Raw genomic sequence first — 57671 nt, 5'->3', positions numbered from 1 at the left:
GCGAGTTGAGAAAATCGAGGTTTTCTTCACCCGGGATACCATAGATGTATTCAACACCTTCATTTTCGAGCGCTTTTACAAACAAATCTGAAGTTTTCATTATGGTTCTCTCGTCGTCTCTCATTACAAACCCACGCTCACATCCACTCGGGGTAACGCAAAGACTCGTGACAACGCATGGAGCATTGTTTCTTCGAGAATCCCATCCCTAATGAATTCAAAACGCACTAATAACACAAGGCTTTTTTCGAAAGTGTAGTATCTGAGACAGAAAAGTGAGCAATTAACGGCTAGCTTGCGCCGGGCGGAGCACAAAATGAGCATGTCAGTATCTGCAAATCAGGCCAGACGGGTAGAATTGGCGCGAACTGTTCAAAAACTCCGCACTTAACGCATTTTGATGAAATTAACCCTTTACAGCATGTCATCAGCCCATTATTATGCGCACCACTTACGGAGAGATGGCTGAGTGGTTGAAAGCACCGGTCTTGAAAACCGGCGTGCGTTTATAGCGCACCTAGGGTTCAAATCCCTATCTCTCCGCCACATTCGAAATAGCCCGCCTGCTCTTAGAACAAAGAGCGCGCGGGCTTTTTCATTTCTGCTGCTTGGAAACAAGACGCAGCTGGCGACACGTTTCCAAGCATTCGATTCAAGGTTACATGCATACGAAAAAAGCCAAGTGCTTTCGTATGTCCTGTTTATCGACGCTGAAAACAGCAAGCTTATCTCGCCAGAAATATTCGATATTTTACAGAGAATCAAATTTATGGGTTTCACCTCGTTAGGTCTATCTGCACCAATCCTCAAAGCCATTGAAGAACAGGGTTATGACACACCGTCACCGATCCAAGCACAAGCGATCCCTGCTGTTCTTGAAGGTCAAGATGTTATGGCTGCAGCCCAAACGGGGACAGGGAAAACAGCCGGTTTTACGTTGCCAATTCTTGAGCGTTTAAGTGCTGGTCCGCGTGCTAAAAGCAACCACGTTCGTGCGCTAATTCTAACGCCGACGCGTGAGCTTGCTGCTCAAATCAATGACAACGTTGTTAAATACAGCCGTCACTTGAACGTGAGCTCTTACGTTGTGTTTGGTGGTGTGAAAATCAACCCTCAGCTTTTGCGCCTTCGCAAAGGGTGCGACATTTTGGTGGCAACGCCGGGTCGTCTGATTGATTTGTACAACCAAAATGCAGTGAAATTTTCACAGCTTGAAGTGTTGGTATTGGATGAAGCTGACCGCATGCTCGACATGGGCTTCATTCGCGACATCCGCAAAGTCCTTGCGCTGTTGCCAAAGCAACGCCAAAACTTGCTGTTCTCAGCGACGTTTTCTGATGAGATCCGTGAACTGGCGAAAGGCTTGGTGAACAACCCTGTTGAGATTTCAGTGACGCCTCGCAACTCAACGGCGCAAACCGTTGAGCAGAGCATTTACCCGGTCGATAAGCGCCAAAAACCACAAATGCTGGTACGTCTTATCAAAGAAGGCAATTGGCGTCAGGTGCTGGTATTTAGCCGTACTAAGCACGGTGCAAACAAACTGGCCCATTACCTGAACGACCAAGGCATTACCGCTGCACCCATTCACGGTAACAAGAGCCAAGGTGCGCGTACCAAAGCACTGGCAGATTTCAAATCAGGTGACGTGCGCGTATTGGTTGCGACTGACATTGCTGCGCGTGGTATCGATATTCCTCAGCTTCCACAAGTGGTTAACTTCGATTTGCCGAATGTGTCTGAAGATTATGTTCACCGTATTGGCCGCACTGGCCGTGCTGGTGAAACTGGTAAAGCGATATCTTTGGTGTGTGCTGACGAAGCCGCAGAGCTATTCGGCATCGAACGCTTGATTCAAAAAGTGTTACCACGTGTTGAAATGCAAGGCTTGAAGCCTAGCAATCCTTTGCCAGCGTCACGATTGGATACACGTCCAATCAAACCCAAGAAACCAAGAGGCGCGAAAAACGGCAATTCTGACGGCCAGCGCGCTGGCGAGAATGCACGTGGTCATAAGCCAGCAGGCAAGAACCCACGTCGCTTCGGTGGTCAAAATAAAGAGGGCGGTGCGCAAGGCGGAAATCGCCAAGGTGAAGGCCAACGCCGTCGTCCTACACAAGGTCAATCTGAAGGTGGTCAATCAGCGCGCGGAGACGGGAGTCATCGTAGCAACGGTTCTAACCGCACCAACAGTGCAACGCGCAATGGCGGTAACGGACGTTCAGGCGGTGGCAATGCGAAGCCTGCTCAACGTCGTCCACAACGCCCAGCGCCAACAGGCAATGCGTAAGCGTTAACGCTCAAAAATTAAAGAAAGCCGTGGCATTCCGTTCTTAGGAGCGGAGTGCCGCGGCTTTTTTAATATTTATCGGTCAAGGTATTTAGCGGTGAAACGTGGTTGGGGCTTTTTCCAACAAGAAATCGACCAAGGCCCTCGTTTTTGCCGGGATAAATTCTCGTTCAGGGTAAACCACATAGGTCGGAAGGCCACCGGCTACCTGATACGCTTCCAGTAATGGCACCAGTTTTCCTTCCTCAATGGTGTTCCCCAATAACCCTTTGTCGAGCAACAGCACACCGGCGTGATCCACGGCTGCCGAAACCAGCACACCCGGATCATTGACGGAAAAAGGGCCTGATACCGTAACGTCTTCTTCACTGTCTTTGCCGATGAATGACCACGTGTTCATGGTGACTTTGTTACTGCGGTAATAGAGACAAGGATGATTGAGAAGGTCTGATGGCTTGTTAAGTGGCGGGGCTGTTTCTAAGTAGGTGGGGCTGGCACAGAGTACCCATGACACATCACCTAGCTTTCGCGCAATCAGGGTCGAATCGGGTAAATATCCCACGCGAATCGACACATCAATGTTCTCGGCAACCATATCGACGAAGCGGTCTTCCAATTGCAAGTTAATGGAGACGTTCGGATAGCGTTTGAGGAACTCTGTCATTAACGGGGCAATGTGAATACGTCCTTGCGCGGCAGGACAGGAGACCTTCAATTCTCCTGCCACGACGGAACGCGAATCTTCACTGATGTGCTCGATGCGTTGGAGCGCCAACTCAACATTGTGTGCTTCTTGCAGCACCTTTCGTCCGACATCTGTGAGCACTATTTTGCGAGTTGTACGATTAAAGAGGCGTGAACCAATCTTCTTTTCCAATGCGGCGAGCTGTTTACTCACAGACGAACGACTGATCCCCAATAGCTGTGCGGCGGCCGATAAACTTCCCTGTCGGTTTATATGGGAAAAAAGAATCAATTCCTGCATATTTTCATTTTTAAGTGTCATTTTTAGCCTAATTGTTTCCAATTTATAAACAATATAGTGATGGTTTCATGGCTAATCAAGCGGATAAAGAAAGGTTACGATTTGCTCATATTGATACTCAAAGGCGGTCAGCTGTTTGGGTATTGCATACCAACTCAAAGGAGATAAATGATGAGCAATGTGATGAAAGCTGTGCAGATCAGCGATTTTGGTGGTCGAGACGTGCTTGCGTTGAACACGATTGACATTCCAACGCCCAAAGCCGACGAAGTACTCATCAAGGTACGTGCGGCGTCAGTGAACCCCGTGGATTGGAAAATCCGTGAAGGTTACCTACAGCCATTGCTCAACCATACATTGCCTTTAACCCTGGGTTGGGATGTGTCTGGCGAAGTGGTTGCCATTGGTGACAATGTGACAAGTCTCGCCGTGGGTGATGCTGTTTACAGCCGCCCAGAAATCGCGAACAACGGCAGTTATGCTGAGTACATTGCTGTTTCTGCAAACGAGGTGGCGATCAAACCTGAATCACTTAGCTGGCAACAAGCTGCTGGTGTGCCACTTGCTGCGCTCACAGCATGGCAGGCATTGAATCAATACGTTCAACTGCAAGAAGGCGAGCGTGTTCTTATTCATGGTGGTTCTGGTGCTGTGGGTCAGTTTGCTATTCAACTGGCGAAACTACGCGGTGCAACGGTATACACCACGACATCTTCACGTAACACTGAGCTTGTGCTGAGCCTTGGCGCTGATCATGTCATTGACTACCGTGAAGACGATTTCACTGCACTTGAAGATCTGGATGTTGTGTTTGACACCATTGGTGGTGACACGCAAGACCGCAGTTTCAAAACGCTGAAAAAAGGCGGTCGTTTAGTCTCGATTGCGAAGACGCCAGAAGAGGACATGGCGGCGACGTTCGGGGTAAATGCCTCATTCTGCTTTGTTTTGCCAAATCGTGAGCAATTGGAAGCACTTGCCGCGCTTGCTGATGCGGGCAAACTGACGGTGAACATTGATAGCGAATTCGCGTTAGACCAAGTTGCAGAAGCCCACGCGCGCAGCGAAACAGGTCGAGCACAAGGTAAGATCATTATTAACGTTTCTGCGTAGTGGCGAAAAAGGGGATTTCTTGCCCCTTTTAACTCTGTGTTTATAAGGATATTGAGATATGTTGAAAAAATTGTTTGGTCTTGCCCCTAAACGCGAGTCTGATGGATCGTATTCACCGTCGAAATTGGCGTTGAAGTTAGCCACGTCAGATAAAACAGATTATAAGGCGGTCGCGTATACCCCTTACGTCGGTAATCGCTCTAAAGTGTTGGTGATTTTCACCGAACAAAAGAACATGGAAATGCAAAACGGCAAGCAATTCTCCACGGGAAATCACCCCGTAGAAGCTTTGTTGCCGATGCTGCACTTGAAAAATGCAGGCTTTGATTTTGATATCGTCACGCCAACTGGAAAGCCAGTAGTCTTTGAAATGTGGGCGTTTCCAAACAAAGACGACAATGTCATCGCCTTTTTCAACGAGTACAAATCTCGCTTTGAACAACCCGGCTCATTGGAAGACTTCGTGAATACGTCGCTCAGTGAGAGCGATGCGTATGCAGCGGTCTTCATTCCTGGTGGGCACGGTGCAATGCTAGGTATTCCAGAAGACGTTAATGTGGGGAAAGTGCTGCATTGGGCTAACGACAATGGTTTGTTCACTGTCACGCTTTGTCATGGTCCAGGTGCGTTGCTTGCAACCTCGTTAGAGGGAAATGAGTTCCTTTATGCGGGTTACAAGATGGCCGTGTTCCCCGATTCCGTGGATGATGTCACGCCAAAAGTGGGCTACTTGCCAGGTAAAATGCTTTGGGGGTTGAGTAAAAAACTTGAAAGCCTTGGTGTGACACTGATGAACTCAAAATCCGACAACACTGTGTGTATTGATCGTCAGTTAATTACAGGGGCGAGCCCACTTGCCGCTGATGCACTAGGAAAATTAGCCGCGAATACTTTATTGGATTCGCTGAAGTAACTCGGGTAAAGCCTCTTTACTCGTGTTATGCGCGCCATCAACAGCGTGATTCAGCGAGTGTGTTTCAGTGGAACACACTCGCTGTTTGCTTTTTGGCTTACATCGCCATTCCCATTCCAGCATTGGCTTTCTTACCCACGCGATAAAACCAAACCGATAACGGTATAAAGATCAGGTTCATGACTGTGGTGGTGTTCCAACCAAAGCCATCTTGGATAAGAGGCCGCAAATTCTGAGATTGCGTTGTGATATCCAGCCCGTTGAAAATCGCGTCTACGCACAAACCGGTAAAGAGGATTGAAAGGAACAGCAAGCCGACAATCCATTTGGTGGGCCGTGTGCCGTAGTATTTTTGGTAGACGCGTATCATGGGGATTGTCAGCACATCCGCAAGAATAAAGCCAATGACCCCGCCGAAGGAGATGCCTCCATGCCAGAGAGCTGCAGCCAACAACAGATTTCCGACTGAGCATACGTAGGCAATCATGGCGACGAAAATACCGATAACAACATCGAGCAATGAATGCAGCCAAGTGGGAAGTCCAACACTGTCGCTGATGAACAAGATGCGCCACCCCTCAAGGGGAACAAGACTGATCAAGAGCGATGATACAAGGACACCAATAGCTATCTCTTTGCCGATCATGGCAAGATCCATTTGGAAGAAACTGGCCGAAGACGTGATCTTCTTCATCGTGGCGGAGGGGAACACCTTTGCTGAGCCTTTTTCGTCGTTATGCTTCATGGAAGACATGTCCATGCCGCAGTCACTGTCTTCATGCTTCATGGAGGACATGTCCATGCCGCAGTCATTGTCTTCATGCTTCATGGAAGACATGTCCATGCCGCAATCGCTGTCTTCATGCTTCATGGAAGACATGTCCATGCCGCAGTCACTGTCTTCATGCTTCATGGAGGACATGTCCATGCCGCAGTCATTGTCTTCATGCTTCATGGAAGACATGTCCATGCCGCAATCGCTGTCTTCATGCTTCATGGAAGACATGTCCATGCCGCAATCGCTGTCTTCATGCTTCATGGAAGACATGTCCATGCCGCAATCGCTGTCTTCATGCTTCATGGATGACATGTCCATACCGCAATCACTGTCTTTTACATTGTTCTGTGATTGTTCCGCATCGAGTTTGTCACGCAATGAGCGTTCGACATCTTTGGGGTAGAAGTGATGGAACAGGATCGCCACCGTCATGATCAGAATAAGCCCTCCGAGTACCTCTCCCCACAAAAAGGTCCAGCCCAACAAGGCGACGAGGACGATGAACATCTCAAGAATTAAATTGGTGCTCGAGACGAGAAAGGCGATGGCATTGGCAAGCGTCGCTTTTTTGGTCAACAGGGTGTGAGAAAGGGAGGCTGCAGCGTAAGAGCATGATGAAGACATGACACCCAAGAGCGTGGCGAAGCTTAGGCTTTTCATATTGGTTTGGCCTAAGTGTTTTGCGACTGTGCTGACAGGCAACAAGTGCCGAACGAATGAAGACAGCATTAAACCAAATGCCAACGGCCAATAGATCTGCCATATCATATTGGCTAGAACATCAAAAAAGTGGAACAGGATATTCTCTTGTTCATCTCTCATCGTCATACCTATCACGCCATTAAAACTGGGATAAGCATAGTCGCCTGTAAGCCTTTAAATTCGGGGGTTGGCACTAAGTTGCACATGTTGTCAGAAATGAGAGAAAAGCCCGACAGGTACGGGCTTTGGTCAACAGCTATCTGGAGAACGACGATATTGCGATAATAAAGTTAAATAAGAGGCAGCATTACGTGCCCCACAAAACGGGTTTTACTCGTCGTCTTCATCGTCAGGGCCCATCACGATGGTAACAGGGCCATAGTAGTGGTGGTGATGGTGTGTGGTTCGGTGATGGTGATGCGTACCTTTGTGTGAATTAACGCCACCATGCAGATGGTGTCCATGACTCGGTTCATGCTCGCGATATTCCAGATGATCTTTATCGTGATTGTGCTCCACGTCATCCCCGTATTTGTTCTCCATGGATTCATGGGTTGATACTTTGGTTTTTTGTGTTGCCATTGGTAGCCTCCTATCGTGAGTCCGAGTAATTGTAGTTATCTCTCCGTGAAACCCCTTCGTGATGTCTAAAAAAGCGTATTTATATTCAGGGTGGTCAACATAAGTTCTAAATACCTGTTCCGATGTCTCATCTTGAGGCTAGGTGTGAGGGGATATTTTACAGATGACTATGATTTAGGGGCTTGTAGACCGTTTTTTGTTGGTCTTATAGGTAGGGAACGTCGTAATAGCGTTGTTATTTATGCCGTATACCAAATGCAGTTTGACTATATTTTTAGATCCTTTCGGCGTGTATTGATTAATACCTTCCTTCATTTTCAGATTGTTATCTGAGTATGGTGTCCCGGAGTGGTTTCAAATACGTAGTCGCTCCACTTAATATCTGATGTGTATTAATCTAAAAGTGTGACATTTGTTCCATTTATAGATCTGATAAAAATATTGCCAAATAAAAAATTAATAAAAATATTAATTGGCGTGTACTTTTATTTCTGAGGCGATTTTAATTGCGGTTTTATTAATTATGTCTCACAAATAATAAAATATTAATCACTTTTTTATTATGTCTTAAAAATGATATGTGATTATTCTTGAACTAAATATAAAGAGGTTGAGCTATGGATGGTTTATTGAAAGTTGCAGTTGTTTCTGTATTCACGTTTGGTGCGACAAACGCACTGGCTGTGAGTGATACGTTTAATGCGACGTTAGAAATAAAGCAGGCGATATCAATGACAAAAACATCGGATCTAGATTTTGGTTTGATTACCTCAGATCAAGCGACAGATGTTGTTGTAGCTAAGTCAGATAGCGGTGCGGCTGCATTCACTATCAATGGTGGAACAGGTGCAGTTGTTGATGTTGCGATTTCAAATACCAATTTAGTTAATGGGGCAAATACGATTCCAGCAGAGTTCAGTTTTGATTCTAACCTTACATTAACAGGTGGAACCGCTGAATTAAAAATTGGTGGTACTGCAAAGACGGCTGGCGCAACATTAGTCGCGGGCACGTATTCGGCTAACGTGCCTGTTGATGTTACTTATCAATAGTGAATCAAGTGGCATATAGTATTTGATAGCAATGGCGATATTACTTAAATATAAACTTTACAGTTTTAGGTTGTGTCGCCATATAAATGCTATGTACCTTAGAAGTGTTGTTGTTTTTATTTTATCACTCATTTCTTTTCCCTGTTTTTCACTCTGTATTGTTCCCGAAAGAATGAAACTTGAGTTCTCAGGCATGTATGTAACAGGGCTCAATCAAAAAGCAAAATCAACGCCGTTTTCTAATCGTGTGGATGTGGCGCGATTCTATGTAGAAGGAAAGCCTGGCGAACGTGTTGTTGTTACCGTCCCTCACCGTCAATTCATTTACAAAGAGAGAGGAAGGGAGCGACTCAAAGTCAACCGCTTCATCTATGGGTGTGGATTGTCGAAAAGAGGAATTGTGAGGATCAGAGCCAACGGAAGAACACCATTGTTGTGCATTGGTGCGGTTGTGAAAATCCACGCAAAAAATTCTGCGGGTAGGTATTCCAGTGCTATTCGCTTTGAGGTGAATTATAAATGAAGTGTGTCCTGCTGGCCTTGTTCAGTTTTATTGTCTCTTTTCCCGCAACATGCCAATTGCTGATTGCACCCACGCGGTTTGTGTTAGATGCAGAACGTTCAGTCACTGAAAAAATCGTTGTTGAGAATACCTCAGATCAGCCGCTTCGATTGGACATTAAGGCGGTCTATCGGCCCATTACGTCTCAAGGCGTACGCCGACTGCGCGATGATATTGAAAGGGAGGAAGATATTTCTGACTTTCTGCAAATTTCCCCGCCGATCATTCGGAAACTTAACCCCAATCAACGACGCACAATAAGGCTGCGCCTCAAAGCGTTACCGTCTGACAAAGCCAAGGGAGAGTACCGTGCGTATATCCATTTTTCTCCGACGGTGAGTGTGGCATCGGCAGAGGAAGAAAAAACCTCTTCTGCCTTCGCGCTGAACTTCAAAGTTAACAGCTATATCCCTGTTTATGTTCAAAAAGGGCAACCCGAGCAAGATGTTTCTGTTCTGTGTGATGCCCATGGCATCCGTATTCAGAACAAGAGCAATTATCAATTCAACGCAATGTTGAAGTATGGGGATTGGACGCAAAATCTGGTTGTTGTGAGAAACGCTGAACTGAAGAAACCTCTCCCCAGCACCGCGACGGAAGCGCAATTGATTCAAAATGAGCAAGTCCTTCAGAGGTGTTCGTTCTAAACACGCAAATTTAAGGCAGAATGAAGTACAGCAGTCTCTGTTTATTATTATTGTCCTCACTCTTGTTGATTGTTTCTGGCTATTTACATGCCTCAGATGAATTTGACGATGATCTGTTCGACGCTCACATTGAAGTGCATGTTGGACAGGCGGGAGACAATTTCTATCGTGTGAGAATGGATGAGGATGAGCAGCCCTATCTTTCTCTAGATGACGCGATCTTTTCACTTATCGATATGGCTGGCGGATGTTCGGCGGGTGTCTGTGAGGCTTATCTACCGCAAGACATACGTCGAGAATCGCCACCTTTTGTGATTGATACAAACAACGCCCGATGCTATCGAGGCGATGCTGAGCAACAGAACGTGACACTGAGAGATCACAGCGGTGGCGTGCTCATCCATTGGAAAAGCATGGCGGCCTGCTTTCCTATTAAGGTCATATGGTCCATTGATGACTATCGGTTAAGCATTGAGCCCTTGTTTACCTCATCTGCCGAGCTTCGTAAGAAAGCGAAATTACTCAAAGAAACGACACGGCGAGAAGCCAAAGCGATAGCGCTTCAAGCGCAAAAACCTGCCATAAACCCGGAAAAGGGGGTCGGAATATCGAGCCGTTTTTCCATCACGTCTGCTTACCATTCACGTACCGACCAAGATTTTTCAGTGCTTTCAGATTCACTCCTTAGTACGCAATATTCTCACTCAAGGTTGTCTATCGATTCACGGGAGAGTCATCCCTTTGTGTATTACAACGTTGAACTTCATGATGAAAAACATGAAAGGTCTTTTCAATTGGGGAATGTATTGCTCGATGGTGGCATTTTCTCGCGGCCTCAAACGCTCGATAATGGTTTGTACTACACAAATCGAAAGCATCGCGTTGAGTCTGGTCGCGTGCAGTTAGAGCGGACGACAGATCCGAATATCAATGTTGATGTGTTGGTGAACGGCATTTATCAAAACGCCTATCAATCCGATGATTTTGGACGCTTTGTTGTTGAAGAGAGCAACATTGCTCCTGGTGACGTTCTAACGTTCCGCTACTACTTAGACAATGGCAGTTGGCTTGACGAGCAAGTGGTCGTAGCGGGGCTAGACGAGGCATTTTTAATGCAGGGTCAGTGGGGTGTAGATCTTGTCGCCAATGGTGACGGTGACCATGAAGCGGCGGCGGTGGTTGAATACGGCATTGACAGTTATCTCACGGCGGGTGGCACTGTGTTTACCTCTGAGAGTGAAAATATTCTCGCTCTGCAAGTGCGTTATCTTCCGGCGCATTGGATTGCTGGCTATGTGGGGTTTGTGCCTGCCCAACATCACTATCCAGTAGAACTCGAAATACTGTTAGACACGCACCAATCATTGTCGATTGAGTGGAATAAATCCGATGTGTTTACGTCGAGCGAAGACACTTACGACAGCGTTAAATACTACTTATCGCTAGAGAGGGTGAGCTTCAATGCCAACCTGAGACGCGAAGATGACTTATACAGAGCGGTATCTCGAATCAACACAAAAGTCGCAAAGAACCTATTTTTGGCTGTGGAGTCAGATTACACAGCATCTCGAGATACACAGGATCATGAATCTTTTTTTCGTGTTGAATTAACGAAAAGCGGGTTTTCTAACACCTCTTGGCGGCTGAAAACGCAATGTGACGATCACGGTCGATTTCTTCAGACCGATGCGTCTTTTCGGCACAGTTGCAAAGGTTGCCGGTTGGGTGGCGTTTTTAAGACTGACAATGTGATCACAAACATCTCCTCCAGCTACCGCAACAATGACTATGACGTGCATGCTTCCATTGAAGCGCGGTTGAATCCTAACTGGTTAATTACATTCTATGGTTCGTCAGACGGGGGCGGGATTGAGCTGACAGCCCAGTTTGGGGGCAAGGCCTATTTCAATGATCGACAACCGATAGACGCTGATGCCTTTTTTTCGAGCGCAGAGTTCGAATATACCGATTGGGACAAGTATGACGCGGCAAAGCTCAAGGGGAGGGTAGTAGACGCAAACGGGAATGGTGTTGCCAATGTGGGGGTGAAGGTGATGAACCAACACACAAAAACGCAGGAAGATGGTCAGTTTGAACTTCTTGATGTACCCGTGCGAGATCACCTGCCTGTTTTCATAGATGAAGGCTCGCTGGATTTAAATCTCATGCCAAAACAAAACCCTGTCTTTGTGAATACACGAAAAGTCGCAGTGACAGAACTCACGATCGCGATGGTGTCTTCTTTTGGTATCGATGGGTATCTTCAGGGGGATTTTCCATCTGGTGGGTATCTCCATTTCTTACACACAGAGACCCAGTTGGCGTATTCCAGCGAAATTGATAGGGACGGGTTTTTCATGGCTGAAGGATTAACACCTGGACGTTACATTGTGACATTAGACGTTGATGGTAAGGAAACAGCGCTGGAGACGTCATTGGAAGGAGATTTCTGGATTGGCGGGCTTACTTTCGAGGCATCAAATTTCCAATGATAGCGATGTCTGCCGATTGCCCTTACGTCGGTGTTAGGCCGTGCGTGTGAGATTGGTGTGAAATAATGCACACTCTTTAGCTTATTGTTCAATAAACGGTTTATCGCTTGGTGAGAGGGGTTACACTCATCTGATTGTTAATGGAATGGTGGCGACGCTATGGGTGTTCGGCCACGAACGATAAAGGACATACCTTTGACTAAACCGAGCAAAACCAAAACCAGTTTCTATCGTCGCTTATTGGTGGCTTATCTCATTGACCAAGGGGTAAACACTGTCCCGTCGTTGATGCAGGAAACGGGTATGCCGAGACGCACTGCACAAGACACCATTGATGCATTGTCGGAGTTAGATGTGCGTGTGGAGTTTGTCGGTGCCAACAAAAATGGCGGGTACGAGGTCAAAGATTGGGGTGCGATTAACCGCACTTGGGTAAAAAAGCATGCTGCGGAATTACGTGAAGTATTAGGTTACCCAAACAGCCAATAAGGCCATTCAGGTAAACCTCAAATAAACGCTCACAACGCAGATCTTTGGATGCGCAATCTGCGTTGTGGGAAGGTATAGAGTTAAGGCAGTAGCGCTTTTAATGCATCCAAACTGATGTCTGCTTGGTAATCCACGCCATCGAACTCAAATCCATTGAGCTGTAAAAACTCTTGGTAAACCCCGTCAAAATCCCCCAACTCGCGAAAATTTTCTGGGTTCAGCAGCGGCAGAATGTCATTCACAGCGTGTTGAACGTCGTCACTTAATTCCCAATCATCAACGCGGATCAGCCCGTCTTCATCGCGATCATCCTTGTTCGGCCATTTCTGATAGAACAGGCGCACCATTTGTTCGATGCATTGCTCATGCAAGCCTTGCGCTTTCATGGCTTTATACAGCACTAACAGGTAAGGCGTTAAGCCTGGAATGAACACACTGGCTTTCGTCACTAACGCTTTGCAAACCGCAACATCTGCCTGACCGCTTAGTGGTGCGAGCAAGGTGTTAATGGCAGTACGTGTTTGATGAAGGTCAATCTTGGCTTTGCCTAACGTGCCGCCATGATAGATATCATGCGTGTGTTTAGGGCCGATATAGGAATAGGACACCGTCGCGCAGCCTTCTGCCAGCAAATGGTTGTCAGACAAAAACGACATCCAATTTAGCCAGTCCTCACCGCCCATGACCTTGACGGTTTCATCTATCTCCTGCTCGGTGGCGGGAGGCAGCGTCATCAAATCTAATGATTGGTTTTCGAGGTTGATTGAGTAGCCAGAGACTGTCTTGCCAACGGGTTTGATGGCAGAGCGCCAGAACTCCCCCTTTTCTGGGTTAGGTCTCACGCCTGTTGCGAGCGAATACACCACCATGTCGACCTTTCCGCCAAACTGGCTGCGAATGGTTTCGGCAACCTGTTGGCGAACATCGTTGGAAAAGGCATCGCCAATGATATTAGTGGTGGTCAAGCCCGCTGCATCAGCTTCTTGCTTAACAAACACATTGTTGTACCAGCCCGCGCTTCCGACCCCTTTTTCAGAAGGGCCTCGCTCAAAAGAGACACCAATGGTGGATGCAGCCGCAGGGCCAAACATCAATGCGATGCGAGATGCCAGTCCAAATCCTGACGAGGCGCCTAAGATAAGCACACGCTTTGGTGTGCTGTCTTTGGTGGCAATCTCGTTGGTTTGGACAAGTGCGCGAACTGTTTCAATTTGATCTCTTACAGAGGCTTGGCAACCGTAAGGATGGCAATTACGCGCAACAACGCCTTGGATTTGAGGCTGGATGATCATCAGTGCAGACGCTCAGCGAGGTACGCTTCGTAGTCTGGAATTTCAGTGTCTACGTCTTCGCTCATCATCGGTGAGCTGATCATGAAGCGTGCTGATGCGCGGTTAATGGCGACGGGAATGTTCCACACTGCCGCGATGCGAAGCAGCGCTTTCACATCTGGGTCGTGCGGAACGGCGCTGAGTGGATCCCAGAAGAACACCAACATGTCGATTTTTTTCTCACAAATCAGCGAGCCGAGTTGTTGGTCACCGCCCATTGGGCCGCTCATCAGGGACGTAATTTCTAGTCCTGTTTCTTTCGAAATGATGTTACCCGTGGTGCCTGTGGCATATAAGGTGTGTTGCCCGAGTAGCTCTTTGTTTTCTTTTACCCAGCGCAGAAGCTCTGATTTACAGTGGTCGTGCGCAACGAGTGCAATGTGTTTTTGTTTTTTGACGCTACGAGTCGTTGACTTCATGTCTCTATTCTTTCTTCTAGTGTGTTATTGAACAGTATTGTGATCACTTTGACTGGATTGAGCGACAGGTGAATCTTCATTTCCTGACATTGATCGTCTATTAACAAGCTACATTATTAATTGTATGGCATGTTTTAACGATGAACGTGGACATTTTTCTTCATGTGAATAACGAAACGCTATCCACCATGGTTCGTGTCTTTTTCACCAAAGCCAAGGTAAAGCGAGAGGTCGGTCGCCGTTTCAAGCCAGTGTTTAATAAAGCCTGCAACCGCCTCGTGACTATTGATATCAAGTTGCGGGATATCGTTTGAAACACAAAGGGGTGAGGCACTGTCCGTGGCTATGGCGATGATGTCCCTATCATGTTCACATAACAAGGGTTTTCCGTGGCTTGGTCGATGAACTTCAATTTTTGTCAGGCTTGCATCACGAAACCCTTCGACCAAAACGATGTCCAACTTATTGAGGTCAAGTTGAGCGAGGCATTCTTTTAGCTCAGGCTCGCGCTCTTCATCGTCATGGTATTCAAAGAACAGCATATGGCGAGAAGAGGTGGCGAGTAACAGTTGATCGGAACCGGCATAGCGAAGGCGATAGCTGTCTTTCCTTGGCGAGTCTGGTTCGATGTTGTGGTGGCTGTGTTTTAACAGTCCAACACGCAACCCTGAGCGTTTGAGTAGAGGGATCACCCCCTCTAGCAGGGTCGTTTTGCCTGAGCCGCTGAATCCGGCGAAGCCAATAACAGGTTTGAGTCTGTTGGTGAGCATGTTCTGTGTTGCCTTAAATGAAAGCGGTTATTCCAAAAAGTGATAAACGCCGAATTTATGGTGACGCCTAACAAAGTTAAGACGGTCACCTTGGTAAAGAATCACTACATTTAGCAGTAGTCGTACCGTTGTTGCATATGGTTATGCCTGAAAGAGGACAGGTGCGGACAACTTGAAGAGAAAATGACAGGGCAGCTAACGGATGGTCACCGTTGTCATTTCTTGGTTGGATCCGCTGTAGCCTCAGGCGTCTCTTGAATACACTAGATTATCACGGAGCGATAATATGTGGGTTACTCTCGATTTTGAAGCGTCGGGATTGTCAGACGCTTCATATCCGATAGAAGTTGGTTACAGCTTACCCGATGGAAACAGTATTAGTTTGATCATTAACCCGGATTCGTCCCCTGAGGGATGGCAGTACTGGGATGAATTCGCGGAAAAGGAAATCCACGGCATTAGCCGCCAGCAATTGGTCACGCAAGGCGTTTCGGTGTCAGATGTTTGCACGCATTTGAACAATGCACTGTGTTATTACGATGACGTGCTTTGCGATAGCCAGTGGGATTTGTTTTGGCTTGGACGGTTATACAAAGCGGCACACATGCGACCAACCTTCACGTTGACAGAGGTGGGGCATTGGTTGCGTGACAAAGAGGGCGCTTGCCGGGAAGATTTCCTGTCGGCGCTGGATGCACTTGGGCCAGCACCACACCGAGCAGAGCCTGACGCGCAAAATATTCGTCGCGCGCTTTCTTCGGTATTGAAAGAAAAAGTACACGTTTCTTCTTAGGTCTTTGATGCCCTGTTTCTTGGTTGCCCTATCTTGGCAAAAGAAGCAGCGAGTCAATCGGCCATGGGTGAGTGACCACGAAAAATGGCAAGGCGATATGCCTTGTCCGCGGTGAATACGCTACTATCAGCGTATTCACTCTTTTTGGTCGCCTTCATTTACATGTCTTCTTCCTTTTCTTCCTCTCTCGTATTGTCATCCGACACTGAAAACAAAGGTGCAAACGCATACCGCTTTGCGACGTTTAATGTTGCCATGTCTGCTGACAACGCCGGTGACATGTTTGAGGCACTCAAAGATACATCTGACGCTCGGACTTCTGCGCGATGTAAAAACCTCGCGGCCATTATTCAACACGTTGGCCCCGACGTGCTTTTGTTGTGTGAATTTGACCACCTTGGTGAAGGTGGCGATGACGGCATGTTGGCGTACTTTCTTGAGCATTTCCTTGGTAAATCCCAGCAGGGCGAATCACCGATACATTACCCCTATTGCTACTTACCCCCAACAAACACAGGGCTCGCTATTCAGCAAGGTACAGATGTGTCTAAAGCGCCTCAAAAAGCGCACGGCTTTGGGCGTCATCATGGGCAATATGGGTTCGTGGTATTGAGCCAGTATCCGATAGACACTGACAATATTCGTAGTTGGCAATCACTGCGATGGGCGGACATGCCAAACCATCGCATGCCGAAGCATTTCTTCGATAAAGACACGGAATCTGCGCTGCGTTTATCTTCAAAGAACCACGTTGTTGTGCCTATTCACATCGAGGGGAAAATCATCCATGTGGTTGCCTGTCACCCCACACCGCCGGTTTTTGATGGGAAAGAGCGCAGAAACTTACGCAGAAACGCGGATGAGCTTCGTTTGGTGAGCGACATCATTGAGAATGCAGCGTATTTGGTGGATGACGCAGGGCAAACGGGTGGTTTAGGGGAAGACGATACCTTTGTTGTGATGGGGGATCTCAATGCTGATCCCACCAACGGCGATGGTGATAAGAAAGTGATTCAAGGGTTACTAACGCATCCAAGCATTAAGCCTTTGATCACCCAGACCGCTTCTCCTGAAAATAATCACCTACCGCGGCATATTCCAACCAGTGATGGGTCGATTGAATCGCTTGCAGGGTCTAATACGAAACACAAATCCCGCGCAACACATGCAAGAGGGCTGCGACTTGATTATGTGTTGCCATCTAATGATCTGGTTGCGGTGGATGGCGGGGTGTTTTGGCCGAGTTCGTCCTCTGACACATACCGTTTTATTTCTGATAACAGTGGGCGTGTGGTTTCCTCTGCATCCTCCGATCATCGGTTAGTTTGGCTGGATTTAGCGCTAAATCATGGCGAAACACGCTGATTTTTAGTGATTTCCATACGGCAAATGCTTTGGGTGTGTGAATGTGTTCAAGATTTCATCTATTGAGACGCGATATACAGTGCTCGAAATGTAGCTTAAATGTTAATGTTAACAATTCGGTGAAATATTGGACCTCTATTGACGGAGTAGCAAGGATGAAAGCAATCACCACATTAGCCGCAGCAGTCGCGCTTGGCATCGTGTCAGCATCAGCACACGCAGCAGCCTTTAAGCCTTCAGTCATTTTTGACATGGGTGGTAAGTTCGACAAATCATTCAACCAAGCCGCATACACTGGTGCAGAAGCCTTTAAGCAAGACACGGGTGTGAGCTATGGCGAGTTTGAAATCACCAACGAAGCACAGCGTGAGCAAGCGATGCTGCGTATGGCACAACGCGGTTTTAGCCCGGTTGTTGCCGTTGGTTTCCAACAAGCGCCGATCGTAGAGAAAGTCGCAAAGCAATTCCCGAAAACACAATTCGTTATCATTGATGCCGTGGTTGACCTACCTAACGTGCGTTCAGTGGTCTTTAAAGAACATGAAGGTTCGTTCCTTGTGGGCGCGCTGGCAGTCATGAAAAGTGAGTCTGACAAAGTCGGCTTCGTTGGCGGCATGGACATCCCTCTGATCCGCAAATTTGCGTGTGGTTATGAGCAAGGTGCGAAATTCCAAAGCGCAGATGCTGACGTTATTCAGAACATGACAGGCTCAACACCTGCTGCATGGAACAACCCAACCAAAGGCGCAGAGCTGGCAAAATCTCAGTTCGATAAAGGCGTTGATGTGGTGTATGCCGCAGCGGGTGGTACAGGCGTTGGTGTTTACCAAGCTGCCGTTGATGAAAGCAAATACGCGATCGGCGTGGATTCAAACCAAAACTACCTGCACCCAGGCGTGATGCTGACCTCCATGGTTAAGCGTGTTGACGTGGCGGTTCAAGACGCGTTCAACGATGCGAAAGCGGGCGAGTTCACTCCGGGTCTTCAAGCGCTAGGTTTGAAAGAAGGCGGTGTTGATTGGGCGCTGGATGAGTACAACAAATCACTCGTTACGCCAGAAATGGAAACACGCGTGAAGCAAATCCGAGATGACATCATCGCTGGCAAGATCGTGGTGCACGATTACTTCAGCACGGATTCTTGTGAGTATTAATCGCTAAAAGTTCGCCCCCTGAACGTGCTTAATTGCTTGTCAGGGGGCGATTTGCTTTGTGCCGCAAAATCGGTGAAGCAATGCGAGAAATGTGTCTGATAGATCTGATTCGTACTCACTACGGATAACGCGCATTCTGTCGCTTCGCCCTGATGTACCTTTCTTAATGCCAAGGAGTAGGCATGACACATCCCGCAATCCAACTGCGTGGAATCAACAAACGGTTTGGCGCGGTTCACGCAAATAAAGACATCGATCTATCGGTAATGCCAGGCACCATTCACGGCATTGTTGGAGAAAACGGTGCTGGTAAGTCGACTTTAATGTCGATCCTCTATGGCTTCTATCAAGCCGATTCAGGCACCATCGAAGTCAACGGTGAAACCGTCAATATCCGCAATTCACAAGATGCGATCTCTCATGGCATCGGCATGGTTCACCAGCACTTCATGTTGGTGGAAACCTTCTCTGTACTCGAAAATGTGATGCTGGGGGCAGAAGGCCACAGCATGCTGAATGTGGCGACGAAAACCGCCCGTACTGCGTTGGAAAAAATCGAGGAAGATTATGGCCTAACGGTTGATCTCGATGCCATTGTGGGCGAACTGGCGGTTGGCCTTCAGCAACGTGTCGAAATCCTCAAAGCCTTCTATCGCGGCGCGCGCATTCTTATTCTGGATGAACCGACAGGGGTTCTCACGCCGCAAGAAACGGAGCAATTCTTCGATATTCTCAACACCCTGAAAGCGCAGGGTGTCACCATTATTCTTATCACGCACAAGCTAAAAGAAATCATGGCGATCACGGATTCTGTTTCCGTGATGCGTCAAGGCACCATGGTTGCGCACCGTGAAACGGCGAACACCAATGTGGATGAACTCGCCGAGTTGATGGTGGGGCGCAAAGTGTTATTGAGCGTGGATAAAAGCGATGCCACACCGGGTGATACGCGTCTGTCTGTGCAAGATGTGTCGTGGAAAGACAGCCGCGGTGTCGAGCGACTGAAATCCCTGAATTTTGAATTGCGTGCTGGCGAGATCTTGGGTGTCGCGGGCGTGTCTGGCAATGGTCAATCTGAACTCTTATCCGTGCTTTCTGGCGTGATGGTTCCGCAGCATGGCGAATTTGCTGTATCGACCAGCAAAGGAAAAACACTGTTTACGCCAACGGTGAAACGCGACGCCGCAAAAATGCGTGCGCTAGGTGTGGGGCACATTCCAGAAGATCGCATCCGCCAAGGGTTGGTCAAGGCAATGCCTGCGTCTGAAAGCGCGATTTTGGGCTTTCAACATGACATTGCTTACGGTAAAGGTTTACTGAACCCTGCGGCGATTGAAGACGCGACGCGACACATGATGACGCAATACGATGTGCGTCCTGCTGACCCGCATTTAAAATCTGCCAACTTCTCTGGCGGTAACCAGCAAAAACTCATTATCGCCCGAGAGATGTTGCGCGAACCAGATGTGCTCTTGGTGGGGCAACCAACGCGTGGTGTGGATATTGGCGCGATTGAATTTATTCATCGCAACTTGATTGAAGCGCGTGACAAAGGCGCGGCGATTTTGCTGGTTTCAACCGAATTAGAAGAAATCATGTCGCTGTCTGATCGCATCATTGTTCTGGTGGACGGTGAGATCACGGGTGACGTGATTGCGAAAGACATTGATGAACGCGATCTGGGTAAATTGATGGCGAACGCGGCACAGCAGGAGGGCGAGGAATGAGCCAACCACAAGAAGGCGCCCCAACGTGGGTGAAAACATTTTTAGTTCCTCTGATTCAGCTTACCGTCGCGCTCGTCATTTCAAGCTTGGTGGTATTGCTGGTTGGAGAGAGCCCGACCGCAGCCTTTAGTGTGATGATTCAAGGGGCGACCAACCTTGAATACGGTGGTCTTAACAATACCTTGTATTACGCAACCAACTTTGTGTTTACTGGCCTTGCTGTTGCCGTCGCTTTCCATGCGGGTTTATTCAATATCGGTGGTGAAGGGCAGGCTTACATTGCGGGTTTAGGCATCGGTATTCTCATGCTGGTGCTGGATGATACGCTCTCTGTTTGGTTGATGGCGCCTCTCGCAATTATTGTTTCGGCGGCATTTGGTGCGCTTTGGGGGGCGATTCCGGGTTATTTGCAAGCCAAGCGTGGCTCTCACATTGTGGTGACCACCATTATGTTCAACTTCATTGCATTCTCTGTCATGGGGTACGCTTTGGTTGAGCACATTGCCAAGTACGGCGGTAACTCAACGGATTCCCGTTATTTCAACCCAGAAGCGGTGTTCCCCAAGCTCTATGAGCTGGCAAGCAGTTGGGGCTATGAACTGCCATTTTCGCTGCTGAACCCTTCCATTATTCTTGCGTTAATCGTTGCCTATCTTGTGTGGTTGATGCTGTTTAGAACCCGCCTTGGTTATGCCATTCGCGTGGTGGGGCAAAATGCTGATGCGGCGGAATATGCGGGTATCGATGCCAAGAAGATCATCATTATTGCAATGACAATATCTGGTGCGTTGGCAGGCTTGATGGCCGTCAATGAAGTTTTTGGTGCGCAAAACCGCTTGATACTGAACTTCACGGGCGGCTTTGGTTTCATTGGTATTGCCGTGGCCTTGATGGGGCGTAATCACCCCTTCGGCATCATTGTGGCGGCGTTGCTTTTTGGTGCGCTTTACCAAGGGGGCACTGAGCTGCAGTTTGAGATGCCAAGCTTGAACCCAGAGCTGATCATGGTGATTCAGGGCCTCGTGATTTTCTTCACGGGGGCGTTGGACAGAATGATCCGCAAACCGGTGGAAGGCTTCTTCTCTCGCCGTCGTTCGAATGACAAGGAGGCAGCAAATGGAACTGTTTAACTGGCTACTCTCCTCTGCTGACTCGACACTTCGCCTTGCGGTACCGCTTATTTTTGCGGCAATGGCAGGGATTTTCTCTGAGCGTGCTGGCGTGGTTGATATTGGCCTCGAAGGGAAAATGCTGTTTTCCGCGTTTGTCGCGGCGGCGGTTTCTTATGTGACGGGAAACCCATGGCTTGGCTTGTTCGCGGCTGTTTTAGGATCGATGCTACTGGCGTTGGTGCACGGATATGCCTCGATCACCCAAAAAGGTGACCAAATCATCTCTGGTCTGGCGGTGAATTTCTTTGCCTCAGGGATGACGATAACCCTCGGTCACGCGTGGTTTGAGCGTGGGGGTCAAACGCCGACCTTGCACAGCGAACAACGTTTTCTGCCTTCTGAGCTACCTGGCGCAGAATGGCTTGGTGACACTGTTCCATACCTAGGGCCTTTGTACCGTGATGTGATTTCAGGGCATAACATTCTCGTCTATCTGGCGTTTGTCGCTGCGATTTTGACGTGGTGGGTATTGTTCCGTACACGCTTTGGCTTGCGCTTACGTGCTGTGGGCGAAGAGCCGAATGCGATTGATACGGCGGGTATTTCTGTTGTTTGGTTACGGTATCGGGCGGTGCTGATTGCAGGCTTACTTTGTGGCCTTGCTGGGGCGTATTTGTCGACTGCGCAAAATGCTGCGTTTGGCAAAGAAATGACCGCAGGGCAGGGCTACATCGCGTTGGCTGCCGTTATCTTTGGTAAATGGCAACCCCGCAACGCGCTGTTGGCGTGTTTACTGTTTGGCTTCCTATCGGCGCTGGAAACGCGCATGCAAGGTGTCGATATTCCGCTGATAGGTGTGCTTCCTACACAGGTGTTCTCGGCATTGCCTTACGTGTTAACGGTGGTGTTGTTGGCTGGCTTTATCGGTAAAGCGGTTGCGCCGAAAGCGATTGGGCGGCCTTACGAGAAAGAGCGTTAACACCTGAAGGGATGACATAAATAAAAAAACGAGGGCAGATGCCCTCGTTTTTTTTGATGATCTGTTAGTGGTCGAGCTTTCTCGAAAACTTCTGACCAATGACAAAACCACAGCCAAAAATTGCAGCAAAAACCAAAACTGACAACACATACGCCAGCATTTCTGGTGCGCCAAGACCCCAAGCGAATGTAAATGCCACGCCCATAAAGGCATCATTCAACCATTCTGAATAAGGCGCATTGCTGGTTTGACCCATCAAGGCGATAAATGCAAGTAGAAGGATTAGCCCTACTTTAATGCCCACAAGTGTTGAAGTGCGCATACATAGCTCCAAATTTTATTTGGGGGCAGTATACGCCAGCACAACATTGTTAGAGAAACAGCTTTTCAATTTGTTTTGGTTAACGCGTTGTATTGAGCAAGATTACAAGCACTGCGCGAGCGCACCTTTTTTGGTCGCAGCCATGACACAGCCACGTGCGCTGTCATCCGCCGCTTTACATTGGCTCATGAGTTCACCTGCACTCGGTGCCATTGCACCCAGCACTTTCTGTGCATGTTTTACTACCTCACCGCATTTGCTCTCAGGCACTGGGTCGTGGCCAGAACAAGCGATAAGGCCGAAAGAAAGGAGAGACGTACAAAGGATTTTCGTTGCGGTCTTAGCAAGTTGCATATCATTTTCCTCATTGGGTCAATTTCTACTAGCTAAGCGTAGGAGAGGAATTCCTTTGTTGCGACATCTGTGCTTTTTGAGACACAAAAAAGAGGCGCATTAAGCCCCTCTTTTGAAGGAAGAACACACATCTCGCAATGTTCGGGTTCTCTCATTACCCGCTCCGCGAACAGTTGCTACCTAGTCACCGATGAACCCGCCCGTTTGATGCTGCCATAGCTGAGCATAAATGCCGCCACTGGCGATAAGTTCTTGGTGTGTGCCTTCTTCGGCGATTTCACCGTTATCAAGCACGATCAAGCGGTCCATTGCCGCAATCGTCGACAAACGGTGTGCAATGGCAATCACGGTTTTGCCTTCCATCAACTGATACAAACTTTCTTGAATGGCCGCTTCCACTTCTGAATCCAGTGCGGAGGTGGCTTCATCCAAGATCAGAATCGGGGCATCTTTCAGCAATACGCGGGAAATCGCGACGCGTTGACGCTGACCGCCTGACAATTTCACACCACGCTCACCCACTTGAGAGTCGTAGCCTGTGTTGCCGTGCGGGTCTGACAAGGTTTCGATGAATTCATGAGCTTGTGCGCGTCGGCTGGCGTCTCGCATTGCCTCTTCACCCGCATCTGGGTTGCCATACAGAATGTTATCGCGGATCGAGCGGTGCAATAACGACGTATCTTGTGTCACCATGCCTATATTGGCGCGGAGCGAGTCTTGGGTGACTTCAGAAATGTTCTGTCCATCAATGCGAATATTGCCGCCTTCTACATCGTGAAAACGCATCAGAAGGTTCACTAGGGTTGATTTACCAGCCCCAGAGCGGCCTACCAACCCCACTTTTTCACCCGGTTTGATGTTGAGGTTCAACTTCTCAATCACGCCTTTGCCTTCACCGTAGTGGAAGCGCACATCATCAAATGAGATTTCGCCTTTTGGTACGTCTAATGCGGGTGCGTTTGCTTTATCGCTAACTTCAACTGGCTTAGATAAGGTGGACATGCCGTCTACCACCGTACCGATGTTTTCAAACAGCGAGCCGATTTCCCACATGATCCATTTCGACATGCCGTTTATACGAAGCGCCAAACTGACGGCAATCGCAATTGCTCCCACGCTAATTGCAGAACCTAACCAAAGCCAAATTGAGATAGCAGCAATAGAGAACACCAAGGTGTAGTTGATGATCTCAACGGCAATGTTAAACCCTGTTGCTAATCGCATTTGACGGTGCACGGTATCAAGGAAGGTATTCATGCCTTCTTCTGCGTATTCCGTCTCTCGGTCAGTGTGTGAAAACAGTTTAACGGTCGCGATGTTGGTGTAGCTGTCGACAATGCGTCCTGTCATGAGTGATCGGGCATCGGCTTGCTCTGTTGATACCGCTTTCAAGCGAGGCACGAAGTACATTTGAATGCCGATATACGCCAACAGCCAAATTAACAGTGGGATCATCAAGCGAATATCGGCTTGCCCAACCATGACCAACATGGACGTGAAGTAGACACTGATGTAAACCGCGACATCCAACAGCTTCATTACGGTTTCGCGGATCGAAAGCGCTGTTTGCATCACTTTGGTCGCGATGCGGCCTGCAAAATCGTTTTGGTAAAAGCTAATGCTTTGCTTGAGCAAATAGCGGTGCGCTAACCAACGAATCGACATGGGATAGTTGCCAAGCAGCGACTGGTGCAACACGAGAGAATGCAGCGTGACGAGCAACGGCATGCCGACAAGGACGAGTAAGCCCATGCCAATAAGGGTTGAGCCTTCTTGCTCTAAAAAGGTCTCTGGGTTTTGGCTGGTGAGCCAGTCCACCATTTGCCCCATAAAACCGAACAGAGACACTTCCGCCACGGCGATCAACGCGGTCAATACTGACATCGCGATCAGTGGGCGTTCAAACCCCTTTGTGTAGTGACGACAAAACGCCAGCAAGCTGTTGGGCGGTTGCTCCGTTTCAGATTGAGGGAACGCGGCGGTGACCCGTTCAAAAAGTTTATAAATCATGGAACCTTCACGAAAAGAAGAAAGAAGAGGCAACATGTCGTTGCTAGCAGATCTGTGACTATGATACGACGCTCAAGCAAAAAAGAGCAGCGCGTTTGTATGAAAAATCCTACTGCATAGGATCAATATCCCTAAAGTGTTTTCGGGTGTCAGGATATTTAATGGGATTGTATTAAGTCCTGTGAATTACGAGAAATCAGAAGCCTTTCTTCATGCGGTTCAACTAGGGTAACAGCACGATGTGAAACAGATGAACTGAATCACAGCAACCGTGAGGAAGTAACCCATGTATGCGAATTGTCATAAGTGTGGGGGAGAGCCTGCGTTGAAGCATGGCTTTTCTTTAGCCTCTCGAGGTACGCGAAGCGCCATGTTGGAAAGGCAACATAACGCAAGGGTTCCATATCATAATCAGCATGAAAGTGACGCATCAATAGCAGCCTGCTTTCAATCATCGTTGGGTCGGCGGGAAATAGAAGCGTCGCCGATTCGTATTCAAATGATCAGCAAAGAGACACTGAATTCAAAAAGCGCGGAGCGGGAAGCAGATGCGGTGGCGGAGCAGGTGACGCGCTCACCAGCCGCTGCACCGTGCCTTGCCTGTCAGAAAAAACTCACTGGAGCTAAGCCTTTTCGAAATACGGCTCGCCTTTCAAAACCGCACATCCCGAACAACCTCCAAAGTATTATTCCCGGTGGTGGGATGCCCTTAGATGCCCCCCTTAAACAAGATATGGAGCAGCGATTTGGTTATGACTTTTCGCATGTCCGTCTTCATACCGACTCACGCGCCGCGAGCAAAGCCTCTGATTTAAATGCCAGAGCGTACACCGTGGGAAATAACATTGTGTTTAACCGCGGGGAATTCCAACCTCATCATTCATCGGGGCGCAAAACACTGGCGCACGAGCTCACACACGTGGTGCAGCAATCACAAGCGGGGCGAACGACAACGCAGTTTTTGAGCGAAGCAGACTGCGCAAAAAACTGCTCTGAAAAAGACGGTAATACCACGGGAAATGGCAAATTTTCTATTACGGCATATGCGGATAAAGAAGGCCCATTTTTGCTCCTACCCGCGACGCACAAAGTGGGTCATGCTTGGGTTAGGCTACAAGATGATAAAGGGAATTTGTGGACATACGGCTTTTGGCCAAAAGAAGGGTATGACGCGAGCGATATGAAAGCCGATGTTGACGGCTGTGTGCATCATCCCGACATAACAAGTCACAACAAGAATAACCCCGCCAGACAAACATTTGAGCTGACCGCTGAGCAATTTAATGCAGCGTACAAATTTGCCGTGAAAACCTGCAAGGATAGGCCGAAATACAACCTGTTTGGCCTGCAATGTACAGCATTTGTGAAACAGATGCTTGATGCCTCGGGTCAAGGCAGTGCGGGTGGATTTGGGCTGATTTGGGAAAGCCCAAATGCGCTTGCGTCTTGGATAAAGACCAATGCGTTGGTGCTTGGTATCAATACAACAGGCGCAACCTCTGCCGACGATCAAGCGGGACAAGGGGCGGTTGGATTGGACTTTCGTTATCGCCATCAGTTCTATTCGCTGTTAGGCAACAAACTTAGGTTGTATGGCATGGGTAGGGCTGAAATAAGCAAACCTGTTAAGGCGGGATCGGCAGGGTTTGGCTTAGAACTTAATACGCAGAAAATATGGTTGCCAGAGCTATATCTGGAAACGGGTGCCACCATTGGTGATTTAAATCCAACCGCAGGACAAGACAAGCTTGGTGCTGGGGTCATGGGTAGCGCAGGGTTGCGTTTTAGCATCGATGAACTGGCGTTTGTCGGCGTTGAATACAACGTTGTCAAAGACCTTGTGAATAAGGATCCTGAGTTGCATCGCTTGATGTTTAGTATTGGCTTGCGGCTGTTCTAACGAAAAAAGCCAACCCACAATGGGTTGGCTCTGATTTACACTTTTTCTAGCTTCTAGCTTCTAGCTTCTAGCTTCTAGCTTCTAGCTTCTAGCTTCTAGCTTCTAGCTTCTAGCTTCTAGCTTCTAGCTTCTAGCTTCTAGCTTCTAGCTTTTAGTTTCTAGTTTCTAGTTTCTAGTTTCTAGCTTCGCTTAGCCACACACAACAGACCAGCTGCCATCGCTTCCTGGAACAGACGATGTCCACCAGTTCGCTTTGTACACTTTACCGTCATGAACGATTTGGTCACCTGCGCCCGCATGGGTAGGGGTACCTTGCCAATCCGTTTGTGGCCAGTTTGGATACACATTCAAGCCAGTGGTGTCACAGGTACCTGGGTTTGGATTCTCAGGATCTGTTGGGTCAGTAGGCTTTGACAGGTCAGCCAGAGGCAAATCGCTGTACTCAAACGCGAACGCATAATCTACGCCGTTAATGTTAACCGTGTAGTTAGCTGGGCCAGAGATTGGGAGGTAGTAAACCATATCCAATTCGTAGCTTTCACCCGCTGGCAGCGATTTCCATGCTGGTAGCGAGAAAGCTGCACGGTGCATTGCACCCTCAAGGCCGCCAATGTTGTTTGATTTAGTGTGACCAGACGCAATCACTTTCAAACCACCGCCACTTTGGTCTTTGGCATTATCTGGTGCTGAGGTTGGAATATCGAACTGGAATTCCGTGCCACCAGGTAAGTCAGTACCTGTGTTGTTGGTGAAGGTAATTTTCGGGTTAATTGGGTAGTTTTGGTCACCCACTTTGAAGCCACCCACGCTCACAGCAATGTCGACTGCTTGTTCAGGCATCGCAGTTTCAGACAGCTTGTTACCATAAGGTGTTGCCGCGGCGAACTTGTCGTAGATCGCTTTGGTCATGCTGTTACCCATGTGGAACTCACCGTTACCGGTTTGACAAGCCACTTCAGTTTTATCAATGGTGGTTGAACGGTTGCCGTTAGCATCAAACACGTAACAGTTGTAGTCACCCGCAAGCTCCCAGAACATGATACCGCCGATGCCTTTGTCGATGATGTAATCCGACTTCACAGACACAGAGTCGACATCTTCTGTAGACAGGAAGACTTTCTTCTCTGCGTTCCACAACCAAGGTGCAACAGCCACTGCATCGTAATTACGTGCATAAGTACCTGTTAGCACGTCAGACGGATCGTTTGCTGGGTCTAGCTGATACGCCGTTGCATACGAACCGAAGACGCCATTTTCAAGGTTCTTCGCGTGCCACATTGGGTTAGAACCTGCACCCATTTCTTCGCCGAGTGAGTTCTTGTCGTGCCACATGTTATCGATACCGATAGCACCGTTACCACAGTTGTTCTTCTCACCTTCGCCTGTGCCTGGGGCACATTCCGCTTGGTTAGGCAGGGCAGCTTTACCCCACAGACCGTTTTCACCGCCTGTTACACCTTGCCAACCACGGGTGTAGTAAGGAACACCAATGTTGATACGACCTGCTGGCATTGAGCCGCGGAAGTAATGGTAAGCCCAGTCAGTGTTGAGGTAGCCCATGCCGCCGTATTGGCTGGTGCCGTATACGTTCCATGCTTCTAGCTCAGAGTCTTTACCTGTGTCGAACAATGCAGCGTTGTGACCAACGTGGTCATTCCATGCACCGTGTAAGTCGTAAGACATGATGTTGACGTAATCGAGGTACTTAGTGACATCGAATGTTTCCATACCACGTAGCAAGTAGCCCGAAGACGGTGATGCGATGGTCAGCATGTAGTGAACACCGTCTTTTTCAGACGCGATGTCGATTTTCTCACGTAGCACGCGCATCAGTTCTTGGTAAGACGCCCATAGGTATGGACGAAGTGGTTCCATGAACGCTTTGTCGTCAGGGTTACCCGCACCTGCCATTGAGGTTGGGTATTCGTAGTCGATGTCGATACCATCAAACTTGTAGGTACGGATCATTTCTACGGCAGAGTCTGCGAACTTCTCGATGCCCGCATGGTTAATTGAACCATCCGGGTTTGTGGTCATCGAGTAGAAGCCACCGTCAGCAATACGGTCGCCATTTTCAGCAAAGTGGCCGCCAGTTTCCGCCCAACCACCGATCGAAATCAGTGTCTTAACGTCGTGTTTTTGTTTGTACGTTGCCAGTGCACCAAAGTGACCTTTGAAGCCCAATGCAGGATCGACTTCCACACCCGGCCACTCTTTACCTGTCGCGGCGTTGTTTGGATCGTTAACGTTACCCACGTTCACTTTACCGTCAGCGCCAATGCTCACGAAGGCGTAGTTAATGTGCGTCAGTTGTTCCCAAGGAATGTCTTTAACAAGGTATTGTGCTTGCGGGTCATCACCTGAACGCCAGCTTGTGAAGTAACCGATAATACGGCGTGGGTGGTCAGCTCCCATGTCTTCACGGCCATCTGCGTCGTAAATCGTACAGTAAGGCACGTTTACACCAGGTGTTTGGTAAAGACCTTCTGGACGACAGTTAGACACGGTTGGTGCACCAGTGACTTGCACTGAAACAGCGCTTGAATCGGTTGATGCGCCTTTGTCATCCGTCGCTTTCGCATACAGAGCGATGGTGCCTGCTTTGTTGGCAACCCAATCAAGCGTATACGGCGCAGCATTGGCTGAACCAATCAACTGACCGGCGGCATAAAAATCAACGCTTGCTACAGAGCCGTCAGCATCTGCTGCATCAGCGCTTAGCGTCACAGTGGCACCTTGATCCACAGCGGCAGAAGACACTGCCAGTGAAACGGTTGGTGCTTCATTGTCAGGGATGACGACATCAGTAGCAACGGTCAGGCTCAATGCAGAACTCTCAGTCACTGCGCCTTTGTCGTCTTTTGCTTTAACAACAATGGAATGTACACCTTCCGCAGCAGTCCAAGAGGCGGTGTAAGGCGAAGAAGCATCTTTCGCGATAGATACACCATCTACGAAGAACTCAACATCCGCGACTGAACCATCAGCATCGGCAGCAGAGGCACGAAGGGTAACGACATCACCAGCAGTGACTTTGTCAGCGGCTGTTGGTGCGTCAAGTGAAACGGTGGGCGCCTGATTATCTGGTGGTGTGGTGCCATTGTCGCAAACATCAATTTGTTTCCACTCTTTGTAGTCACCAGACGACGTTGCAGGGCTGTTGCCCATTGTCCACCAATTCGCGGTGTAAACCTTGTCATTCTGCTGAACTTTTGAGCCGCCACCGTAAGCTTTATCTGCTTGCCATGTTTCGATGTTCGTACAGTCGGTTGCAGCTTGCGCGTTGAAAGCAAACATACACGCGACGGCAACTGCCGACAGCGTGAACCCTTTGCTCTTGCGTGATACATCCATTGTTCTATCCCTCGAAAAATAAATTACTTATTGATTAGTATTTAAAAAGCGCTACTTAAATCGCGCTTCTAATAAAGTAGAGAAGTTTCAAGAATGAGACATGTCGAAAATGATCAGATTTAGATCTCTACTCAGTATCTGGAGGGAAAAGCTTCACTGTCTTGGTAGCGATTCACAGTTTCACTTGCTGTTTGAAAGAAGAATTCATCAATTATGTGCGTTCAAATAATGCGCGAATGTTAATGCGATGTAGACTAATGTCTAACATTATTGTCGACAATATTGTTTGTAAATCCGTAAATATCGATCAATAATTGCTCAATATTGACACATTGTCGACAGAATGCATTTCAATGCGACGCAGTGTTAACAAAACGTGTCGACATGAAGAGGGTTGCAGATTGAAAGATGTCACCAAGTCAGAAGGGATAACGGAGTGGCTCATCGAAGCCATCGTGCTCGGCAAATTCGCCTCTGGAATGAAAATTTCGGAACCTGAATTATCTCGCGAGTTGGGCGTTAGCCGTGGCCCCTTACGTGAAGCCATGATGCGACTGGAAAGCATGGGGTTGGTTGAACGTGTGCCGCATGTTGGAGCGCGGGTTGTGACCATCAGTGCTGCTCAACTTGCGGAAATCTATGCGGTACGAGAAGCGTTAGAAGGTATGGCAATTCGCCAAGCATGCGCCAATATCACGCAAACTGAGATTGAATCACTTAGACAGTTGCTTAAACGACATGAGCAGCATATCGACCATGTTGATGGGGCAACGTATTTTCATCAGCAAGGTGACTTTGATTTCCATTACCTCATTATCCAAGCGAGTCGTAACAGCAAATTGATTGGTTTGTTATGTGATGAGCTTTATCACCTTGTGCGCATGTATCGCACGCAATCTACGCGCACTGCGTCTCGTCCTGAGAACGCGTTAAACGAGCACCTTCAGATCTTAGATGCGCTGGAAGAGCGTGATGCGGAGCTGGCAGAAATGCTGATGCGACGCCACATCCGTCGCAGTGGGCAGCTCGCTGCCAAACATCTTGAAGCTGAACAAATTCATCGTCGACAACAATAATCGACACTCATTCATGCCACGAAAGGGAAAGCATCATGAGCGCAGGGAAAAAGTTTCGTGATGCGGTTGTATCTAATCAACCGCTGCAAGTTATGGGAACCATCAATGCTTACTGTGCGATGTTGGCAGAGCAGGTTGGGCATCAAGCCATTTACCTTTCTGGCGGCGGCGTCGCCAATGCCTCATTTGGTTTACCCGATCTGGGAGTGACCACGCTAAACGATGTGCTTGAAGATGCGCGACGTATTACCGATGCCTCTTCACTGCCGCTGCTGGTGGACATCGATACGGGGTTTGGGGGCGCATTTAGTATTGCGCGTACCATTCGAGAAATGGAACGTGCAGGCGTGGCGGCAGTTCACATTGAAGATCAGGTGGCACAAAAACGCTGCGGTCATCGCCCTAACAAAGCCATTGTGAGCCAGCAAGAAATGGTCGATCGCGTGAAGGCGGCTGTTGACGCGAGGCACGATGAAAACTTTGTCGTGATGGCGCGCACCGATGCACTTGCTGTTGATGGCATGGAAGCTGCGCTTGAAAGGGCACAGGCGTTTGTTGAAGCAGGCGCAGACATGATCTTCCCCGAAGCGGTTAACACGCTTGAACAGTACCAGTGCTTTACGGAAGCGTTAAACGTGCCTGTGCTTGCCAATATCACCGAATTTGGCCAAACCCCGCTGTTTTCAAAACAAGAGCTCGCCGACGTGGGCGTGGATTTGGTGCTTTACCCGCTCTCGGCTTTTCGCGCCATGAACCAAGCTGCGCTCAATGTGTATCAGCATGTTTTGGCGGATGGCCATCAGCGCAACGTTGTTGATGCCATGCAAACGCGTGAAGCCCTATACGACTATCTGGGTTATCACGATTACGAGCAGAAGCTCGATCACTTGTTTTCAAGTAAAAAGCCACGTTAAACCCGCTTAGTCGGTACACAACGCAAACGTGAAAAACAGTAACGAGAACAAAATGGAAAGGCAGTGACGTAGACAAACACTAACGACAAGGAGAGGACAATGGTGGACAAAAATAAACCGTTGGGTGGTGAAGGACTGCGAGGTCAAAGTGCCGGGATGACGGCCTTGTGTACCGTTGGAAAAACGGGAACAGGATTAACGTATCGCGGCTATGACATCAGCGATCTGGCTAAACACGCTGAATTCGAAGAAGTGGCGTATTTGCTGCTGAAAGGTAAATTACCGAATGCCCAAGAACTCCGTGGTTATAAAAACGCGCTCAATGCCATGCGCGGTCTACCTGCACCTCTTTGCCGTGTGCTTGAACAGATCCCGGCAGATGCGCATCCGATGGATGTGATGCGAACCGGTTGTTCAATGCTAGGCAATCTCGACATGGAAACCGATTTCTCACAAGAGGGTAAGAAAGCGGATACGTTACTTGCACACCTTCCTGCCATTATTTGTTATTGGTATCGCTACCATCAAGACGGCACACGCATTGATACAGCCGCGAGTTCTCAAGGCAGCTTGGGTGGTTATTTCCTCGAAATGCTGACTGGCGACACGCCCTCCGAACTGCATACCCGTGTGATGCATTGTTCATTGGTGTTGTATGCGGAGCACGAATTTAACGCTTCTACCTTTGCGGCAAGGGTGTGTGCGTCAACCTTGTCTGATCTTCATTCTTGTGTGACAGCCGCCATTGGCACACTGCGAGGCCCGTTGCATGGCGGGGCAAATGAAGCCGCGATGGCAATGATTGAACGCTGGGAAACCCCAGATCAAGCCGAAGCTGAACTGATGCAGATGCTCGAAAACAAAGAGAAGGTGATGGGGTTCGGGCACGCGATTTATCGCGAGTCTGATCCACGTAATGCGCTGATTAAGGCGTGGTCACAACAGCTTTCAGAATCTGCACCCGACGCGAAGCTCTACGACATTTCCGTGCGTATTGAACAGGTCATGAAGAGAGAGAAAGACTTGTTTCCGAACGCCGATTTCTTTCATGCCTCCGCTTACCATTTCATGGGCATTCCCACAGAACTGTTTACGCCTATCTTCGTGATGAGCCGCGTCACAGGCTGGTGCGCGCATGTGTTTGAACAGCGCGAACACAACCGGATTATTCGCCCAAGTGCCGACTACATTGGTCCCGATCATCAAGATTGGTTACCTATCGAACAACGTTAATTTTGCGCTACCCCACGTCATAAGGAAGGAACCGAATTCATGTCACAGAATGTTGATATTAACCAACGCCCAGAGCCAGATGCATTGCTCCAAACCATTGCTGACTACGTGTGTGAGACCGAGATTGATTCGGCAGAAGCGTATAACACAGCCAGAAACTGTTTGATGGATACGCTGGGTTGTGGGCTGCTTGCATTGCGCTTTCCTGAATGCACGAAACACATGGGGCCTTTAGTACCTGGCACAACGGTTCGACACGGCGCACGGGTGCCGGGCACCTCTCATGAACTTGACCCGATCACGGCTGCGTTCAACATTGGTTGCATGATCCGTTGGCTCGATTTCAACGACACATGGCTCGCTGCGGAGTGGGGGCATCCGTCAGACAACTTGGGCGGTATTTTGGCGACGGCTGATTATCTCAGTCGCGTTGCAATCGCGGAAGGAAATGCGCCGTTGACCATGCATGATGTGCTGACCGCCATGATCAAAGCGCATGAAATCCAAGGTGTCATGGCGCTGGAAAACAGTTACAACCGCGTCGGCCTAGACCATGTGTTGTTGGTGCGCGTGGCATCAACCGCGGTAGTGACGCGCATGTTGGGCGGAAATCGTGACCAAGTAATCGATGCGCTTTCGCAAGCATGGGTTGATGGTTGTTCATTGCGCACGTATCGCCACGCGCCGAACGCAGGTTCACGAAAATCATGGGCGGCAGGTGATGCAACATCACGTGCTGTTCGTCTGGCGATGATCACCATGAAAGGTGAGATGGGATTACCGTCAGTGCTGACGGCGGAGAAGTGGGGCTTCTACGATGTGCTTTTCAAAGGCGAAGCCTTCCGCGTGAATCAGCCGTTCAACAGCTACGTCATGGAGAACGTGCTGTTTAAGATTTCATTCCCCGCGGAATTTCATGCGCAAACGGCGGTGGAATGTGCCGTTACCTTGCACCCGCAAATCAAAGATCGATTGGATGAGATTGACCGCATTGAAGTCACCACGCACGAATCCGCCATTCGAATTATTTCCAAAGTGGGCGATTTGGCGAACCCTGCAGACCGCGATCACTGCCTGCAATACATGCTGGCTGTGCCGCTGATTCATGGTGATTTGATTGCAGAACACTATGAAGATGATTTCCACCGCAATGACCCGCGCATCGATGCCCTTCGCGACAAAATGGTGATTCAAGAAGATACCCGTTACAGCGAAGAGTATTTAGACCCTGAAAAACGCTCGATTGCGAATGCGGTTCAGGTGTTTTTCAACGATGGGTCTTCGACGGAAAAAGTGGAGGTGGAATACCCCATTGGTCACCGTCGCCGTCGTGAAGAAGGGATCCCTGTGTTGGAAGCCAAGTTCAAACGTAACCTGCAAACGCGCTTTCCTGCGGCACAAACCGAGAGAATTTATGCACTGTGCTGTGACCAAGATGCATTGATGGATACACCCGTGACCCGTTTCATGGCGTTGTTTTCAATCAATTAAACACAGACCTGATTTTGAGCAATGCTAGGGTCTTTTAATCGCAAGTTAAAGTAGTGACTGAGTGGTTACTTGGCGGTGAAGTTCGACATCGACTTTCCGCCAAGGATTTTCCCTTCGCTCGCACCGAGGGGGATAAACCACTGTCTACCTAGAGGCAAGAAACATGACGACGTCCGCCTATCAACATGCTTTCCAACAAGCCACTGACAACCCTGAATCCTTTTGGCAGCAACAAGCTACGCACATTCACTGGTTTAAACCGCCGAGCGTGGCACTTGAAAAAGATGCCAATGGGATTGAACGATGGTTTCCTGATGGTGAATTGAACACCGCGTATTTGGCGTTGGATTATCATGTTGAGCACGGGCGCGGCGATCAAATCGCACTGATTTACGATTCACCCGTGACAGGAAAAAAAGCGCAATACAGCTACGCCGTGCTGCGTGACCAAGTCGCTAAATGCGCTGGCATGCTGGCTGAGCTTGGGGTTGTAAAAGGCGATCGTGTGGTGATTTACATGCCGATGATCCCTCAAGCGGCGATAGCGATGTTGGCGTGTGCGCGTTTAGGCGCGATTCACTCCGTCGTTTTTGGCGGTTTTGCACCGAATGAACTGGCTGTGCGCCTTGAAGATGCCGAGCCCAAGGTGTTGCTCACCGCATCATGCGGGATTGAAATCAGTAAAGTGATTTCTTACAAACCCTTGGTTGATCGCGCTGTCATGGACAGTCGTTGGAAGCCCGAACATGTCGTGGTGTTCCAGCGACAAGCGCTTCCCGCCAATTTGGACAACGCGCGCGATGCCGATTGGTCGGCTTTGATGGAAAAGGCGACACCACATGATTGCGTGACTGTGAATGCCACAGACCCGCTTTACATCCTCTACACATCAGGCACCACAGGGAAGCCGAAAGGCGTGGTGCGTGACAATGGCGGTCATGCCGTTGCGATGAAGTACAGCATGTCTGCCATCTATGACGTAAAGCCTGGCGAAGTGTATTGGGCGGCGTCGGACGTGGGTTGGGTTGTCGGGCATTCCTACATTGTGTACGCGCCTCTAATTCATGGCTGTACCACCATCATGTTCGAAGGGAAGCCAGTGAGAACACCCGATCCCGGTGCATTCTGGCGAGTGTGCGATGAGTACAATGTCGCTGTGCTGTTTTCTGCACCAACAGCGTTTCGTGCCATCAAGAAAGAAGACCCTGATGGTGTTCATGTTCCGCAGTATCCAATGTCTGCATTGCGCCATATTTTTATGGCGGGTGAGCGACTTGATCCGCCCACGCTTGAATGGGTGGAAGAAAAAACAGGGCGTCCTGTGGTGGATCATTGGTGGCAAACTGAAACGGGCTGGGCGATAAGTGCCAATCCGATAGGGCTGGAAACCTTTGCGATTAAACCCGGCTCGTCCACCAAACCTACACCGGGTTTTCATGTCGAGATTTTGGATGAATCAGGTCAACCTCAACCCGCCAATACGCAAGGTTACATTGCGATTCAACGCCCTTTACCGCCAAGCTGTTTGAGCACGGTCTGGCGCAACCATGATCGGTTTGAATCTGGCTACCTGCAGCAATTTCCCGGCTATTACGTGTCCGGTGACGGTGGTTACATGGACGAAGAGGGCTACTTGTTTGTGATGGGCCGTATTGATGACGTGATTAACGTATCCGGCCACCGATTATCGACAGGGGAGATGGAAGAGATTGTCGGGGCACATGAAGCGGTTGCAGAGTGCGCCGTGGTCGGTGTTTATGATGAACTAAAAGGGCAGGTGCCGTTAGGTTTAGTGGTACTAAAAGACGGATATGTGTCTGTCGGTGGCGATATTGAAGCTGCGCTGGTGGCGAAAGTGCGCAATGAAATCGGCCCTGTTGCTTGTTTCCAACGCGCCATTGTTGTCGACAGGCTGCCTAAAACACGCTCGGGTAAAATCCTGCGCCGTATCATTCGCCAAATCGCAGACGGTGAAAGTTACACTGTCCCCTCTACGATTGATGATCCGGCAAGCCTTGAAGACATTCGCCAATCTTTGAGTTAGCGGACTAAGCGTTTGTATTTATTTCATCTAGTGAGTGTTGGCTCTACGAGCCAACAACCCCCTCCCAGCCTCCCTCTTGGAATGTTGGAGGAGCAAGAGCCACTCGCAGGCGATTCAGAACGTCGATTCTGGATTCTTTGCGAGGGAGGGGTATTGCTCGCGCGCTTTCTCGTTCTATCATCTCTAATCTCTAATCTCTAATCTCTAATCTCTAATCTCTAATCTCTAATCTCTAATCTCTAATCTCTAATCTCGTTTCTTGCTTCTCAAATACCCCCTGTGATCCTACTGCCATTTAACCTTTAAATTAATGTGGATATAGAAAAGCCTTTCTACGCTTGGGTTGGAGAGTCAGCAGCCTTCAATTGAACATAAAAACAGGTAGGAAAAAGCCTGAGCAATGTCAGTGTGTAGTGAGGTTCGATATGAGCATAGAAAAACGTAACGGGCACATAAGGTTAGTGAGCCTTGTGGTGTCTTTGGTCTTTGCTGTGCTGTTTTTCAGCTCAGACGTGATGGGGACGCCAAAGGCGCTCGTCATGAAACCCTTTGATCAACTCAGCGAGCAAAGCAAGGAGTGTGCAGCCTGTCATAAGGAGAAAAATCCGTCGATTTATGCCCAGTGGGGGCGTTCAAAACACTATGGTGCTAATGTTGGGTGCTATGAGTGTCACCAAGCTGATCCTGACGACAAAGATGCGATTGTCCATGAAGGGCAGAACATCGCAGTGATTGTTTCTCCAAAAGATTGCGGCAATTGCCATGTCAAAGAAGTCGAAGAGTTTGGTGAAAGCCACCATGCTAAAGCGGCGCAAATTCTCGGGTCTCAAGATAACTTCCTTGCCGAAGTTGTCGAAGGGGCAATGACCATGCATGGGCAGTCAGCCGTTGCGGTGAATGGTTGCTGGCAATGTCACGGTGCAGAAGTCAAAGTGCTCGAAAATGGCGATCTTGACCCAACCACATGGCCAAATACTGGCATCGGACGGATAAACCCAGACGGTTCGCTTGGTGCCTGTTCAGCGTGTCACCAACGTCATGAATTCGACATGGTCCAAGCCCGTCGTCCTGAAGCATGTGGGAAGTGCCACCTAGGTCCCGATCACCCACAAAAAGAAATCTATGAAGAATCCAAACACGGCATCAATTTTTACGCCCATGTCGATCAAATGAACCTCGACAGTGCGAAATGGATCGTTGGTGAAGATTATGATGCTGCGCCTACTTGTGCGACCTGCCATATGTCAGCCACGCGAGAGTTACCGATTACACATGATGTGGGTAACCGCATTTCTTGGACGCTAAGGCCTGCCATTTCAGAGAAAATTGACGCCAAAGATATCGCTTCTGGTAAACCTTCGAAATCGTGGGAAGCACGCCGAGCGGACATGCAGAATGTCTGTCAGTCATGCCACACCAAATCAATGATTGAAAACTTCTATATCCAGTTTGATTCCTTGGTTGAGTTGTATAACGAGAAGTTTGCTCGCCCAGGTAAATCGCTGATGGCGGTGTTAACACAAGAAAACATGCTGACTGAGATCAGCTTCGATGAAGAAATCGAGTGGACATGGTTTTACTTGTGGCATCACGAAGGCCGACGTGCGCGCCATGGTGCTGCCATGCAAGCGCCGGATTACGTGCAATGGCATGGCATGTTCGAAGTAGCAGAACGATTCTATGTCGAAATGGTGCCTCAGTTCCTTGAAGTGGTGGAAGTGGCAGAACATAACGGCAATACCGAGGGCGCAAAACGCGCGAGAGCCGTGCTTGAAGAAGTGCTGGCGAGGCCTGAACATGCTTGGTTTAGCGGGAATGAGCCGGAGGAAGTGAAAAAAGCCCGACTGGATGCGCAAAAAGCGTTTAAAGCGCGCTACCTGAACGAAAGCCAGTAGCACCGAATGCAGGCTGGCCTCTCGCGTCAGCTTGCTCTTAGGAGGCATTATGAATCAACCTCTAAGCCGGTGGCAGACGCTTTGGCGATGGCTGAAACGGCCATTGTGGCTAGGCATTCCCATTGGCATCTTTGTTCTTGTTTTGATGGGGGCGGGGTTTCAGGGTGTGATGGTGGCATCAAACCAGAATGCGTTCTGTTTTAGCTGTCACCTTTCCATGGACACCATCGTGCAGGAATACAAAGCGTCGCCACATTACGTCTCGGATGGCGAAGTCTATGCAACCTGTGCAGACTGCCATGTTCCTCATCCGTTCTTCGATAAAATGAAAGTGAAGATCGCCGCCACCGCCGATATTTACTACATGATGACGGGAAAAATCACGAAGGAGAACTTCGAAGAACACCGGCCAGAATTGGCGCAAATGGTATGGGATGATATGGAAGCAGACAATTCTGCGAATTGCAGACATTGCCACAGTGGCGAAAACTTTTTGTTGTCCGAGCAACCCCAGCGAGCAAGGTTAAACCATGCGGTGATGGATAAACGGGGTGAATCGTGTATCGATTGCCACACGGGCATTGCGCATAAACGCATTGTTATTGAGTAACCCCTTCACAACTCAAACGGCCATTTATGGCCGTTTTTTGTTTGTATGTCTCTACTAACGCTATTTCATTTGACCACTCATTAGCATGACTTATCAGCGACATAATGACGATGAATTGGCTGCAATACATTCACCACGCAATAATTGAACACGGTTTTTTATTGTTCGTGTTGGAGATGAACTATGCGCCTGATGAATCGCTTCCCAAAAGCTCTGATAACTACCACCTTACTTATTGGACTCGCAGGATGCGCGTCATCAGATTTTGATACGGATAATGAAAACGCTAACCGCAACCGAGGTGCTGTCGGGGGCGCGTTAGTTGGTGCAACCATGGGGGTTCTGCTTGGCGAGCCAGACCTTGCTGTAAAAGGTGCCGTTGCAGGTGGTGTCGCGGGCGGTGTGTCAGGCTCGATGAAAGACTTAGACGATGCTCGCAAGCGTGAGAACACCGAAATTACCGCTGATGCCCTTCGACAAGATAACCGCTCAGACACAGAACGCCGCGTCGCCGAATTGGAAGCCGAAATCCGGTTGCTGGAATTGGAGCAGGAACTGAGAGAGAAAAAGGCGGGTAGGGATGAGGTGTAATGCGCTGCCTTTAATGCTTGAGCGAGAAAAGACAGAGCCGATTTAACATCGGCTCTCGTTCGATGAAAAGAAGCAAACAACGCTTCGATGGATGTTGAACCCTAAAAATTCGCCAAGAAAAAGGGAATCATTAAGGCATTTACAAGGTCGATGAAAAACGCGCAGACCAAAGGCACGATAATGAACGCCAGATGCGAGTTACCGTAGCGCTGAGAAACCGCGGACATGTTCGCCATGGCTGTCGGGGTTGAACCTAGAGAAATACCGCCAAATCCACTACAGATTACAGCAGCGTCGAAGTTCTTACCCATGGTAGGGAACACCACGTAAATATTGATAAGTATCGCGACCAAGAACTGTGCTGCCAGAATGGTAAAAATCGGGCCTGCGAGGTCGATCAGCGTCCAAAGCTGCATACTCATCAAAGACATGGCTAAGAATGTCCCCAACGAAATGTCAGCAAGCAGGGCAACTGCCGGTTTGCGGGATGGCCATTGTGTGCCTGTGAGCCTTGGCAAAGATTTAGGCACGAGGTTGGTAATGATGATCCCGGCAAACAAACAACTGACGAACAACGGCAATTGCAAACCGAGTTGCGTAATAGCCTCATTAAGTCCAAAGCCCAGAATAATGCAGACGTGAATGGCGAACACAGCATCGAGAAAATCAAAGCTGTTGATCTGCGGTGGTGCTGAGTCGTGTTCGGATCCAATATCAAGTGGCTCTGTCGTCTCGGGTTTCAACTGGTGTTTTTGAATCAGAAATTTAGCAATTGGGCCGCCCATCAAACTCGCCAAAATCAGGCCGAACGTTGCGCTGGCGATACCAATTTCCATGGCGTTTGAGATGCCATATTCTTCCGCAATTCTCGGCGCCCAGGCAATCGCTGTTCCGTGACCACCAATCAAAGAAACACTGCCGCCCAACAGACCCACAGGTGCTTCCAATCCAAACAGACCTGCAACACTGATGCCTGTCAGGTTCTGAATCACCATGTAACCAATTGTGATGAGTAGCAATACCACTAAGGGTTTTCCGCCTTTCATTAAATCACGCAAGCTAGAGTTGATGCCGATTGTCGTGAAGAAATAGACGAGAAGAACGTCGCGCGCCACCAAGTCGAATGAGACTTCAAGGCTGGTGAAGGCATAGAACAGTGAAAACAGCACCGAAAAGAGAATGCCGCCTGTGACGGGTTCTGGAATGCTGAATTCTTTCAGAAAGGGAATCGCTTGGTTTAAGCGTCTGCCAATGAACAGCACGAGAATACCGAGTGTTACCGCGAAAAAAGCGTTTATTTGAATAAGGTTTTGTTCGAGTAGGACGTCCATGTGTCTGACCCAATATGAAGGTAATACAGAATATCGGGTTAGCTAAACACAGCAAGAAATCGAGAAAAAGCAATAATCTTCAGAGGATTGAGTTGATGAAAACCGACTGCGATTTTTGCGAGTAATGTATCGTTAAGGGAGTGTGAGGGGTCAATTGCGCACCAACGACATGGGGACAAAGCGAATGCCATTAAACGCTGATTCTTCGTCAGTAGCTTCAAATCCATGACGTTGGTAGAAACCCACAGCATTGATGGATGAACGCAGACGGATTTCCTTCGCATCAGCGGAATTCAAAAGGACAGCCAGCAATTGACGACCCAAACCTGTACCCTGAGATGCATGAGAAACGAACAGATGCGTTAAGTAATTCCCGTCCCTTAGCGCAGCAAACCCAAGTAATTGGCTGCCAGATGTGGCTTTGATAGCGATAAACCGTTTCTCATCAAGCGTTGTGGAAAGGTCAGGCAACACGCGAGCTTTGTATTCATCTTGCCCTTGTTGGGTAAGCAAAGGCAGTACGTCGATTTCTGACACGGCTGAGACAAGGTGTCCACTTCCCCTTTAGCGAGACAATTCATAACTAGAGGTTTCTAGTTGTCTCCGGTATTCCGCCGGAGGGATGTTTCCTAAACTTTCGTGGGTGCGCTCTTCGTTATAATCACACATCCATACCCATGCCATCTCCCGAACCTGAGCTAACGAATCAAACAAATATGCGTTCAAAAACTCTCGTCGGAATGAACTATTAAAGCGTTCAACAAAACCGTTCTGTTGAGGCTTGCCAGGCTGGATATACACAAGCTCGATATCGTGTGCTTTACACCAGTCGGTTAATTGCTCAGAGATAAGCTCTGGTCCGTTATCCATTCGCAGCTGTTTTGGCAAGCCGCGTTCTTGTTTCAACTGTTCGAGGGCACGCACCACACGTCCTGCAGGCAAGCTGGTATCCACTTCTATGGCTAAACATTCGCGTGTAGCCTCATCGAGAATATTGAGCGTCCGAAAGCGTTTGCCGCAATACAGGGAGTCATGCACAAAGTCGAGTGCCCATTGATGGTTTGGTGTTTCCACCACATCCAGCGGCATAGCAATTCGTGGCGGTAGTGCGCGCTTTTGACGCCGTTTTAGGTTTAATCCCATACGGCAGTAAACACGGTATACCCGCTTATGATTGAACCGATTAGGTTTTCGCTTTATTCGCCAGAAACACTTCCAGAACCCAGCATTGGGGGCTTTTTCAAGTACCGCATTAATGGCATCAATAACCTCAGCATCGGCAATACGCCAATCCTTGGGTTTTCGATAGTAACTTGCGCGTCCCATCGCCGTAAGTCGGCATGCACGAAGAACACTTAGCCCAGCGGCGACTAACGTGTGTGTACAATCTCGCTTCTCACACACTACCAGCCCTTTTTTGCGAACAGCTCCTTCATGGCATGGTTCTCCAAACTGACGTCGGCAAACATTTTTTTGAGCTTGGCATTTTCTGCCTCTAGCTCCTTGATGCGCTTCAGCTCAGACGCATCCAATCCGCCATATTTAGCTTTCCAGTTGTAATAGGTTGCGCTACTGATACCGTGTTGGCGGCAAATATCGTCAACTTTCATGCCTGCGTCGGCTTCTTTGAGGATCGTGACAATCTGTGATTCAGTGAACCGTGACTTCTTCATGGTGCTCTCCTGCATTATCTGTGGCAGAAAACTCCAGTTTAGACTGTCTCAGGATAGGGGAAGTGGACAAAGGTTTGTTATTGCCGCTAAGTCTGTTTTGGAGGCTTTTTGAATATCCATACGTTTGTCGTTTGCCTACTAAAGTTGCTTTTGGTTGAAGGTAAGCTGATATACCTAGGTTGTCATGTGTTTAATCATCAATAGATCAACGATCACTTTGCCCTCAAACTCTTCTGAAACGGCACCTTCTGCAAATGCAAACCCGTGTTTGGTATAAAACCGTATTGCAGCGTCATTATTGTCTAAGACATAAAGTGTTACCTGGTGAACGTGATGGGATATCACTTCCTTTTCAAAATAGTGCATCAGCAAACTGCCAACGCCTTTCCCATAGGAAGTTGGGCAAAGGTAAAGCTTGCTGAGTTCGAACGCATTCTCGTGTGTTTGGCTCATTTTGAAGGACAAAAAGCCGACGACTCTGTTATCAAGCTCCGCGACAACCACCGTTTCAGTGTTGCTCGTCAGCAATTGATGCCATTCAGCCACTCGGCGTTGCAGGGTATAACTGTGAATATAGTTATCTGGCATACGGCCCGTAAATGCGGCCTTCCATGAGTTAACGTGTATTGATGCGATGTCATCGACATCTCCCGGTTGCGCTGTTCGGAGTGTTACGGCCACTTTATCGTCCTTGATTAAATACCTGACGCAACGTTGGCGTGAGGGCTACGCAAGAGATGATGCCATAAACATGCGAATAAATGATGAGGGGGCTCTTGAGGTGGGAGAGAGATCGAAGACGGACGCGTGAACTGAACGATGTCTCTTTGCGAGCTCTGGCTCATGCCCAAAATCAAAAAAGGCTTCTCAATGAGAAGCCTTTTTTAGAACACTATCAACCAACAGCAATCACTGCTGATGGCGGCGCTGCAAATAGGTATCTTGAAGGATGTACATGCGCTTGATATCGCAGTATTCACCGTTGACGAAGATCTCTTTTACCAAGTGACCTTCTTCGATAAAGCCGCTCTTTTCATAAAGGTGGATGGCTTTCTCGTTATTTACTGCAACGTTCAAATACACCTTGTGTAAGTTCAAGATCGTAAAGGCATAGTTCAGCGCTTTGTTGATCAGTTTGCGTGCATAGCCGCAACCTTGATAGTCAGGTGCAATAATGATTTGGAATTCAGCGTTGCGGTGAATCGAGTTGATTTCAACCAGTTCAACTAAACCGACTTGCTGCTTTTCACTATTCTCCGCAATAAAGCGACGTTCGTTGCTGTCGTGGATGTGTTTTCGGAACAACTCTTCCAATTCATAGTAAGACTCATACGGTTCTTCGAACCAGTAAGACATGATTGAGCGGTTGTTGTTGAGTTGGTGAATAAAGCGAAGGTCGGTTTGCTCTAGAGCGCGTAGGCGGATTTCATTATCCATGTCACTTTCCATTAACAAATAATAATATTGCTTATAGCATCATGTATAGATGCTTATGCTGGATTTGAAACATATCACCATAATGTGAAGTGGGAAATAAATATTTCAACGCGCCTGTTTCAATGCCGCTTATGTGAGCGAATAGGCCAAAAATTCGCTAGGAAACTCAGGTTGAAAGCTAAAAAAACCACCCGAAGGTGGCTTTTTCATCATAAAAAGACGATCAGTTAGCGTTGATAAACGCTCTGAATCGATTTTTCGTTTCTTGGTCGGCTTTTTGGTACCAGTAATGCAATTGGTACTCTTCTTCGTTTTTACCCACGCTATCACCGACAACCACTTTGCCACTGCGAACTGTTGGCACTGGCGCTGCAACTTGGGTCGCTGACAGCTGCAAAGAAGCAGGCTCTGCGGTTTGATTGAAACGTTGTAGTTCCGACACATAATCACGGCTTAATTGAAAGCCGCTTTTTTCCAATGTGCCTTGTGCAAAAGGCACGGCGCTGTCGCTGCCATCTAGCAATTTGAATTCTGGCTTTTTGCGGAATTCGCGGGCTTGTTTGGTGGTGCGAATGTCTGGGAAATCAAAGTGGATGTCTTTGTCGTCTGCATCAAACTTCGCGACAATAACGTCAGACTTTACGAAGGTGACGTCTTTGCCTTCTTCAATGCTTGCCACATAGCGAAACGCGATTTGTTGCGTACCGTTTTCCAACACGATCGGCGCTTCTGTGCCGAACACAGTGCCTTTGTGTGCTTGGCCGTTGAAGGCAAGCAGCTCAACATTGTTATTTAGGTGTAGCGTAACATCCGCGTGTGCGCTCATTGGAAGCAGCATGGCGAACAGAGATGCGAGAACACGTTTTCTCATCGGTATCCCTTCTTGGTCATTTCTTGACGGCTTGGCGTGCAGAAAGTTATTCACGTCATACACGCCAAACAATGTTGTCTTATTTTACGTAGCAAGCAAACCCTTTCAGGTAGAAACCTTCTGGGTAAGCGCTGTCAATTGGGTGGTCGGCAGCTTGCTCAAAACGCTCAACGAATTGAACGCTTCTGTGTGCATCAAGTGCAGCATCGGCAATGATTTTTTGGAACAAGCCGTTGTCCATCAAGCCTGAGCACGAGTACGTCAGTAAGGTGCCGCCTGGCTTCAAGATTTGCATTGCCAGCATGTTGATGTCTTTGTAACCACGGCACGCGCCAGTTAGCTGAGATTTAGACTCTGCAAACTTAGGTGGGTCCATGATGACGACGTCGAATTTCTCGCCTTGTTCGCGGTATTCTCGTAGCAGTTTGAACACGTCTGCGTTAACGAACTCCGCTTTAGACACGTCAAAACCATTCATTTCAGCATTGGTTTTCGCGATGTCTAGCGCAGGCTGAGACACATCAACGTTGATCACTTCTGCTGCATTGCCTTTCAGTGAGTAAAGACCGAAGCCGCCGGTGTAGCAGAAACAGTTCAGTACGCGTTTACCGTTAACGTATTTCACTGCTGCTTCACGGCTGTCACGTTGGTCGAGGTAGAAACCGGTTTTGTGGCCACCCGTGATATCAACACTGATTTTCACGCCGTTCTCTTCAATAACAACGGAAGCAGGTGGCATGTCACCGTGTAGAACGCCTGTGCGCTCTTTAAGGCCTTCTTTCTTACGAACTGACACATCGGAACGCTCGTAGATGCTGCACTCTGGGTACAGGGCGACAAGCGCATCTACCAGATTTTGTTTTTGTGCTTCGGCACCTGCACTTAGCAATTGGCACACCATGAAATCGCCGTAACGGTCGATGGTGATACCAGGTAGGCCGTCAGACTCTGCAGCAATCAAGCGGTAGCCCGTTAAGCCATCACGCGCTGCGAGAACATCACGCAGGCCTTGCGCTTCTTGCAGGCGCTTTTGGAAGAAGGCGACGTCGATCTCTTCTTGCTCAAAGCTCCATACGCGAACACGGATTTGAGAATTAGGAGAAAACGCACCACGAGCCATCCATTGACCTTGATGATCATACACGTCCACTGTTTGGCCTAAAGAAGGTTTACCTTCAACACGCTGAATGCCGCGGGAGAAGATCCAAGGGTGGCGACGGCGCAGTGATTTTTCACGGCCTTTTACCAAGTAAACAGACGGATTCATTGGTTTTTCCTAATGTCTGAAAGAGAGACAACCGCACGGTGAGAAGCAGCTGACACAATATGGACGCGTATTGTGTGAGATGAGGGGCAAATTTGCAAACGGCCGCTGAGTGAGCGGCCGTTTTTTCATCAAAATGCGGGTGTTTTTTTGAACGTTCGGTGTCGTTGGCGTGATTACTCTGTGCGTAAACCGTCAACCAGTGTAGAGAGGCTGCTAGATTGCTTCTGCAGGTTGCTCACTTCATTCGTGGACTGCTGGATCATTTCGCTCACTTGCCACGCTTGTTGGCGCACTCTCTCAACATCTTCGGAAATGGTGCTCGCCACGCTGCCTTGTTGGTTGGCAGCGGTCGCAATTTCGGTGCTGCGATCGGTAACATTAAGGCTTCGCTCAGTGATTGAATTGATCTCTGATTCGATGTTTTGCATCAAAGATTCGCTCGCCATGGCGTTATCAACGGTACCTTGCATTACGCTACGAAGGTGACCTGTATTGCCTTCTAGATCTTGGATCATGCGCTGAATTTCAACGGTGGCTTGCTGCGTTCTGCCAGCCAGCGTGCGCACTTCATCTGCGACCACGGCAAAGCCTCGGCCTTGTTCACCCGCACGAGCAGCTTCGATGGCAGCGTTTAGGGCAAGCAGGTTGGTTTGTTCTGAAATAGCACTGATGGTCGACACCATGCTGCCAATTTCTTGCGAGTTATGCTCAAGCGCACTGACCGCTTCTGAGGCTTGTTGGATTTCAGTGGTCAATGCTTGAATGGCGTGAAGTGTTTGGCTGACTTGCTGAGCGCTTTGTTTTGATGCTTCACCCGCAATCTTGATTTCGCCAGACGTGTTTTCAGCATGAGCAGCCACATCACGAATTGAGCCCGCCATTTCTTCCGTCGCGCTGGCGAGAGAATCAAGGTAGCCGCGTTGTTCGGTAGACAGCTTTTCGCTTTCAGCGCTGCGACGATTCAGATCGGCAGATAAACCTTCCATTAGCGTGGAGGCATTTTTAATGGCTTTGACTAAGCTGTGTTCGCGGTCAGCGATATTGTCTACCGTATTCGCAATCACACTGAACTCATCACGCACACGGAAGAAGTTCATACGGCTCGTGAGGTCGCCGTCTAACATGCGTTGAAGTGCGGAATTCATGGTGAACATCGCGCCGCCGATGAAGCTAGACACATAGTGCGATGCCATCAAACCGAGAACAAAAAGTACCGTTAACAGCGCCCATGATGACGCACTGATGTGGGACCAAAGGCTTGGCGCTTTGACATGGTAAGTGGTGGCTGAGCCATACGTCGACGAGGAGATGACACCATGGCTTACCAGGATGTTTGTAGCTTGTAGTGGATCAATGTCGTACTGAGACAACACAGCATTCAGTGCTGCGCTATGTTTTTCTTGTACTTGGTCGATCTGGGTTTGAGATGCGGAATATAAAATGGAACCCGTTGCGATGGTCAGGGCAAAAAGAAAAGCATAAAGAAAGGTGAATTTTTCTTTAAGACTCAGTTTGATCAGGTACTGATCGATCCAGCGAAATGGCGTTTCTTTCAAGATACGAGCTCCAAGGTTTAGTGTGGGCGAATGCATATATACCGCATGTCATGTTACACGGTTTATATTGTGAGAGATGCAGAACACCAATAGAGGATTGTTGATAAATGTCACAATTATGCGTCAGAGCATCAGTTTCGGGACACGTTCAAGGTGTCGGGTTTCGTTATCATACCGCGCACGAGGGGCTGAAGCGTTCGTTAACGGGTTACGCCCGTAATGAAGCGGATGGCAAAGTGACGGTGATGATGTGCGGAAAAGAAGAGAATGTGCATGCCTTGCTTGAATGGCTTGAACAAGGGCCACCAACGTCGCGAGTGGTAGACGTAACGTATGAGCAGGTGGAGTGGCAAGCTATCGACGGTTTTTCAATCCGCTAGTGCAAACCGCCAGTACAAACCGTCAGCGCAAATCCTAGCAGGTACGCTTTTAAAAAACGTTTAATGAGTGCTGTGCATGTTGCGAGTGTATTGTGTTAACGCTCATTAGGCGGGATAAAACGAAAAAGAGGTGGTTAAACCACCTCTTTTTTAAAGACATTTTGCAGGTTTTGGTAAGCCAGCAAGTTTGGTGGCTTGTTTTGCAGGCCCTTTTGGAAAGAGTTTGAACAAGTATCGGCTATTGCCTTTTTCTGGTCCGTATTTCTTTTCCATGGCCTTCACCAGCATGCGAACAGCCGGCGAGGTGTTGAACTCTTTATAGAATTCTTGCACAAAGTAGATCACTTCCCAGTGCGCATCAGTCACCGTGATTTTTTCTTGCTCAGCGAGCAAAGGCACTAACTCTTCACACCAATCGGAAAAGTTCTTCAAATAGCCTTGGGCGTCGGTATCAATGTGTTTACCGTTTACTTCCAACATGGATTACCTCGTTCTTCGATCGCGCAAAGCATATCGGCTTGTCGCTCTGTCATCAAGACAGATAAGGGCATAAAGCCAAGAGGGAAGGGAAATAAAAAAGCGCCCGTAGGCGCTTTTCGAATCATACTTTGTCATCGATGCGATGATTAATCATCACCACCGAAGATACCCAGTAGCTGCAACAAGCTTAGGAACAAGTTGTAGATGGATACATACAGGCTAATGGTTGCTGAGATGTAGTTCGTCTCGCCGCCACGGATGATAGATTGCGTGGTTAGCAAGATAACGCCTGTTGAGAACAGAACGAAGATACCGCTAATCGCAACAGACAGCATTGGCATTTGCAGGAAGATGTTTGCAATCATACCTACGATTAGCACAACGAAACCTGCCATCAGCATACCGTTCAGGAACGAAAGGTCGCGTTTGGTGGTGAGTGCGTATGCCGAACATGCCATAAAGGTTAATGCTGTGCCGCCTAGTGCTGGAGCAATTGCCCAACCAAGGCCAGCGCCCACATACATGTTAAGAATTGGACCTAGGGTGTAACCCAAGAAGCCAGTGAACAAGAATGTGAACACAAGACCCATTGAGTTGTTTTTGTTTTTCTCGGTCAAGAAAAGCAAGCCGTAAAAACCAACCAGCGTAATGATGATGCCTGGGTAAGGCATGTTCGCTGCCATTGACACACCAGCGACAACCGCTGACCACACAAGGGTAAGTGACAATAGGAAGTAGGTGTTGCGTAATACTCTGTTGGTTACTAACTGACTCTCTTGCGAGTATTCATTAGCAACAAAACGATCGTTCATAGCTTTCTCCCAATGGGGTACGAATATTTTCTATTACGACAGTTATTGCGTCTTTGGCTCAATATTTCAAGTCGCAAGTGTCGCATTAGTGATAATAAAACAGCTTAGCCGTTGAGAATACTAATATATCCCCTTGGCTAAGCCTGTGTGAGTTTGTAAATGGATGTTAATGGCGAGTTGGCGATGTCGCGCAACTCGCTCATGAGCACGTTAGTGGCTCAAAATCTGACTCAAGAACAATTGAGTACGGTCAGATTGTGGATTATTAAAGAACTGTTCGGGTTCATTTTCTTCAATAATTTCACCTGCATCCATAAAGATGACGCGATCCGCGACTTCTTTAGCAAAGCCCATTTCGTGTGTAACACACAACATGGTCATGCCTTCTTCTGCAAGTTCCACCATAACATCTAACACTTCGCGCACCATTTCTGGGTCAAGTGCAGATGTTGGTTCATCAAACAACATCACATTCGGGTTCATGCAAAGTGAACGCGCGATCGCAACACGTTGCTGCTGACCACCAGAAAGCTGACCTGGGTACTTGTCTGCTTGCTCTGGGATTTTTACACGCTCAAGGTATTTCATCGCAATGGCTTCCGCTTCTTCCTTCGGCATTTTCTTTACCCAAATCGGCGCAAGCGTGCAGTTCTCAAGCACAGTGAGGTGAGGGAAGAGGTTAAAGTGCTGGAAACACATGCCCACTTCTTTTCTCACAAGCTCGATGTTTTTAAGGTCATCAGTCAATTCTGTACCGCCAACCATGATCGAACCCTGTTGGTGTTCTTCCAATCGGTTGATACAGCGGATCATGGTCGATTTGCCTGAACCAGAAGGGCCACAGATAACGATTTTTTCGCCTTTTGCGACCGTCAGGTTGATGTTTTTCAACACATGGAACTGACCGTACCACTTGTTCATGTCTGTCAGTTTAATCACTGGGGTATCTTGTTGCGTCATAATACAATCCTTGTTCTTTATCGCTTGTGGCCAGTGTGAAGTTTATTTTCTAGATAGATGCTGTATCGGGACATCCCGAAGCAGAAAACCCAGAACACCAGAGCGACAAACACATAGCTTTCTGTCGCGAAGCCAAGCCATTTCGGATCCGTATTGGCGGCTTGCCCAATACCAAGTACATCAAACATACCGATGATGAGTACAAGGCTTGTATCTTTAAACAGACCAATGAAGGTATTAACGATCGAAGGAATGGTGATCTTCAATGCCTGCGGCAAGATGATAAAGCCCATTTTCTTCCAGTACGTTAAACCCAGCGCATCAGCAGCTTCATATTGGCCTTTTGGAATCGCCTGTAAGCCACCACGAATGACTTCTGCCATATAAGCGGATGCAAACATCACCACACCAATCAGTGCACGCACCAATTTGTTGGTTTCAGATTCGCCTGACATGAACAGTGGAAGCATGACCGATGCCATGAAGAGAACAGTGATCAGCGGAACACCACGCCATACTTCAATGTAAACCGTGCTTAGGCTGCGAATAATCGGCATGTCTGAACGACGTCCCAATGCAAGCACAACCCCGATTGGCAAAGAGATCACAATACCCACAATCGCAATGATCATGGTGATCAGCAGACCGCCCCAAAGGTGAGTTTCCACTTTTGGCAGACCGGCTACACCACCAAGCAGGAGGTAGATTGCCATCAGCGGGAACGCGATAACGAACAGCAGCAAGATCCACGGACGTTTTGGCGTTTTCTCATACACAAGCAACGCGACAAATATAGCGAGAACTGCGTAAAACAGTTTCGGACGCCATAGCTCTTCAGCAGGGTAGAAGCCGAACATGAACTGATCGAATCGGACGTTAATGAACACCCAACAAGCGCCTTCCCGCGAACATGCGTCACGCGTTGCGCCTACCCAATCTGCATTAATGAATGCCCAATCAATCACAGCCCAAATGCCGTTGAATGCGATGAACGCAAGCACCAGGGTCATGACCGAGTTAAGTGGCGATGAAAATAGATTCTTTTTCAGCCAACCAATCACACCCACCGTGTTCGGTGGTGGTGGCAGGTCTGGTTGAAACTCATGTTGTTTTGTCATGGGTTACCTCTCTACCAGAGCCACTTTGGCGTTATAAATATTCATCAGCATCGATGTCAGCAAGCTCAAGGTGAGATAAACACCCATTGTCATTGCAATGATTTCGATCGCCTGGCCTGTTTGGTTCAGGGTTGTACCCGCAAACACAGAAACAAGATCTGGGTAACCAATGGCCATTGCCAACGACGAGTTTTTCGTCAAGTTCAAATATTGGCTGGTGAGCGGCGGAATGATGATGCGCATTGCCTGTGGAATAACCACCAAGCGCAATGTTCTATTGCGCGGCAAACCCAGCGCCATTGCAGCCTCAGTTTGACCATGGCTCACCGCGTTGATACCCGAGCGAACAATTTCAGCGATGAAAGAGGCGGTATAAATCGCAAGTGCCAGCATTAGTGCGGCTAGCTCAGGGATGATGGAAAAACCACCACGGAAGTTAAAGCCTTTCAACACAGGATATTCAAGTGAAACAGGCATACCTGAAGCAAAGAAAGCGATCAGCGGTAAACCAACGATGGCTGTCAACGATATGCTTAGGACGGGCGTTTGTTGGCCAGTTGTTTCTTGTTTGCGTTTTGCCCAGCGGGAAAACACAAAGCTGAATACAAGTGCCGCAATGAGTGCGATGAAGATGATGGTGGAGCCTTCCTCAAACACAGGGCGAGTGAAATACAAGCCACGGACGTTTAAGAAAAATGATTCACCAATACTCAAACTTTCTTTTGGTGAGGGTAATGCTTGGAGTACCGCGAAATACCAGAAAAAGATTTGTAGCAGAAGAGGGATATTCCTAAATGTTTCGATGTACACCGCGGCAAAACGACTGAGTAACCAGTTGTTCGACAATCGAGCGATACCAATCAAGAACCCTAAAACGGTTGCAAGTATGATACCGAGCACAGAAACCAGTGCCGTATTAAGAAGCCCAACAAAGAAGGTTCTTCCGTAGGAATATGTTTCATCATATTCGATAAGTGTTAAACCAATGCCGAAACCAGCTTCTTGGCTCAAGAACCCAAACCCAGTAGCAATCCCTCGTGCATCGAGATTCGTCAGAGCATTGTTTACGATGGTAAAGACAAAAAATACCAGCGCGACAATGGCGACAAATTGGAAGACGACAGAGCGGAAAGTCGGGTTGTAGAAAATATTTTGCTTCTTCTCTGGGCGAGTGGTCGCCTCTGAATTCAGCGCATTTTCTTTAGATGCCATACAACTGCACCCCTATCCGTTGATAGTTAAACAATGGGGCACAACAAGGTGCCCCAGCGTATGTCAGAGGTAGTGATAACTACTTAACGGATAGGTGGCGCGTACAAGATACCGCCGTTGTTCCATAATGCGTTCACACCACGTTGAATCTGAAGTGGTGAATCTGCGCCTACGGTGCGTTGGAAGCTCTCGTCATAGTTACCTACTTGCTTGAGGACTTGGTAACCCCAGTCATCATTCAAGCCAAGGCCTTTACCTTTAGGACCATCCAAACCAAGAATACGGCGGATGTTTGGATCTTTAGAGTTCTTCATCTCATCAACGTTTGCTGATGTGATTTGGAATTCCTCACCATTGATCATGGTGTTCAGAGTCCATTTAGCGATGTTGAACCAGTTGTCATCACCTTGACGAACAACAGGGCCCAAAGGCTCTTTAGAAATGATTTCTGGTAGTACGACAGCGCTTGTAGGATCAGCGAGCTTGATGCGAGATGCGTACAGACCAGATTGGTCAGTCGTTAGCGTGTCACAACGGCCAGATTCAAAACCTTTCACCGTCGCATCATACGTATCGTAAACCACTGGCTTGAACGACATACCGTTTGAACGGAAGTAGTCAGACAGGTTTAGCTCTGTAGTGGTACCTGATTGAACACATACAGATGCGCCATCAAGGTCCAATGCGCTTTCCACACCTAGGTCTTTCTTCACCATGAAGCCTTGACCATCGTAGTAGTTAACACCCACAAAGTTCAGACCCAACGTGCCGTCACGTTGTAGCGTCCACGTTGTGTTACGTGAAAGTACATCGATTTCACCAGACTGAAGTGCAGTGAAGCGCTCTTTCGCTGTTAGCGGTACAAACTTAACTTTCGATTTGTCACCTAGAACAGCAGCAGCCATTGCTTGACAGAATTCAACGTCAATACCTTCCCACTCACCATTAGAGTTCGGGTTAGAGAATCCTGGAAGGCCAGTACTTACGCCACAGCTGATAACGCCAGCGTTTTTCACGCGATCTAGCGTATTTTCACCTTGAGCAGACGGAGCAGGTGCTTGAGCTGAACCAGCTTTCGCTTCAGAGAGTTGCTTCTCTAAAGAGGCGACTTGCTGATTTAGACTGTCAATTTGCTTCTGGCTATCAGCGTTTCCGCCGCTGTCACAGCCTGCGAGCAATAGTGCTGACAGCACTGCAAGTCCCAATGTCGACTTTTTATTAACCATACCTATTAATCCTTTGTGGGTTATTACTGGTTGCTATTCATGGACGAGATTCATTTGAGACAAGCTGCCTAAAAAATGGAGTGAAGCTCGTAAAACCACGTCAAAGCGATCGCTAACGTCAAAATTATTGTTAATCGAATACGCTTCGTTAACACTGCATTAACAAAGCCCAGTATAGGACTTGGGATTTTGGCTGCAAATTGAACGAGTAAGAGGTGTGATCTATGCAATGATCTTCGCGAAAGTTCATGGAATTTCTTAAGAAAATGTGAATATGTGGGTTTGTAACACATTGTTTTTACATTACTGATCGGCGATTTAGCGTGCTGATTATGCAACCTGTGCGAGCATTCGCGCTTTAGCATCGTTTTTGAAGGTTTAGTTTTGACCAGAATATTAGAACTATCTTGATTAAATGTTTATGCAGTACACCATGCGTATAAACGATAAATTTAAATCAATTGTTTGAAATTAATCCAATAACGGCGGGTGATGTGCACATAGTGGCGTAATAATGCGCGAACGAACAAGAATGCATAATTAGTGGGTTTACAAGCCACGAACTCCCTATTAATATACGCCTCAACCACGGAGAGATGGCTGAGTGGTTGAAAGCACCGGTCTTGAAAACCGGCGTGCGTTTATAGCGCACCTAGGGTTCAAATCCCTATCTCTCCGCCAAATTAGAAAAAGCCCGCTCATTGAGCGGGCTTTTTCGTATCTGGAGTAAACCTCTGAGATAGGGATGCAGGACCCTAGTCAGGGTTCAGCCGAGCGAAGCGAGACAACGTTGCCCCGACGCAGTCGGAAAAGGCAACGGCCCGAAGGGCGAGGACGCGAAGCGGCCGAGTAAATAACCTATCTCTCCGCCAAATTAGAAAAGGCCGCTGTTCTTACAGCGGCCTTTTTGCATTTTTAAACCTCGAAAAAGATAGGGATGCAGTGCCCTAGCCAGTATTCTGCTGAGCGAAGCCAGATAACTTACTTATATTTACTTTCCCCAGAACTGATCTTCGGCAGCTTGATCATCAGAGAAAAGCCAAACACCGACAATTTTATTGTCTTTGAGTTGGAATAAATCAACGCCAGTCATGTCAATAGAAGACGTTTGGGTTTTACCAGAGAATGTCACTGCAATAGAGACAAAATCATCATTTGCCATTGGATTACTCGTCGGCTTCACGACAAAACTGCCGCCAGATGTCTCCATCATGCCACCCACCATTGCGCCAACTTCATTGAAGCCTTTTTTTATACCTGAAAATGCATTGTTACCGGGTTGGACCCATACAACGTCATCTGCGAAAAGGCTTGCGAGTGTTGCCATGTCTCCTGCTGCCAAGGCTGAAAAGTAGGTTTCTATTGTTTTAATGTTTTGAGCTTCCATGTTGTTTTGCCTCGCGTGAATATGAAGTCATTGCGCCGCAGAGGGCGACACTGCATTGATACTTACAATTTTTCTCAGGTGCGATAGAAGCTTAGGTGTAATCATCTTGATGAACTAGAGGGCTATTATGGTTCTTATTGGTACTAAAAAGTGACCAATAAAATACTTTTAGGCTTTATTGTATTGTTTATTTGACGGTTTTATTCAGGTGAGGGTCAGGTTAGGAGATTGGTATAGATGTCAGGGGCTCTTTGCGGTTCTCTTCGGTTCCGTATCAACAGATTCAAGGCAAGTCAAAAAGACGAGTGTGCAGTCGCCCCTTTTCTCAACGATGTTTAATTTGTTTTTCCGCTTTGTCCGTTGTGTGTAAGTCTAAAATTCGGTTAGCTTGGTGAATGTTTACCGACATGAGGTTGAGGATCTTTTGTAAGGTTGTCGACTCGGGTGAGATGTTCATTCTGGCCAATTCTTCGTTCTCTTTCGCAAGTTTAGCCAGGCTTGGCATGTCCAAGTTCAATGCCGTACCTTTTACTACATGTAACGCATTGAAAAGCATATCAAGATCGCCTCTGCTGAAGGCGTCAATAAGGTTGTCCGAGGCTTTCTCAAATTCTTCAACCATCAACATCATCAAACAGTGTTGTTCTTCTATATCGTCATCGAAGACTGCCAATGTTGAGCTAGACGACAATTCCTCTTCTGTCATAGGAAGGGCGTTTTTGGGCATCCTCGACAAACAAACGACATTTGAGGTGTCGGCATCTTCTGTCGTGATGCCGCGGGCATGTCGGCGTCGTTCGAAATCATCCATAAAACGGTGGATCGCGCTTTCAATACTGCTTTTTTGGATGGGTTTGGTGAGTACATGGTTTGCGCCAATGCTTAAAAACTCGTCATGTGCTTCTCGGAAAACATCGGCGGTACACGCAAAAATCACGACCGGAGATTTCATTTGCTGACGAATGTGCTGAATAGCGCCAATGCCATCGAGTTCCGGCATGTGTTTGTCCATCAAAATGAGGTCATAGGGTTTGGCGTTTAGCGCCTCAATGGATTTTCGACCGTCAGTGGCGATATCGACGCAGTGCCCCAGCTGTTCACACAAACGTTTGGCGACCATGGCATTGACTGCATTGTCATCAGTGATCAGGATATCAAGCGATTCAATGCGCGCAGTGCCGTCTTTCACCGGCTCTGTTTCGATTTCCTCTGCGTATTCGTCAATGATCTCCAGAGGCACAGTGATCACGAAGGTACTGCCTTTCCCTTCATCACTGACCACACTGATGATACCACCCATGGTGTTGATGATGTTTTTCACGATCGACAGCCCCAATCCTGTTCCGCCATATTTTCGTGTCATTGATGCTTCTGCCTGGCGAAAAGGTTCGAAAATATCAGCAAGCTTGTGTTTCGGAATCCCTACGCCCGTGTCTTGAATCCAGATCCCCAATTGGTTTTCGCTTAACTTGTAATCGCAGATAATTTTTACGCTGCCCTTGCTCGTGAATTTAAGGGCGTTGCCCACAAGGTTAAAGAGGATTTGGCGAAAGCGGGAGCTGTCGCCTGCAAAGGTGATGTCATCGGGAATATTGCTTTCTACCTCCAGTGCGATGTCTTTTTCATCGGCAATAGGGCGCAGGGCATTCGTAACAGGATTAATCAGTTGCTTGAATTTGAAAGGATGACGCTCAAGTTCGATAAGCCCTTGCTCAACTTTAGAAAAATCCAAAATATCGTTGAGAATGGTCATCAAATGCTCACCAGAATCGTTGATGATCTGAATGTTTTCCTTTGTTGTTGCTTCCTGAGTTTCATCAGCAATGAGCTGTGCCATGCCAAGTACCCCGTTCATGGGAGTTCTCAGCTCATGGCTCATGGTGGCCAAAAAAAGCGATTTTGCTTGATTCGC

The 57671-nt window shown here is 48.2% G+C and carries 51 protein-coding genes, 2 tRNA genes and 1 other RNA gene (2 of these 54 cut by a window edge); 27 read left to right on the top strand and 27 right to left on the bottom strand.

Annotated features, from left to right (window positions below; all coding sequences use genetic code 11):
• Positions 1–100, bottom strand: partial view of an acetolactate synthase large subunit gene (locus EQP46_RS03405; RefSeq protein ID WP_129492307.1) — the start only. The gene continues 1538 nt to the left of window position 1, outside the view; 100 of the gene's 1638 nt are visible here — the first part of the coding sequence; the start codon lies at positions 98–100; its stop codon lies off the left edge, out of view.
• A gap of 355 nt (positions 101–455) precedes the next feature.
• On the opposite strand from EQP46_RS03405, the gene EQP46_RS03400 reads away from it, so the two are divergent.
• Positions 456–546: transfer RNA gene (locus EQP46_RS03400), tRNA-Ser, on the top strand.
• A gap of 223 nt (positions 547–769) precedes the next feature.
• Positions 770–2290: a DEAD/DEAH box helicase gene (locus EQP46_RS03395; protein WP_129492306.1), complete on the top strand. Its 1521-nt coding sequence runs from the start codon at positions 770–772 to the stop codon at positions 2288–2290.
• Between the two features lie 91 nt (positions 2291–2381).
• On the opposite strand, the gene EQP46_RS03390 is transcribed toward EQP46_RS03395, so the two are convergent.
• Positions 2382–3296 (bottom strand): LysR family transcriptional regulator, encoded by a 915-nt coding sequence (locus tag EQP46_RS03390; protein WP_129492305.1) that lies wholly within the window; start codon positions 3294–3296, stop codon positions 2382–2384.
• Between the two features lie 147 nt (positions 3297–3443).
• Between EQP46_RS03390 and EQP46_RS03385 the strand changes: the two genes are divergently transcribed.
• Both EQP46_RS03385 and hchA read left to right on the top strand, forming a co-directional pair.
• On the top strand, positions 3444–4388 hold the full coding sequence (locus EQP46_RS03385) for an NADP-dependent oxidoreductase (protein WP_240671636.1): 945 nt from the start codon (positions 3444–3446) through the stop codon (positions 4386–4388).
• Between the two features lie 58 nt (positions 4389–4446).
• Positions 4447–5301, top strand: coding sequence for a glyoxalase III HchA (gene hchA / locus EQP46_RS03380; protein ID WP_129492304.1), 855 nt, complete (start codon positions 4447–4449; stop codon positions 5299–5301).
• A gap of 97 nt (positions 5302–5398) precedes the next feature.
• Here hchA and EQP46_RS03375 read toward each other — a convergent pair whose 3' ends face one another.
• Both EQP46_RS03375 and EQP46_RS03370 read right to left on the bottom strand, forming a co-directional pair.
• Positions 5399–6901, bottom strand: a complete 1503-nt coding sequence (locus EQP46_RS03375; protein WP_129492554.1) for a permease — start codon at positions 6899–6901, stop codon at positions 5399–5401.
• A gap of 210 nt (positions 6902–7111) precedes the next feature.
• A complete protein-coding gene (locus EQP46_RS03370; RefSeq protein ID WP_129492303.1) occupies positions 7112–7363 on the bottom strand; it encodes a hypothetical protein in 252 nt (83 codons plus the stop codon).
• Between the two features lie 617 nt (positions 7364–7980).
• On the opposite strand from EQP46_RS03370, the gene EQP46_RS03365 reads away from it, so the two are divergent.
• From EQP46_RS03365 to EQP46_RS03345, 5 genes are all read left to right on the top strand, one after another.
• A complete protein-coding gene (locus EQP46_RS03365) occupies positions 7981–8415 on the top strand; it encodes a DUF4402 domain-containing protein (RefSeq protein ID WP_129492302.1) in 435 nt (144 codons plus the stop codon).
• A 31-nt stretch (positions 8416–8446) separates the two neighbouring features.
• Positions 8447–8938, top strand: coding sequence for a DUF4402 domain-containing protein (locus EQP46_RS03360; protein ID WP_240671635.1), 492 nt, complete (start codon positions 8447–8449; stop codon positions 8936–8938).
• Complete coding sequence (locus tag EQP46_RS03355) at positions 8935–9624, top strand: fimbrial biogenesis chaperone (RefSeq protein ID WP_129492301.1); 690 nt, start codon at positions 8935–8937, stop codon at positions 9622–9624. Before EQP46_RS03360 ends, EQP46_RS03355 begins: the two co-directional genes overlap by 4 nt.
• Positions 9625–9644: 20 nt before the next feature.
• Entirely contained in the window at positions 9645–12116 is a 2472-nt protein-coding gene (locus EQP46_RS03350; RefSeq protein WP_129492300.1) for a carboxypeptidase regulatory-like domain-containing protein, read from the top strand.
• Positions 12117–12311: 195 nt separating this feature from the next.
• Positions 12312–12605, top strand: a complete 294-nt coding sequence (locus EQP46_RS03345) for a winged helix-turn-helix domain-containing protein (protein ID WP_102318636.1) — start codon at positions 12312–12314, stop codon at positions 12603–12605.
• A gap of 80 nt (positions 12606–12685) precedes the next feature.
• On the opposite strand, the gene fabV is transcribed toward EQP46_RS03345, so the two are convergent.
• The 3 genes from fabV to mobB all read right to left on the bottom strand — a co-directional run bounded on the left by fabV (position 12686) and on the right by mobB (position 15125).
• Positions 12686–13897, bottom strand: a complete 1212-nt coding sequence (gene fabV, locus EQP46_RS03340) for an enoyl-ACP reductase FabV (protein WP_129492299.1) — start codon at positions 13895–13897, stop codon at positions 12686–12688.
• Positions 13897–14355: a methylglyoxal synthase gene (locus EQP46_RS03335; RefSeq protein ID WP_129492298.1), complete on the bottom strand. Its 459-nt coding sequence runs from the start codon at positions 14353–14355 to the stop codon at positions 13897–13899. Before EQP46_RS03335 ends, fabV begins: the two co-directional genes overlap by 1 nt.
• A 179-nt stretch (positions 14356–14534) precedes the next feature.
• Complete coding sequence (gene mobB / locus EQP46_RS03330) at positions 14535–15125, bottom strand: molybdopterin-guanine dinucleotide biosynthesis protein B (protein ID WP_129492297.1); 591 nt, start codon at positions 15123–15125, stop codon at positions 14535–14537.
• 286 nt (positions 15126–15411) lie between these two features.
• On the opposite strand from mobB, the gene EQP46_RS03325 reads away from it, so the two are divergent.
• The 6 genes from EQP46_RS03325 to EQP46_RS03300 all read left to right on the top strand — a co-directional run bounded on the left by EQP46_RS03325 (position 15412) and on the right by EQP46_RS03300 (position 22255).
• Positions 15412–15918 (top strand): hypothetical protein, encoded by a 507-nt coding sequence (locus EQP46_RS03325; protein ID WP_129492296.1) that lies wholly within the window; start codon positions 15412–15414, stop codon positions 15916–15918.
• Between the two features lie 102 nt (positions 15919–16020).
• Positions 16021–17283, top strand: a complete 1263-nt coding sequence (locus tag EQP46_RS03320) for an endonuclease/exonuclease/phosphatase family protein (protein ID WP_129492553.1) — start codon at positions 16021–16023, stop codon at positions 17281–17283.
• 155 nt (positions 17284–17438) lie between these two features.
• The gene (locus EQP46_RS03315) at positions 17439–18437 is read left to right on the top strand and encodes a BMP family lipoprotein (protein WP_129492295.1); all 999 of its coding nucleotides are present in this window, start codon (positions 17439–17441) and stop codon (positions 18435–18437) included.
• A 182-nt stretch (positions 18438–18619) separates the two neighbouring features.
• On the top strand, positions 18620–20164 hold the full coding sequence (locus EQP46_RS03310; RefSeq protein ID WP_129492294.1) for an ABC transporter ATP-binding protein: 1545 nt from the start codon (positions 18620–18622) through the stop codon (positions 20162–20164).
• The gene (locus EQP46_RS03305; protein WP_129492293.1) at positions 20161–21294 is read left to right on the top strand and encodes an ABC transporter permease; all 1134 of its coding nucleotides are present in this window, start codon (positions 20161–20163) and stop codon (positions 21292–21294) included. Before EQP46_RS03310 ends, EQP46_RS03305 begins: the two co-directional genes overlap by 4 nt.
• Positions 21281–22255 carry an ABC transporter permease gene (locus EQP46_RS03300; protein WP_129492292.1) on the top strand — a complete coding sequence of 325 codons (975 nt, stop codon included), beginning with the start codon at positions 21281–21283 and terminating at the stop codon, positions 22253–22255. The genes EQP46_RS03305 and EQP46_RS03300 overlap by 14 nt, the downstream gene beginning before the upstream one ends.
• 64 nt (positions 22256–22319) lie before the next feature.
• Here EQP46_RS03300 and EQP46_RS03295 read toward each other — a convergent pair whose 3' ends face one another.
• The 3 genes from EQP46_RS03295 to EQP46_RS03285 all read right to left on the bottom strand — a co-directional run bounded on the left by EQP46_RS03295 (position 22320) and on the right by EQP46_RS03285 (position 24941).
• On the bottom strand, positions 22320–22577 hold the full coding sequence (locus EQP46_RS03295) for a hypothetical protein (RefSeq protein ID WP_129492291.1): 258 nt from the start codon (positions 22575–22577) through the stop codon (positions 22320–22322).
• A gap of 102 nt (positions 22578–22679) precedes the next feature.
• Positions 22680–22931, bottom strand: coding sequence for a hypothetical protein (locus tag EQP46_RS03290; protein ID WP_017011148.1), 252 nt, complete (start codon positions 22929–22931; stop codon positions 22680–22682).
• Positions 22932–23111: 180 nt separating this feature from the next.
• Complete coding sequence (locus tag EQP46_RS03285) at positions 23112–24941, bottom strand: ABC transporter ATP-binding protein (protein WP_129492290.1); 1830 nt, start codon at positions 24939–24941, stop codon at positions 23112–23114.
• A gap of 499 nt (positions 24942–25440) precedes the next feature.
• On the opposite strand from EQP46_RS03285, the gene EQP46_RS03280 reads away from it, so the two are divergent.
• Complete coding sequence (locus EQP46_RS03280) at positions 25441–26841, top strand: eCIS core domain-containing protein (protein ID WP_240671634.1); 1401 nt, start codon at positions 25441–25443, stop codon at positions 26839–26841.
• 189 nt (positions 26842–27030) lie between these two features.
• Here EQP46_RS03280 and EQP46_RS03275 read toward each other — a convergent pair whose 3' ends face one another.
• Positions 27031–30195 carry a chitinase C-terminal domain-containing protein gene (locus EQP46_RS03275; protein WP_129492288.1) on the bottom strand — a complete coding sequence of 1055 codons (3165 nt, stop codon included), beginning with the start codon at positions 30193–30195 and terminating at the stop codon, positions 27031–27033.
• Positions 30196–30548: 353 nt separating this feature from the next.
• Here EQP46_RS03275 and EQP46_RS03270 point away from each other — a divergent pair, with 353 nt between their 5' ends.
• The 8 genes from EQP46_RS03270 (at position 30549) to EQP46_RS03235 (ending at position 40049) form a co-directional block, all read left to right on the top strand.
• On the top strand, positions 30549–31271 hold the full coding sequence (locus EQP46_RS03270; protein WP_017012980.1) for a GntR family transcriptional regulator: 723 nt from the start codon (positions 30549–30551) through the stop codon (positions 31269–31271).
• 35 nt (positions 31272–31306) lie between these two features.
• A complete protein-coding gene (prpB, locus tag EQP46_RS03265) occupies positions 31307–32185 on the top strand; it encodes a methylisocitrate lyase (RefSeq protein WP_129492287.1) in 879 nt (292 codons plus the stop codon).
• 99 nt (positions 32186–32284) lie between these two features.
• Positions 32285–33418 carry a bifunctional 2-methylcitrate synthase/citrate synthase gene (gene prpC, locus EQP46_RS03260; RefSeq protein WP_129492286.1) on the top strand — a complete coding sequence of 378 codons (1134 nt, stop codon included), beginning with the start codon at positions 32285–32287 and terminating at the stop codon, positions 33416–33418.
• Positions 33419–33457: 39 nt separating this feature from the next.
• Positions 33458–34909: a bifunctional 2-methylcitrate dehydratase/aconitate hydratase gene (locus EQP46_RS03255; protein WP_129492285.1), complete on the top strand. Its 1452-nt coding sequence runs from the start codon at positions 33458–33460 to the stop codon at positions 34907–34909.
• Between the two features lie 163 nt (positions 34910–35072).
• Positions 35073–36953, top strand: coding sequence for a propionyl-CoA synthetase (locus EQP46_RS03250; RefSeq protein ID WP_129492284.1), 1881 nt, complete (start codon positions 35073–35075; stop codon positions 36951–36953).
• 425 nt (positions 36954–37378) lie between these two features.
• A complete protein-coding gene (locus tag EQP46_RS03245) occupies positions 37379–38848 on the top strand; it encodes a multiheme c-type cytochrome (protein ID WP_167482746.1) in 1470 nt (489 codons plus the stop codon).
• Positions 38849–38897: 49 nt separating this feature from the next.
• Positions 38898–39458, top strand: coding sequence for a NapC/NirT family cytochrome c (locus EQP46_RS03240; RefSeq protein WP_129492283.1), 561 nt, complete (start codon positions 38898–38900; stop codon positions 39456–39458).
• A gap of 183 nt (positions 39459–39641) precedes the next feature.
• On the top strand, positions 39642–40049 hold the full coding sequence (locus tag EQP46_RS03235; RefSeq protein ID WP_129492282.1) for a glycine zipper family protein: 408 nt from the start codon (positions 39642–39644) through the stop codon (positions 40047–40049).
• Positions 40050–40150: 101 nt separating this feature from the next.
• Here the strand turns inward: EQP46_RS03235 and gltS are convergent, their stop codons facing one another.
• From gltS to EQP46_RS03195, 8 genes are all read right to left on the bottom strand, one after another.
• A complete protein-coding gene (gene gltS, locus EQP46_RS03230; protein ID WP_129492281.1) occupies positions 40151–41380 on the bottom strand; it encodes a sodium/glutamate symporter in 1230 nt (409 codons plus the stop codon).
• 150 nt (positions 41381–41530) lie between these two features.
• A complete protein-coding gene (locus EQP46_RS03225) occupies positions 41531–41917 on the bottom strand; it encodes a GNAT family N-acetyltransferase (RefSeq protein WP_129492280.1) in 387 nt (128 codons plus the stop codon).
• Between the two features lie 27 nt (positions 41918–41944).
• Positions 41945–43053, bottom strand: a protein-coding gene (locus EQP46_RS03220; RefSeq protein ID WP_129492279.1) for an IS3 family transposase whose coding sequence is annotated in 2 segments (ribosomal slippage) — positions 41945–42801 and positions 42801–43053 — 1110 coding nt in all. Because the reading frame shifts where the segments join, the coding sequence is not laid out codon by codon here.
• Between the two features lie 174 nt (positions 43054–43227).
• Positions 43228–43734 (bottom strand): GNAT family N-acetyltransferase, encoded by a 507-nt coding sequence (locus tag EQP46_RS03215; protein WP_129492278.1) that lies wholly within the window; start codon positions 43732–43734, stop codon positions 43228–43230.
• A 228-nt stretch (positions 43735–43962) separates the two neighbouring features.
• Complete coding sequence (speG, locus tag EQP46_RS03210) at positions 43963–44490, bottom strand: spermidine N1-acetyltransferase (RefSeq protein WP_161972836.1); 528 nt, start codon at positions 44488–44490, stop codon at positions 43963–43965.
• 223 nt (positions 44491–44713) lie between these two features.
• Positions 44714–45361, bottom strand: a complete 648-nt coding sequence (locus tag EQP46_RS03205; protein ID WP_129492276.1) for a YccT family protein — start codon at positions 45359–45361, stop codon at positions 44714–44716.
• A gap of 79 nt (positions 45362–45440) precedes the next feature.
• Positions 45441–46628: a class I SAM-dependent methyltransferase gene (locus EQP46_RS03200; protein ID WP_017011470.1), complete on the bottom strand. Its 1188-nt coding sequence runs from the start codon at positions 46626–46628 to the stop codon at positions 45441–45443.
• A 173-nt stretch (positions 46629–46801) separates the two neighbouring features.
• Complete coding sequence (locus EQP46_RS03195) at positions 46802–48220, bottom strand: methyl-accepting chemotaxis protein (RefSeq protein WP_129492275.1); 1419 nt, start codon at positions 48218–48220, stop codon at positions 46802–46804.
• Positions 48221–48291: 71 nt separating this feature from the next.
• Here EQP46_RS03195 and yccX point away from each other — a divergent pair, with 71 nt between their 5' ends.
• Positions 48292–48564 (top strand): acylphosphatase, encoded by a 273-nt coding sequence (gene yccX, locus EQP46_RS03190; RefSeq protein ID WP_017017125.1) that lies wholly within the window; start codon positions 48292–48294, stop codon positions 48562–48564.
• 150 nt (positions 48565–48714) lie between these two features.
• Here the strand turns inward: yccX and EQP46_RS03185 are convergent, their stop codons facing one another.
• The 6 genes from EQP46_RS03185 to EQP46_RS03160 all read right to left on the bottom strand — a co-directional run bounded on the left by EQP46_RS03185 (position 48715) and on the right by EQP46_RS03160 (position 54372).
• Positions 48715–49044: a TusE/DsrC/DsvC family sulfur relay protein gene (locus EQP46_RS03185; protein ID WP_102385810.1), complete on the bottom strand. Its 330-nt coding sequence runs from the start codon at positions 49042–49044 to the stop codon at positions 48715–48717.
• A gap of 146 nt (positions 49045–49190) precedes the next feature.
• Positions 49191–49856 (bottom strand): Bax inhibitor-1/YccA family protein, encoded by a 666-nt coding sequence (locus tag EQP46_RS03180; RefSeq protein ID WP_129492274.1) that lies wholly within the window; start codon positions 49854–49856, stop codon positions 49191–49193.
• 210 nt (positions 49857–50066) lie between these two features.
• Entirely contained in the window at positions 50067–50816 is a 750-nt protein-coding gene (locus tag EQP46_RS03175; RefSeq protein ID WP_017011475.1) for an amino acid ABC transporter ATP-binding protein, read from the bottom strand.
• Between the two features lie 17 nt (positions 50817–50833).
• Entirely contained in the window at positions 50834–51934 is a 1101-nt protein-coding gene (locus EQP46_RS03170; protein ID WP_129492273.1) for an amino acid ABC transporter permease, read from the bottom strand.
• A gap of 3 nt (positions 51935–51937) precedes the next feature.
• On the bottom strand, positions 51938–53146 hold the full coding sequence (locus EQP46_RS03165) for an amino acid ABC transporter permease (RefSeq protein ID WP_129492272.1): 1209 nt from the start codon (positions 53144–53146) through the stop codon (positions 51938–51940).
• A gap of 83 nt (positions 53147–53229) precedes the next feature.
• Positions 53230–54372 (bottom strand): amino acid ABC transporter substrate-binding protein, encoded by a 1143-nt coding sequence (locus EQP46_RS03160; protein WP_129492271.1) that lies wholly within the window; start codon positions 54370–54372, stop codon positions 53230–53232.
• A 590-nt stretch (positions 54373–54962) separates the two neighbouring features.
• Here EQP46_RS03160 and EQP46_RS03155 point away from each other — a divergent pair.
• Positions 54963–55053: transfer RNA gene (locus tag EQP46_RS03155), tRNA-Ser, on the top strand.
• Between the two features lie 43 nt (positions 55054–55096).
• Positions 55097–55244: non-coding RNA, RtT sRNA (locus tag EQP46_RS03150), on the top strand.
• A 119-nt stretch (positions 55245–55363) separates the two neighbouring features.
• Here the strand turns inward: EQP46_RS03150 and EQP46_RS03145 are convergent.
• Positions 55364–55759 carry a nuclear transport factor 2 family protein gene (locus EQP46_RS03145; protein WP_129492270.1) on the bottom strand — a complete coding sequence of 132 codons (396 nt, stop codon included), beginning with the start codon at positions 55757–55759 and terminating at the stop codon, positions 55364–55366.
• Positions 55760–56084: 325 nt separating this feature from the next.
• On the bottom strand, positions 56085–57671 hold the 3' portion of the coding sequence (locus EQP46_RS03140) for an ATP-binding protein (RefSeq protein ID WP_129492269.1). It continues 750 nt past the right edge of the window; the window shows 1587 of its 2337 coding nt (coding positions 751–2337); its start codon lies off the right edge, out of view; its stop codon occupies positions 56085–56087.

The organism is Enterovibrio baiacu (assembly GCF_004120195.1).
Classification (GTDB): Bacteria; Pseudomonadota; Gammaproteobacteria; order Enterobacterales; family Vibrionaceae; genus Enterovibrio; species Enterovibrio baiacui.
The sequence above is the reverse complement of the archived record's forward strand: the minus strand, read 5'-3'. Positions and strand labels throughout refer to the sequence as shown.

What these genes read in the sequence shown, in the direction of transcription:
- EQP46_RS03390 (WP_129492305.1), bottom strand. Translation starts at nt 3,296, where the DNA reads ATGACACTTAAAAATGAAAATATGCAGGAATTGATTCTTTTTTCCCAT.
- EQP46_RS03170 (WP_129492273.1), bottom strand. Translation starts at nt 51,934, where the DNA reads ATGACAAAACAACATGAGTTTCAACCAGACCTGCCACCACCACCGAAC.
- EQP46_RS03325 (WP_129492296.1), top strand. Translation starts at nt 15,412, where the DNA reads ATGTGGGTTACTCTCGATTTTGAAGCGTCGGGATTGTCAGACGCTTCA.
- EQP46_RS03305 (WP_129492293.1), top strand. Translation starts at nt 20,161, where the DNA reads ATGAGCCAACCACAAGAAGGCGCCCCAACGTGGGTGAAAACATTTTTA.
- gltS (WP_129492281.1), bottom strand. Translation starts at nt 41,380, where the DNA reads ATGGACGTCCTACTCGAACAAAACCTTATTCAAATAAACGCTTTTTTC.
- EQP46_RS03175 (WP_017011475.1), bottom strand. Translation starts at nt 50,816, where the DNA reads ATGACGCAACAAGATACCCCAGTGATTAAACTGACAGACATGAACAAG.
- EQP46_RS03295 (WP_129492291.1), bottom strand. Translation starts at nt 22,577, where the DNA reads ATGCGCACTTCAACACTTGTGGGCATTAAAGTAGGGCTAATCCTTCTA.
- EQP46_RS03275 (WP_129492288.1), bottom strand. Translation starts at nt 30,195, where the DNA reads ATGGATGTATCACGCAAGAGCAAAGGGTTCACGCTGTCGGCAGTTGCC.
- hchA (WP_129492304.1), top strand. Translation starts at nt 4,447, where the DNA reads ATGTTGAAAAAATTGTTTGGTCTTGCCCCTAAACGCGAGTCTGATGGA.
- EQP46_RS03375 (WP_129492554.1), bottom strand. Translation starts at nt 6,901, where the DNA reads ATGAGAGATGAACAAGAGAATATCCTGTTCCACTTTTTTGATGTTCTA.
- yccX (WP_017017125.1), top strand. Translation starts at nt 48,292, where the DNA reads ATGTCACAATTATGCGTCAGAGCATCAGTTTCGGGACACGTTCAAGGT.
- EQP46_RS03195 (WP_129492275.1), bottom strand. Translation starts at nt 48,220, where the DNA reads ATGCATTCGCCCACACTAAACCTTGGAGCTCGTATCTTGAAAGAAACG.
- EQP46_RS03245 (WP_167482746.1), top strand. Translation starts at nt 37,379, where the DNA reads ATGAGCATAGAAAAACGTAACGGGCACATAAGGTTAGTGAGCCTTGTG.
- speG (WP_161972836.1), bottom strand. Translation starts at nt 44,490, where the DNA reads ATGGATAATGAAATCCGCCTACGCGCTCTAGAGCAAACCGACCTTCGC.
- EQP46_RS03270 (WP_017012980.1), top strand. Translation starts at nt 30,549, where the DNA reads ATGCGACGCAGTGTTAACAAAACGTGTCGACATGAAGAGGGTTGCAGA.
- EQP46_RS03235 (WP_129492282.1), top strand. Translation starts at nt 39,642, where the DNA reads ATGCGCCTGATGAATCGCTTCCCAAAAGCTCTGATAACTACCACCTTA.
- EQP46_RS03360 (WP_240671635.1), top strand. Translation starts at nt 8,447, where the DNA reads ATGGCGATATTACTTAAATATAAACTTTACAGTTTTAGGTTGTGTCGC.
- EQP46_RS03365 (WP_129492302.1), top strand. Translation starts at nt 7,981, where the DNA reads ATGGATGGTTTATTGAAAGTTGCAGTTGTTTCTGTATTCACGTTTGGT.
- EQP46_RS03370 (WP_129492303.1), bottom strand. Translation starts at nt 7,363, where the DNA reads ATGGCAACACAAAAAACCAAAGTATCAACCCATGAATCCATGGAGAAC.
- EQP46_RS03250 (WP_129492284.1), top strand. Translation starts at nt 35,073, where the DNA reads ATGACGACGTCCGCCTATCAACATGCTTTCCAACAAGCCACTGACAAC.
- EQP46_RS03335 (WP_129492298.1), bottom strand. Translation starts at nt 14,355, where the DNA reads ATGAAGTCAACGACTCGTAGCGTCAAAAAACAAAAACACATTGCACTC.
- EQP46_RS03310 (WP_129492294.1), top strand. Translation starts at nt 18,620, where the DNA reads ATGACACATCCCGCAATCCAACTGCGTGGAATCAACAAACGGTTTGGC.
- EQP46_RS03355 (WP_129492301.1), top strand. Translation starts at nt 8,935, where the DNA reads ATGAAGTGTGTCCTGCTGGCCTTGTTCAGTTTTATTGTCTCTTTTCCC.
- EQP46_RS03240 (WP_129492283.1), top strand. Translation starts at nt 38,898, where the DNA reads ATGAATCAACCTCTAAGCCGGTGGCAGACGCTTTGGCGATGGCTGAAA.
- EQP46_RS03145 (WP_129492270.1), bottom strand. Translation starts at nt 55,759, where the DNA reads ATGGAAGCTCAAAACATTAAAACAATAGAAACCTACTTTTCAGCCTTG.
- EQP46_RS03350 (WP_129492300.1), top strand. Translation starts at nt 9,645, where the DNA reads ATGAAGTACAGCAGTCTCTGTTTATTATTATTGTCCTCACTCTTGTTG.
- EQP46_RS03165 (WP_129492272.1), bottom strand. Translation starts at nt 53,146, where the DNA reads ATGGCATCTAAAGAAAATGCGCTGAATTCAGAGGCGACCACTCGCCCA.
- prpB (WP_129492287.1), top strand. Translation starts at nt 31,307, where the DNA reads ATGAGCGCAGGGAAAAAGTTTCGTGATGCGGTTGTATCTAATCAACCG.
- EQP46_RS03180 (WP_129492274.1), bottom strand. Translation starts at nt 49,856, where the DNA reads ATGAACGATCGTTTTGTTGCTAATGAATACTCGCAAGAGAGTCAGTTA.
- mobB (WP_129492297.1), bottom strand. Translation starts at nt 15,125, where the DNA reads ATGCTCACCAACAGACTCAAACCTGTTATTGGCTTCGCCGGATTCAGC.
- EQP46_RS03255 (WP_129492285.1), top strand. Translation starts at nt 33,458, where the DNA reads ATGTCACAGAATGTTGATATTAACCAACGCCCAGAGCCAGATGCATTG.
- EQP46_RS03300 (WP_129492292.1), top strand. Translation starts at nt 21,281, where the DNA reads ATGGAACTGTTTAACTGGCTACTCTCCTCTGCTGACTCGACACTTCGC.
- EQP46_RS03205 (WP_129492276.1), bottom strand. Translation starts at nt 45,361, where the DNA reads ATGAGAAAACGTGTTCTCGCATCTCTGTTCGCCATGCTGCTTCCAATG.
- EQP46_RS03285 (WP_129492290.1), bottom strand. Translation starts at nt 24,941, where the DNA reads ATGATTTATAAACTTTTTGAACGGGTCACCGCCGCGTTCCCTCAATCT.
- prpC (WP_129492286.1), top strand. Translation starts at nt 32,285, where the DNA reads ATGGTGGACAAAAATAAACCGTTGGGTGGTGAAGGACTGCGAGGTCAA.
- EQP46_RS03290 (WP_017011148.1), bottom strand. Translation starts at nt 22,931, where the DNA reads ATGCAACTTGCTAAGACCGCAACGAAAATCCTTTGTACGTCTCTCCTT.
- EQP46_RS03395 (WP_129492306.1), top strand. Translation starts at nt 770, where the DNA reads ATGGGTTTCACCTCGTTAGGTCTATCTGCACCAATCCTCAAAGCCATT.
- fabV (WP_129492299.1), bottom strand. Translation starts at nt 13,897, where the DNA reads ATGATCATCCAGCCTCAAATCCAAGGCGTTGTTGCGCGTAATTGCCAT.
- EQP46_RS03280 (WP_240671634.1), top strand. Translation starts at nt 25,441, where the DNA reads ATGATCAGCAAAGAGACACTGAATTCAAAAAGCGCGGAGCGGGAAGCA.
- EQP46_RS03185 (WP_102385810.1), bottom strand. Translation starts at nt 49,044, where the DNA reads ATGTTGGAAGTAAACGGTAAACACATTGATACCGACGCCCAAGGCTAT.
- EQP46_RS03200 (WP_017011470.1), bottom strand. Translation starts at nt 46,628, where the DNA reads ATGAATCCGTCTGTTTACTTGGTAAAAGGCCGTGAAAAATCACTGCGC.
- EQP46_RS03385 (WP_240671636.1), top strand. Translation starts at nt 3,444, where the DNA reads ATGATGAGCAATGTGATGAAAGCTGTGCAGATCAGCGATTTTGGTGGT.
- EQP46_RS03160 (WP_129492271.1), bottom strand. Translation starts at nt 54,372, where the DNA reads ATGGTTAATAAAAAGTCGACATTGGGACTTGCAGTGCTGTCAGCACTA.
- EQP46_RS03315 (WP_129492295.1), top strand. Translation starts at nt 17,439, where the DNA reads ATGAAAGCAATCACCACATTAGCCGCAGCAGTCGCGCTTGGCATCGTG.